Source organism: Lactobacillus sp. OTU4228 (assembly GCF_001006945.1).
Taxonomy (GTDB): Bacteria; Bacillota; Bacilli; order Lactobacillales; family Lactobacillaceae; genus Lactobacillus; species Lactobacillus amylovorus.
In genome coordinates this window covers 1-43,758 of record NZ_CDLD01000036.1, presented here as the reverse complement: position 1 = coordinate 43,758, position 43,758 = coordinate 1, and the positions used below count along the sequence as shown (strand labels likewise).

Here is a 43,758-nt window from a genome sequence, read left to right as displayed (position 1 = left end):
GTTGGTGGGCAACTGCCTGCGAGGAAAGGAAGCTGCCGTGCTCTTTTTTAATATTCCGGCTTAGCTCAGTTGGTAGAGCGCTTGACTGTTAATCAAGATGTCGTCAGTTCGAGTCTGACAGCCGGAGTACTTTTTATGGAGTGTTGTCCGAGTGGCTTAAGGAGCATGATTGGAAATCATGTATACGGGCTTATACCTGTATCGAGGGTTCAAATCCCTCACACTCCGTAATGGGTTAAAAGAACCGTCTTGGAAGAATTCTAAGGCGGTTTTTGTTTTACCTTCATATAATATGAACAATCCTTTATAATAGTTCTAAAAGGAGCGAAGATAACATGAAGTTAAAGAAAGTATTTTTATTAATCACGACTTTATTAGGGATAGTTTTAACTCTAACTGCATGTTCTACAAAAAGAGAAGCAAATACTAAAAATCATAAAGTAGATATTGTAACTTCAACTAATATCTATGCAAATATTGCCAGAAATATCGTAGGTAAACACGGAGAAGTTCAAGCTATTATTACTAATGGCGACACTGATCCTCATGATTTTGAACCTACTACCAATTCTGCTAAAGAAGTAGCTAACGCGAATATCGTAATTGCTAATGGCTTGGGTTACGATGATTGGATGACTAAATTAGCTGATTCGAATGATATTCATGTGACCAAAGTTGGTGAACAACTTATGGGCTTAAAGCAGGGCGATAATCCGCATATTTGGTATAACTTGGATATGCCTAAACGATATGTAAATTACATTGTGAAACGGGCAAGCCAGATTGATCCAAAGAATGCGGCATATTTTAGAAAAAATGGCCGAAACTATTTAAAGAAAATTCAGAATATCAAGGAGCTTGCTGCTAAAATTGATGGAAAGCACTCTAAGCCCGTATTTGTCAGTGAGCCGGTATTTGACTATGCTCTTGAACGTTGCCGCTTTAAGATCGGAAATACTGCCTTTGAAGAGGCCGTAGAGAATGAGACGGACCCTAGTGCACAGGTAGTTCATAATATGCAGCAATCCATTAAGCATAAGAAGATTTCTTTCTTCGTTAATAATGTTCAAGCTTCAAGCAGCACTGTCAATGGAATGGTTAAATTAGCTAACCAAAATCAGATCCCTGTCTTGAAGGTGAGAGAGACCATGCCTAATGGCACAAGCTATTACGAATGGATGCGTGGCAATTATCAAAAATTATTTGATATTTTTTCAAAATAACCCTTGCATATTACTACGTTATCTAGTAATATAATAAACGTTGTGATTGAGATGTCACTCAGATAACTAAGATTTAGAAAAGTTCTTGACTTTTGAAACTCAATTAGTTATTATAATAGAGTACTCTTGATTAAGAGATATGACCCGTTGGTCAAGTGGTTAAGACACGGCCCTTTCACGGCCGTAACATGGGTTCAAATCCCGTACGGGTCACTTATGGAGGATTAGCTCAGCTGGGAGAGCATCTGCCTTACAAGCAGGAGGTCACAGGTTCGAGCCCTGTATCCTCCATCGTTCGGGACTACCGCAGAGGCGGTAGTCTTTTTTTATGCAAAAGAGCGAACGAAAGTAATAATTTTATCGGTTCAAGTCCTGAGAGGATTCACTAGTTGTTAGCTAATGAAGATGCCTTGTAACCGAATAGCCAATGTCTATATAGGGGGACTAATATGGAAAGACGTTTGTTTACTTCAGAATCAGTTTCTGAAGGACATCCAGACAAGGTTGCTGACCAAATTTCAGATGCAATTTTGGATGCGATGCTTAAGAAGGATCCTAACTCACACGTAGCTTGTGAGACGATCGTAACTACAGGTATGGTTTTCGTATTTGGTGAAATTTCTACCAATGCATATGTCGACATTCAAGATGTCGTACGCAAGACCGTCTTGAAGATTGGATATGATCGTCCTGAATTAGGTTTCGATGGTAACAACTGTGCCGTAATGGTTGATATCGATGAACAATCACCAGATATCGCCGGTGGTGTTGATCACTCACTTGAAACTAGAGAAAACAAGTCTGATAAGGATGAGTTGGACCAAATCGGTGCTGGTGACCAAGGCTTAATGTTTGGTTTCGCTATTAAGGAAACACCTGAACTTATGCCATTGCCAATCTCACTTGCTCACCGCTTGATGAGACGAGTAGCTGCACTTAGAAAAGATCATACTTTAGATTGGCTTCGTCCAGATGCTAAGGCTCAAGTTACTGTAGAATATGATGAAAATAATAAACCACTCCGTGTGGACACAGTAGTTATTTCTACTCAAACCGATGCAGAAGTTTCAAATGAAGAAATTCGCCGTGCAATGATCGACTTAGTAATTAAGGAAGTTATTCCAGCTGAATACTTGGATGAAAAGACTAAGTTTTTGATTAACCCATCTGGTCGTTTCGTTATCGGTGGTCCTAAAGGTGACTCTGGTTTAACTGGTCGTAAGATTATCGTTGATACTTACGGTGGTTACGCTCGTCACGGTGGTGGTGCCTTCTCAGGTAAGGATCCAACAAAGGTTGACCGTAGTGCTAGTTACGCTGCCCGTTACGTTGCCAAAAACATCGTAGCAGCAGGTCTTGCATATCGTTGTGAAGTACAACTTGCATATGCCATCGGTGTAGCTCACCCAGTATCAATCATGATCGATACTGCTGGCACAGGTAAAGTTGACGATGAACTTTTAACCGAAGCAGTTCGCAACGTATTTGATCTTCGTCCAGCCGGCATTATCAAGATGCTTAACTTGCGTCGTCCTATTTACGAACAAACTGCTGCATATGGTCACTTTGGCAGAACAGATGTCGATTTACCATGGGAAAAGACCGATAAGACTCAAGATTTGCTTGATTATATTAAAGATCATCAATAAAAATATTCGAGGAGTAAATTAAATGAAAAAAACAAACGTGCCTATAGTCACGCTTGCGATTTTTATGACAACATTTATGACCGCTATTGAAGGAACGATCGTTTCTACTGCAATGCCTACAATAGTTTCAGACCTTGATGGGCTAGAAATTATGAACTGGGTTGTATCGATCTTTCTGCTGATGACGGCTGTTTCGACTCCTTTATACGGAAAACTGGCGGATAGCATTGGGCGAAAGCCAGTTTTTTTGTTTGGAATTGCATTGTTTGTCATTGGATCGTCATTGTGTGGCCTAGCACAAAACATGATTGAACTGATATTGTTTAGAGTAATTCAGGGATTAGGTTCAGGGGCGGTTCAGCCAGTTGCGATCACCATTATCGCTGACCTTTATACTTTGCAAAAACGCGCTAAAATGTTGGGTCTTAACTCTGGTTTCTGGGGAGTGGCCTCAGTTATTGCTCCGCTTTTAGGTGGTTTTATTGTGCAACACCTGTCTTGGCACTGGGTCTTTTATATCAATGTACCAATAGGAATCATTGCGTTTTTATTAGTACTAGTGTATTTGAGAGAGCCTAAGCATAAATCTAGTTCAAAATTGGATTTGCAGGGAACCATTTGGTTAGTATTATTGCTTTTGGCCTTAATGTTCTTCTTGCAGGATCTTGGCAGTAACATGAATTTGCTAGTTATGGCCGCTCTAGCCGTTTTGATTGTAATCTCTGTAATTCTATTCTTTAGAGCAGAAAAACGCGCAGCGGATCCAATAATGCCACTCTCGATGCTGATAGACAAGGAGTTCTTTGCATTAAACAATATTACGCTACTTATTTCTGGTGTAGTTATTGGATTTGAATTTTATATTCCAACTTGGATGCAAGGAATTAATGGTACTAATGCCTCACTTGCAGGATTTGCTGTAACGCCTAGTTCATTAATGTGGATTGTAGGTTCGTTCTTGATTGGCGGGATGCTAGGTCGCTGGGGTATCAAGAAAACGTATGATTATATGCTGGCAATTTTGGTTGCGGCAGATCTGGTTTTAATCTTGGTGCCAATATATACTCCATTTTGGGTATTTTGCATAGTGGCCGCCTTCAACGGAACTGCCTTTGGTGCAATTACAACAGCATCGCAGGTACGCTCACAAGTATTGGTTCCTAAGGATGATATTGGAGTAGCCACATCATTTAATACCCTAATGAAATATCTAGGTCAAACAATGATGGTCTCCGTTTACGGTATTGCATTTAATACTATGGTAGCTAAAGGCCTGGCTAAACATCCAGGCTTGACCCAAGCAATGATGAACAAAATTGTTTCTGCAGAAAACGCTAAGACATTGGCAAGCAGTGTTGTACCACAATTGCGTCAAGTGCTTTTAGGTGGTTTGAAAGCAGTCTATATTGTTTCCATGATAGTTATCCTAATTTCAATTTTGCTAAACCAAACGTATAAAGACCGTAAAATTAAACATGAGTAACAAAAAAACAAGCATCAATTTGATGCTTGTTTTTTTAATGCATTATTTTCGTTTTCGATCCATCATTTTTGGCTCAATGTAGAAATGGTATAAGAATGAATAACCGAGTAATACAAAGGTAATTCCTTCGATCCAACCACCGAATACATCTGATGGGTAGTGAACGTGAACGAAAATTCTAGTGTAGCCAATCATGAGTGGGAATAATGCCCAAATGATAATCAACAAAGTTTTCCAAAATTTACTTTTCACTAGCAAAATAGTCAAAATAATCAAAACGCCGAACAGAGCCGCACTACCAACTGAGTGACCAGATGGAAAACTGTAGCCATCCGCATAAACCAGGTGGTGGACAAGTGGACGATGTCGTTGAACGGCATGTTTGATAATCCAATTGTAACCGTTAGCGCAGATCATTACTCCCGCGGTGAAAAACGCGTAGGCATATTGTTTAAAGACGATTAAAATGATGAATAAAATAATCGTTTCAATCGTGATTACGTTGGTATTACCTAAATTAGTAAAAGTTTTGGCAAAAGCTACGTTAGCGGGATTTGTGTTGCAAACCACGTTAATTACTGCGTTGTCGAAACTATGAATAAACTGTGAGCTCGATGAAACTAAAATTGCCCACGCAGCATAGATGACCACAAAGATGGCACCAGGTATTAAGGTGTCCTTTGGTGGATTTTCTGTATTAATCAAAAAAATACTCTCCTCTTGTAATTTTTAGCATTTGTGGTAAATTATAATCATTATCTATAAGAAAATAAAGGTCAGGAAGCAGTAACAAGGATGTTTTTTCAGAGAGAGGCTGGTAGCTGCGAAGTCTCAAAACGGAATTGTGAACTTAGCCTGGTATAAGAGCCTATCGTTGCCATCCGCGTTAAGGAGCATAATTAAGTGTCACATTTTTTGTGGAACTTAGGTGGTACCGCGATTGTTTCGTCCTATGATTTAGTTCATAGGGCGTTTTATTTTGCAAAGGAGAATAAATTTGTATAACCACAAAGTTGTTGAAAAGAAATGGCAAGACTATTGGGCAAAGCATGATACCTTCAAGACAGGTACTGATCCCAATAAAAAGAATTATTACGCATTGGACATGTTTCCATTCCCATCTGGTAAGGGACTTCACGTAGGTCACCCAGAAGGTTACACTGCAACTGATATTGTTGCTAGAATGAAGCGTGCACAAGGCTACAATGTACTTCACCCAATGGGTTGGGATGCATTTGGTTTACCAACTGAACAATACGCTTTGAAGACTGGGGAAGACCCAGAAGTTGTTACTAAGAACAACATTGCTAACTTCAAGCGTCAATTGAACAAGTTAGGTTTCTCATATGACTGGGACCGTGAAGTTACCACTTCAGACCCTAACTACTACAAGTGGACTCAATGGGTCTTTGAACAAATGTACAAGAATGGCTTAGCATATGAAGCCGAAGTTCCAGTTAACTGGTCACCAGATTTAGGTACTGTTGTTGCTAACGAAGAAGTTATCGATGGTAAGACTGAACGTGGTGGTTACCCAGTTTACCGTAAGAACATGCGTCAATGGATGCTTAAGATGACTGCATATGCAGACCGTCTTTTGGAAGACCTTGATGGCTTGGACTGGCCAGAACCAGTTAAGGAAATGCAAAGAAACTGGATCGGCCGTTCAGTTGGTGCTCAAGTAACCTTCAAGATTAAGGGCAGCGACAAGACCTTCGATATCTTTACTACTCGTCCTGATACTTTATTCGGTTGTTCATACACTGTTCTTGCTCCAGAAAACAAGTTGGTACAAGAAATTACTACTGATGCACACAGAGACGAAGTTAATGCCTACATCAAGAAGATTGAATCAAAATCAGACCTTGAAAGAACTGACTTGAACAAGAACAAGACTGGTGTCTTTACTGGTGCTTACGCAATTAACCCAGTAAACGGCAAGGAAGTTCCAATTTGGATTTCAGATTACGTATTGGCAAGTTACGGTACTGGTGCGGTTATGGCTGTTCCAGCTCATGATGATCGTGACTACGCTTTTGCTACTAAGTTTGGTTTACCAATTAATCCAGTACTTGAAGGCGGCGACATTACTAAGGAAGCCTTTACTGAAGATGGTCCACACATTAATTCAGAATTCTTAAACGGCTTAAACATTGAAGACGCTAAGAAGAAGATGGTTGACTGGCTTGAAGACCACAACTGTGGTGAAAAGAAGGTTAACTACAAGCTTCGTGACTGGGACTTCTCTCGTCAACGTTACTGGGGTGAACCAATTCCAGTTATTCACTGGGAAGATGGGGAAACTACTCTTGTTCCTGAAGACCAATTGCCACTTCGTTTGCCACATGCAACTGACATTAAGCCATCAGGTACTCCAGAAAGTCCATTAGCTAACTTGACTGACTGGGTTAACGTTGTTGATAAGAACGGTAGAAAAGGTAAGCGTGAAACCAACACTATGCCTAACTGGGCTGGTTCAAGTTGGTACTACCTTCGTTATGTTGATCCACACAATGATAAAGAATTAGCTGACTACGACTTGCTTAAGCAATGGCTTCCAGTTGACCTTTACATCGGTGGTGCAGAACATGCCGTTCGTCACCTTCTTTATGCAAGATTCTGGCACAAGGTTCTTTACGACTTGGGTGTTGTTCCAACCAAGGAACCATTCCAACGTTTGTACAACCAAGGTTTGATCTTGAAGAATCACGAAAAGATGTCTAAGTCTAAGGGTAACGTCGTTAACCCAGATGACGTGATCGATGAATACGGTGCAGACTCACTTAGAATGTACGAAATGTTCATGGGACCACTTGATGCATCAATCGACTGGGACGACAATGGTCCAGCTTCAACTAAGAAGTTCTTAGACCGTGTATGGCGTCTATTCGTTAACGACCTTGACCTTAAGGCAATTCCTCAAGAACGCATTGTTGATAAGAACGATGGCGAACTTGATAAGGTTTACGCTGAAACTGTTAAGAAGGTAACTGAAGACTTTGATGCACTTCACTTCAACACTGCTATTTCTCAAATGATGGTCTTCATCAATGCTGCACAAAAGGCTAAGACTATTCCACGGGAATACGCAGAAGGCTTCGTTAAGCTTTTGGCGCCAGTTGCTCCACACATGATGGAAGAAATTTGGCAAATATTTGGTCATGATGAATCAATTACTTACGCTAAGTGGCCAACTTACGATCCAGCTAAGTTAGTTGAATCAACTGTTGAAATCATGGTTCAAGTCAACGGTAAGCTTCGTGGCAAGTTCCAAGCAGCTAAGGATGCTGACAGAGACGACGTTCAAAAACAAGCTATGGCACTTCCACACGTTCAAAAATTCTTAGAAGGCAAGGACGTTAAGAAAGTTATCGTCGTACCAAACAAGATCGTTAACATCGTAGCTAAATAAGTTAAGTTTTTCCTAAAAGAACAATAAGTTTTATACTTATCGCTTAAATTGCGTGATAATTAATTAGTTAATACTTCTTATTAGGGAAAATTCATGGAAGAAGAAAATAACTTAAATAGCAAAGATACACAAAATACGTTTCTAAAAGGCTCTGCATGGATGACCTTTGGTTCGATTGCTTCAAGAATTCTAGGTGCGCTATATATCATTCCATGGTATGCATGGATGGGTGCATATGGGAATATTGCTAATGCGTTGACGGCTCGAAGTTATAATATCTATACCATTTTTATTCTGATTTCGACTGCTGGAATTCCCGGTGCAATTGCCAAGCAGGTAGCCAAGTACAATGCGCTAAACGAATATGGTATTGGACGTAAGCTATTTCATAGAGGATTAGTCCTAATGGCAATCCTAGGTGTCGTATCGGCTGCGATTATGTATTCTGTCTCGCCGCTTTTGGCGTCAAATGGGAGTCAAAGCGATCCGAGACAGGTTGCGGTTATGCGTAGCTTGTCTTATGCCATTTTGATTATTCCGATTTTGAGTATCATGCGTGGATATTTCCAGGGTTACGCGGATATGATGCCGAGTGCCATGTCGCAATTTGTGGAGCAGTTTGCGCGTGTGGTATGGATGCTGTTAACTGCCTTTGTAATTATGCAAGTGCAGCATGGTTCATATGTCCACGCAGTTATTCAATCTAATTTAGCTGCCGCAATTGGTGCCGCATTTGGTATCGGCTTGCTTGTCTGGTTCTTATTTTCAAGAAAAAAGCAGCTAGATAGCTTAGTTGCTCATTCCAATAATCGTCTGCGAGTTTCAACCACACAATTATTTGTGGAAATTATTGAACAGGCTATTCCATTTATCATTATTGATTCAGGAATTACCTTGTTCTCATTGGTTGACCAATATACTTTCCACCCAATGATTGCTGGTTTGGTTCACGCTAGCTCAGATACAATTGAAGACTGGTACGCATTGTTTGGTTTGAATGCTAACAAGTTAATTATGATTATCGTTTCTTTGGCTAGTGCGATGGCGGTAACTGCAATTCCGCTTTTATCAGCAGCGCATACAAGGGGCGACTTCAGAAGCATTTCTAGACAGATTGCGAACACGATGGACTTGTTCTTATTCGTAATGATTCCAGCCGCATTTGGGATGGCAGCTATTAGTAGACCAATTTATACCGTCTTTTATGGTCCAGATCCACTTGGTAGTAAAGTGCTTTACTTATCTGCATTTACTGCAATTAGCTTGGGTTTGTTCACGGTGTTAATGGCAATTTTGCAAGGTTTATCAGAAAATGGCCTGGCTATTAAATATTTAGTCTTAGGTTTAATTCTAAAAGGGATCTTGCAGTTCCCAATGATCTTTTTATTCAAGATCTACGGACCACTAGTTGCTACTAATCTTGGTTTATTAGTAATTGTGCTTTTATCACTTAAACACTTGGAAGTACAATATGATTTCAATTTGAATAGAACCAGCCGCAGATTAATCGGAATCACTGCATTTTCAATCGGGATGTTCTTGATTGTTAAATTGGTAGAAATGGGTTTAGGCAAGTTCTTGAATCCAGATCATAGAATTACGGCTCTGATTTTAGTAATTTTATCTGTTAGTGTCGGTATTGCCTTTTATGGCTTTGCTGCATTGAAGACGGATTTAGCCCAAAAGATTATGGGTAGTCGAATCGAAAATATTTTGGTTAAGTTTCACATCCATGGTTAAAATTGAATAAGACAAAAACAACCAATGTCGTCATTCAGACATTGGTTGTTTTTTGTTACATTTAAGGGTTTTAAACAATGTGCAAAAATTATTCTAGGAGTGTTGCATTTGTAATGATAGCTAATCTGGAGTAATTGCAGTTAAAACAAAGACCCCAATTAGTTCAAGTGCTAAAAAAGTAATTCCAATAGTGGCTGTCATAATAAGCCATCTCCTTATCTGGAGAATAAACATCATAATGTTTATTCCAATTCATATTATCCTTTACACCATTTACTTTAACATAGAATTCATTATAATAAAAGCGCTTTCATAAAAAGAGTGAGAAAAAAGCCGATTTAATTTAAATCGACTTTAGTGCCCCTGCCAAGGATCTTTATTATAACATTTACTATAAGCAAAAGTTATAACTAACTAGTAATTATAAATATTTCTCAAATCCTTCTTTTGGAGACTGTCAAGAAGTTTGTGTAAATAATCTCTCTCGTTGATTGACTTTTTTATTTATCTTTTAATCAAAATAGGATTCTAGGGTGTCTCGAACTTGCCCAAATTCTTTATGAATCCTGTTAAAGTAACGGTCATTGTAATCCATTGCCTGAACTCCAATAAAGGTGTCAAGCGACTGCTCAGTTGGAAATTCTGTTTTAGGCTTGGTTTTCCGCTTAAGCCTGTTGTTAAAGGATTCAATCATGTTAGTTGAGTAAATTGAAGCTCTAATAGCTGACGGATAGTTGTAAAAGGTTAACAGATCAGGCTCAACCGGCACTGATATTACGCATGACGTGTACCAAGCAGCGTTGAAAATGCGCTTTAGGATAGGACTGGCAGATAGCCTCTTTCATGCCAACTACTCCGTCAGACAAGAAGAGCTCTACCTGTTCAAGGCCGCGACTCTTGAAGCCTTTGAGCATTTCGCTCCAAATCTCAATATTTTCAGTAGGCGCAATACAGCAGCTGCCTCAGAGCTTAAGCCTAAAAAAGATCAAAACGATCAAGTTGCAATTATTAACTTTATCGATTTGGACAACAATGGTAAGCAATTAACCTCATCTGGTCCACTTACTGGTAAACCAGGTGAAAGCATTAATGATTTGTACAGTACTGAAATTCCATTGAAGGCAATTGCTCAAACTGGTTATCACGTTGTCTTCAACGGTTTTGATGGTGATGGTCAAATTCAAAAATTTAACAACAATGATTTAATGACACAAGTCTTCACCGTTGGTTTGAGTAAATCAGCTAAGAGTGAAACCAAGGCTAAGGCACCTGAAAAGCAATCTGATGTGGATCTTGATGCAGTCAGAGAAGCAACTATTAATAATAAAGATACTGCTGCTATGGCATTGGGTATCGCTGCAACGATTATTAGCTTGATCGGTTTAATCGGTAAAGAGAATAAGTAAAGATTTAGTTAAAAGGGGACAGGAAAAGTCTCCTTTTTTAGTGATAATTAGTGTAAGCGAATACAATTAAAGGGTATAATGTATTTAGAAAGAGGGTCATGATTATGGCTGAAAATGAAGAAAGAATTATTAGAAATAAAATTGAAGAGATTGTTAATCACGATCAAGAAGTTAAGAATAATCCTGAGTTGATGGATATTTTTAGAGTTGCCTATGGCAGGAGGGATGCAGGCAAGCCAATGCAAGTAGTAGCTTTAGCACTTGATAAATCATTGGCTGGCTACATTACTAGTCATGGTCCAGGCGAGACCCCAGACAGCGTCCTAGACTTGCATAAAGAAATGCAGAAGTTGTCGGGAATTTAGATAAATATTAATTACGTGGATTACTTGTTTATAAAGATTCGCGTGAATGCGGATCTTTTTTGTATAAAATTGGCTAATGAAACAAAAATGCAAGTATAAATTTACACTGCTATGCGCTTACATAATTGAAAAATCAATACCAAACAAAACCTCACTTGTGAAACATAGCTATAAAGCCCGTCATATTGAGCTTTTTGACAAAATAAAACAAAAATCCACACATAGTGTGGATTTTTCGGGTTAGTTATTCACAATTTAGACCAACTTAGCACCTAATGAATTCTTGAAATGATCCAGTGCCCATTGTTGCCCATATTTAGTGAAGGTAGCAACTGCATCGGTTGGAATCGTAATATGATAATTTAGATTATAAGCTGCAATGGCGGTGTGCAAGACACAAATATCGGTGCAATCACCCGTTAGCCAAAGATCGTCAATTTTTCTTTCTCTTAAGTAATTATCTAGATTGGTGTTTTGGAAAGAAGAATAACGATTCTTGTTGAACTTGTAAACTTTGTCGCTATCTTTGTGGACATCATACCAAGTTTTGATTTTGCCATACAATTCTTGTCCAGAAGTGCCAATAATATTGTGTGGTGGGAAAAGTTTGTATTCGGGACTAAATTTATCGTGAGTGTGACCATCTGTAGGGAAGATCACATAATCACCATTTTGATAAAACTCATCAGCTAATTCTAGAATGTGACCCTCAATTGCTTGCCCAGGTTTACCACAAGTTAGTGCACCGTCATCAGCGATGAAATCATTAGTGTAGTCGATAATCAGTAGTGCTTTAGTCATAATTTGCCTCTATATGTTTCTGTATTCTGAAATCAGTTTTTGTTGTAAGTCGGCTAAATTCTTTGTCAAAAAGACAGGATAACGATCAGGGTTAACTAGACGCTTAGTAGCTGTTGGTAATTCTGCGATTTTTTGATGAGCGAATTTTTGAATGGCAAAAGTGTCAGTTTCAATATCTTTTTCATGATCAGGAGTTAAAATTTCACTCAAAAGTGGTTTAGCTACAAAGTCTTTTAATTCAACTTTGTCGCAAGTGGCATATACATCCGCATTGACTGCAGAAATAGTGTCACCGATTTGTTCATCATTTAATGCAATGACATCAGCAAAAGCCTTATTAGGTTCATTTTTCTTATAGAGACGGTAAACTTGCTTATTGCCTGGCAAAGTAATCTTTTCACGACTGTTACTAATCTTGATCTTAGGTTTCCATTTACCGTTGTTCTCAAGTTCAGACATTTTGTAGACACCGCTTAAAACTGGGCTAGATGAACTCGTAATCAAACGTTCACCGATACCAAAGTTATCAAGTGGTGCGCCATCTTCAAGTAAAGCTTTAACGATGTGAGCGTCTAAAGCATTGGATGCAGTGATCTTAGCGTTAGGGAAGCCTGCATCGTCTAACATCTTTCTAGCCTTTTTGGCTAATTGAGTAATATCACCAGAGTCAATTCTGATGCCAACTGGTTCATGACCAGCAGCACGTAATTCTTTGAATACTTTGATAGCGTTTGGAACACCAGAATTTACCACATCGTAGGTATCAACTAATAATGCGGCTGTGTCAGGATAAATTTTGGCCCAAGCTCTAAATGCAGTTAATTCATCCGGAAAACTTTCAATCCAAGCATGAGCCATTGTGCCAGCTGCTGGTACATGGAAAAGTTTAGCGGCTAAAACGTTAGAGGTGCTGCTGCAACCACCAATGATTGCGGCACGGGCACCGTAGGTTGCAGCGTCAGGACCTTGAGCACGGCGAGCACCAAATTCCATGACTGCACGACCATCAGCTGCATTTGTAATTTGCCACGCTTTAGTAGCAATTAGTGATTGATGGTTAATAATGTTTAATACTAATGTTTCCAGTAATTGAACTTCCATTAATGGACCAGAAATAGAAAGAATTGGTTCTTGTGGCATAACTGGTGTACCTTCAGGGATAGCTTTAACGGTACATTGATTTTTAGCATGTTCAAGATAATCGAGAAAGTCAGCGGAGAAGTGTTTCAATGAGCGTAAGTAGGCGATGTCATCGGCAGTAAAGTGCCAGTGCTTGATTTCATCTAGTGCTTGCATTAAACCAGCACTAACTACGAAACTACCATGGTCAGGAACGTTACGGTAGAAGACATCAAACCGTGCTTGCTTATTATGTGGCAGAGTTTGAAAATAGCCGTTGGCCATTGAAAATTCGTACATATCTGTTAAAAGTTCATGATACATTTTTCTTATTTGCTCCCTATTCTTTTAAGTATAATTTACTTTAATTACTTCAAAAATAAAAGTATAATCAACTTTTATTAGTGTCGATTGTAGCACGTTATTTAGCGAGTGCAAGTTTTAACGCAATTTAAAGATCTTAGGTGGTCGGCCAGAACGCTTAGTAGAAGCTGTTCCTACTTCTTCAAAAATGTTTTTATGGGTTTTCTTAAAGTTAGAATTATCAATTTTGTCGACTGTAGTTTTTAAGAAAATAGCGTAAACTTCGCGTGCTTGTCGCAGAGTAAATGTTGGTCCTAAGATTTGAAGTACTGTTGGTTGGTAATCTAGCTTGTTCTTAATTCGCTTGATAGCTGCAATTACGATTAGATGGTGATCAAAGGCAAGTTTAGATTGTTCGGTTAAGGTTAGATCAATATCATTGTTTTTTAAATAAAAATGTTGGTCCTTAAAATTAAATGTGAACCATCTTGCTTCTGTTGCACCATAGCCAGGCTTAAGTTGTGGCATAGCGGGCAAAAAAGTCATATAAGCTAAAGCTAGTGCACGTTCACCACTAACTCGATTAGGGTCAGTAAAAGTAGCCAACTGTTCAGTGGCACCATGAGGGATGGACATGCCAATTTTATCTTTAATCAGTCGGATACAAGCAGCATCTGCACTTTCATTTCTACGTAACAGAGTTTCAGGCAATGCCCATTTATTCTTAAAAGGTTCATTAGCTCGTTTAATTAACAAAATTTGAGGCAAATGAGTGTTAGGATTGAAACTCCAAATGATATTCGTAATCGTAATTAAAGGACGAGCAACAATTTCTTCATCCAAATAAATCACCTCGAAAAAAGATCATTCAAATACGTAACTACGTAAATTGAATGATCAAATTTTTATTAAAAATTAGTTTTTATTATCTTGATTATCGTTTGAATCTTCATCATGATTATCTGACTTAGTAAAGTCACCGTTCATTGTGTTAGGCCGACCTGTTTGATAATCAGTTTCATGCTTTTCGACTCTAGGTGAAACTTCATTGGCTTCAGGCATTACCATTGCTGCAATAATATAAAGTGCAGTGCCCGGGAAGAAACCAGTGAAGATAATTAAAGCAGCACCAATGATTCTTACCCAAGTCGGATCTACATTGAAGTAGTTAGCAATTCCACCAAAAACACCAGCTAAAATTTTGTCTTGTGATTTAGTTAATCTTTTTTGCATAATAATAGCCTCATTTCTAATCTCGCTATTGGTTACTTGTAATTATACAGCATAAGGGATGCGAAAGGCATTTGGAGGATTAAAATATAAAGCTTTGTGTAAGAAATATTATTTATCTTTTTGTAAAATAAAAGGTCTAGCATTTACTAGACCTACCTTTATGCCCGCTAAAGGATTCGAACCTTCACTCAGTCACCTGAACAGCGACCTGAACGCTGCGCGTCTGCCAATTCCGCCAAGCGGGCATTTTTCTCATGTACATGAATAATCATACCAAATATTTGGTAAAATGTAAGCATAAATATACTTTATTATGCAAAAGGATGGAATTTCATGTTTTTTAGTAAAAAGATAAAACGAACTTTTATTAGTTTTGTTGCTGCGATTTCGTTGATTTCATGTGGGGCGGTTTTCACAACGCCAGTACATGCCGACGCTACTAGCAGCTACCAAGCTGATCAACTTAATTTGAACGTTAAGTCTGCTATTGCTATCGATAGCGATTCCGGTCAAATTTTATACGCCAAAAATGCAGATAAAACCTTACCAATTGCTTCAATGACCAAATTGGTCACTGTTTATTTAACTTTACAAGCAATTAAGAATAAGAAGTTATCATGGGACCAAAAAGTAAAGCCAACCGCTCCAATCGTGAAGGTGGCTAACAACACTGAATATTCAAATGTACCACTTAAAATGGGACATTCTTACACTATCAGACAACTTTACCAGGCAACGTTAATTGAATCAGCTAACGGTGCCGCAATGCTTTTGGGTCAAACCATTGCCGGCTCACAAAAAGCTTTCATTAATCAAATGCGTGCGCAAGTTAAAAAGTGGGGCATTGAAGATGCCAAAATCTACACCGCTTGTGGTTTACCTAATGGTAATTTAGGCAAGGATGCTTACCCTGGCGTTAACAAGAACGATGAAAACACTATGTCAGCCAAAGACATGGCAATTATCGGACAAAACTTGATCAAGGATTTCCCAGAAGTTTTGGACACAACTAAGATTGCCCGCTTAAACTTTAAGGATGGCAATAAAGTTACTAAGATGGCTAACTTCAACTGGATGCTTAAGGGTCTTTCTCAATATGACGAAGCATACCCAGTTGATGGTTTAAAGACTGGTACCACTGATGCTGCAGGTGCTTGCTTTATCGGTACAGTTGAACACAGTGGTGCGCGTTTGATCACTGTAGTTATGGGTGCACGTCACCAAGACGGTACCGATCCATCACGTTTTATCCAAACTAAGAAGTTGATGAACTTTATTTTCAACAAGTATCGTCCAATTACGATGACTGCTGGCAGTCAAATGAATGGTGCTAAGTCAATTAAGGTTACTGACGGTGACAACGCAACTACTAACTTGGGCTTGAAGAACAGAATTACTATTTGGGATCCAGCAGATGACAAGACTTTAGTAGCTAGCTTAGATAAAAAGACTGTTGAAGCACCAATTACCAAAGATCAAACAATCGGCAATTACCAATTCAAGTCTGGCAATGAAAAGATTGTTTCTTTGTCAAACCCTAACGGCATGAATGTTAAAGCAAAAGCCTTATCAGCTAATGGTAAAGTCAACTTCTTTGTAAGAATTTGGCGCTGGCTTTTCGGAGGCAGATAAAATGACAGAAATTACTGAAGCGATATTAAAAAAGGTTATTACGAAGAGATCAAGTGATACACATAAGGGCGATTATGGTCGAATCCTTTTAATTGGCGGTGGCGAAAACTATGGTGGCGCCATTATTATGTCGACTTCAGGAGCGGTCAATAGTGGTGCAGGACTTACCGCTGTCGCAACCCATCCGGTCAATTTAACTGCGCTTCATGCACGTTTGCCTGAAGCAATGTTTATCGATTGGCGGGATGCCAAGCTGGCTAATTTGATTAAAAATATGGACGTCGTGGTTTGTGGACCTGGACTTGGCATGTCCGATTTAGCCAAGCAAATTATGGTTATTCTGAGAAGATGTACTTCAGAAAAACAAACGGTAGTCCTAGATGCCAGTGCGCTTGACTTGATTAGTCAAGATAAATCGCTTTTACCAACGAATGCAGGTCATTTAATTCTTACGCCCCACCAAATGGAATGGCAGAGACTGAGTCAAATTAGAATTCCATTTCAAACAGATAGTGCCAATATTGATGCTTTGAACCAACTAATTCCAGATAGTAATGCGATGTTGGTTTTAAAATCAAATCATACCCATATCTATGATGGCAAAGGTCAAGTTTTCGTTAATCCTTTGGGCAATCCAGGTATGGCAACTGGCGGCATGGGTGATACGCTTGCCGGTATTATCGGCGGCTTTGTAGCTCAATTTGGTCCAAGCGTCGACACTGTTTTGGCAGCTGTTTACATTCATTCTTTAGCTGGCGATTTAATTAATAAGGATAACTACGTTGTTAAACCAACTGAGGTTTCTAAAGTATTGCCTAAATTAATGAAAAAGTATTCAGAATTATCGTAAACATGTTAAAATTTTAAGTATAGTAAAATAGCATCCCGATTCAGGGATGTTTTTTAGCGTAACGCTTTAATATGCGCGAAGCATTAATTATAATAGTTAAGATTATTTTTAAAAAAGAAGATTAACACGTTTATGAAGAAAAACATTATTATTGGAGTGGCCAGTATCGTATTGGCTTTTGGAGCAATTATTGGTTTAGCTAACGGTTGCGCACCAAAGTCTGATATCTCTCAAGAAGTAGCTACCACTCAAAGTAAGACGACTAAACCAAAGAAAAAAGCTAAGAAAAAGGCTAAACAAAATACAGAAATTTTTCGTCCATATAAAGATCCTAAGGATTTAAGAAAAGAAGGCACTTGGCGTCAAAAGAGTGAGACTAAGAAACATCCTAAGATTAGTCCAACAGAAAAAGATTTAACTTTACGTGTCTCACTTGAAGGCAATCGTACTTACTTGTTAAGAAAAGGCAAGGTAATTTACACCATGCTTTCTACTGGCGGTATTTTCAAGAAGGGTAAATCTCTTACGCCAACGGGTACTTACAGTATTCAAGGCGGACGCGGCGATAGTTTCTTCAATTATAATTTAGGAGAGGGGGCTAACAACTGGACAAGCTGGAGTCCTGATAATGTTTACTTATTCCACTCTGTACCTACTAAAGGTGATGGCAGCTACAATTTAAAGGAAACTGCTAAATTAGGTAGAACGCAAGGCTCTCACGGCTGTATTCGTTTAAGTGTTCCTGACTCTAAGTGGATTATGGATAATATTCCTAATGGTACTAAAGTAGTCATCAAGAATCATTAAAAAATTAGACAGATATGCAAATGGTCATATCTGCTTTTTTCGTTAAAATTTGTGGCACGCCTTTATCATTCCTGTTATAATCATCTTTGCTAGTAGGTTAAAAGTAGTAGTTATTTTTCTGTTTTAGCGAGTCCAAGTTGGTGGAAGTTGGATATCAGAGAATAATGAAGGCGTGTTTAACTGATTAAAATAATGATTTAAATAAGCGGATACTTTGTATCAATTTGAGTGGTACCGCGGGTTAGTAACTCGTCTCTTTCTAGATAATAGAAAGAGGCTTTTTTATTTGAAAAGAGGAAGAAAATGGACTTTAAAAACGAAGTAGTTGATTTAGTTTCAAGCCAAGTTGATTTGCCTAAAGAAAAAATTGCTGCATTAATTGAACGTCCAAAGAATGCTAAGATGGGTGACTATGCTTTTCCAGCATTTATTTTGGCTAAGACTATGCACAAGAATCCTGCAATTATTGCCAAGGATATTGCTGAAAACTTAAGCAGTGATGACTTTGCCAGCATCCAAGCTGTTGGTCCTTACGTTAACTTTGCCATTGACCATGAAAAGCTTGTTTCATCAACTTTGAAGGATGTTTTAGCTGAAAAGGAACACTACGGTGATCAAAAGTTAGGTGAAGGCAACGTTCCAATTGATATGTCATCTCCTAACATTGCTAAGCCAATGTCAATGGGGCACCTTCGTTCTACTGTAATTGGTAACTCAATTGCCAAGACGATGGAAAAAGTAGGTTATACTCCAATCAAGATTAACTACCTTGGTGACTACGGTACTCAATTTGGTAAGTTAATTGCTGCTTACAAGCACTGGGGTAACGAAGAAGACGTTAAGAAAGACCCAATTATGAGTCTTTTCCACTACTACGTAAGATTCCACAAAGAAGCAGAAGATAATCCAGAACTTGACGATGAAGGTCGTGAATGGTTCAAGAAGCTTGAAGATGGCGATCCAGAAGCCGTTAGATTATGGAAATGGTTCCGTGAAGTTTCACTTAAGGACTTCAAGCGCATTTACAACGAATTGGGCGTAACTTTTGATTCATACAATGGTGAAGCATTCTTTAACGACAAGATGCAACCAGTTATTGATGAATTGAAGGAAAAAGGTCTTTTACACGAATCTCAAGGTGCACAAGTTGTTGACATGGGACCTGACGAAAACCCAGCAATTATCGTTAAGTCAGATGGTACTTCAATTTACTTAACTCGTGATTTAGCTGCTGCTGAATGGAGAATGAAGGAATACAACTTCGTTAAGATGCTTTACGTTGTTGGTAACGAACAAGCGCAACACTTTGTTGAACTTAAGACTGTGCTTAAGAAGATGGGTTACGACTGGGCAGACGAAATCCACCACGTTCCATTTGGTTTGATTACTCAAGGCGGTAAGAAATTATCAACCAGAAAGGGTAACGTTGTCTTCCTTGATCAAGTATTGAAGGATGCAGTTTCTCTTGCTAAGAAGCAAATTCAAGAAAAAAACCCAGATTTGGCTAACCAAGACCAAGTAGCTCATGATGTTGGTGTAGGTGCCGTTGTTTTCCACGACTTGAAGAATGATCGTCTTGATAACTTCGACTTTAACTTGGAAGAAGTCGTTCGTTTCGAAGGCGATACTGGTCCTTACGTTCAATACACCAATGCTCGTGCTCAAAGTGTATTGCGTAAAGCTGCCGCGATGGGCGAAAAGCCAAGTGACACTGATTTAGCTCTTGATGATGATTGGGCATTTGCCGTAGCTAAGGATTTAGCAGACTTCCCAAGAATTGTGGCTAGAGCTAGTGAAAAGTTTGAACCATCAGTAATTGCTAAATATTCTCTTGATTTAGCTAAGAAATTTAACAAGTACTACGCAAACGTGAAGATTTTAAATAAGGACGATAAAATTGGTGCTCGTCTTGCCTTAGTTCAAGCTACATCAATCGTCTTGACTGAATCACTCAGACTTTTAGGCGTAAATGCTCCTAAGGAAATGTAAGCAAAATCGTGAAAATTTAAAAAATAGCGCTTACATTTTGTGAAAAATTGTTCATAATAGAATTATTAAGGTACAATATGCTTGTAAGATATTTAGGAGGTATTTTTTTATGGCTTATTTTGACAACGGTAATCAAATCTTTAAGGATGCTCGTAGAAACCACTATGCTGTAGGTGCTTACAACACTAACAACTTGGAATGGACTCGTGCAGAATTGCGTGCTGCAGAAGAAACTAGAACTCCATTGTTGATCCAAGTATCAACTGGTGCTGCTAAGTACATGGGTGGTTACAAGTTCGTTAAGGACATGGTAGCTGACCAAATGGATTCAATGAACATCTCAGTTCCAGTTATTTTGAACTTGGACCACGGTGACTTTGAATCAGCTAAGGAATGTATCGCACTTGGTTACTCATCAGTTATGTTTGATGGTCACAAGCTTGATACTGAAGAAAACTTGGCTAAGACTAAGGAAATCATCAAGTTAGCTCACGAACGTGGTATTTCAGTTGAAGCTGAAATTGGTAAGATTGGTGAAAACCAAGGTGCTGACGGCGGTGAATTAGCATCAGTTGAAGACGCTAAGACTTTCGTTGCTGCTGGTGTTGACAAGCTTGCTTGTGGTATTGGTAACATCCACGGTGTATACCCAGAAGGCTGGAAGGGCTTGAACTTCGACCGTCTTAAGGAAATTGCTGAAGCAGTTCCAGAAGAACCACTTGTATTGCACGGTGGTTCAGGTATTCCTGAAGACCAAGTTAAGAAGGCTATTTCACTTGGTATCGCTAAGGTTAACATCAACACTGAATTCCAATTAGCATTCCAAAAGGCTACTCGTGAATACATCGAAGCTGGCAAGGACTTAGACAAGGGCAACAAGGGTTATGACCCACGTAAGTTGTTATTGCCAGGTACTGAAGCTATTACCGACGCTATGAAGGAAATGATTGGCTGGTTAGGTACCAAGACTATTGATGACGAACTTAAGGATGCATCATTCGACCGTTCATCATTAAACGAAGAATAATCATTTGATTATTAATTAAAATAAAGCTCAGCTTTTGCTGGGCTTTATTTTTTGCATAATTTATCTTTTCACATTAATCCAGCGACCATGAACTTCAATTTTGCCATCTTTTTCTAGTTCTTTTAACTTACGACTGAATGTCTTCGGCGTAATTCCTAAATAACTGGCTAAGTCCTTTTTCTTTAGTTCTAATTTTACTTCATTTTTGCCTTGCTCATTGGCAAGGTCATTCAAGTAAGCTAATATCCGTTCTTTGGCATCCAAGGTGTTTCTAAGCACCGAATTATGTTCAATTGCGACTAACTTTTTACCGAAATTATTTAAAAGCTTCAATGACAAATCTGGTGTTTTCTGCAAAAGTTTTTGAAAATCTGCGCGGTTAATTGAGCAAACCCAGGTGTCCTCCACAGCTTCAACAAAGTTTTCATTTTCGCTTTGTTTGAATAAATGTTGTTGTCCTTCAATGTCACCTTTTTGAAGTATACCTAGCACGACTTCCTTGCCATCTTTTGATAGGTTGTAGACTTTTGCCTTTCCCTGATCGATGACAATCATGCCATCTTTACTATCATCAGGTTATCTAATAATACTTCCTTTAGGAAATTTCTGTTGGTGTTCAGAGACGGCTACTAATTTTTTCTTTAAATCTACGGGTAAATCTGTAAAAAGGGTTGCTTTGCTTAAACAAGCGACAGGGGAATGCTTTGTCATAAAAATCATCTTTTCTAATTTTCTTGATTTAAATCAATTTTATCATAATAACTTCTTATATAATTAATTGCGACAAGCCTTAAGACAACGAATTGTAACTCAAAGGTTGTATGATGATTTTGAAAACATCAGAGTATAGAAAGGATTCATCAAGATGAAAAAATATATTGCACACATTACCCCATTAAATGCAGATAAGATTGGCTGCGAAGCTCACGGCACAGCTGAATTTACTGAAGATGGCGATAAGCTTCATGTTGAAGTAGAAATGTTTGATACTCCTAAGAATATTGAACACTGGGAACACTTCCATGGCTTTCCTGATGGTAAGGAAGCCAATGTTCCAACCATGGCTCAAGACAAGAATCATGATGGCTTTATTGATTTGCCAGAAACTGAAGAAGTATCAGGTACAACTATGGTGCCATTAGACGATGCACCACAAGATATGAACATCCCTCACGATGGTTATCCTGTTGCAGACGAAAACGGTCATTACGAATACGAAATCGATATTCCATTGGAAAAATTACAAGCTAAGTTCAAGGATGCCTTTGGTACTGAAGATCTTCAATTAGATAAACGTGTAGTTTATGTACATGGTGTACCAAAAGACCTTGAATTACCTGACACCGTTGGTGGTTGTGTAATGAGCTACGATGCTCATACAACTTTGCCAATTGCTGCAGGTAAGATTGAAGAAGCTTAATAAATATAATCCTATTCACAAGTTACTGTAATTTCTGAATAGGATTTTTTCATGCATAAATTTGTATAAATTGAGCCGACCATCAAAGAAGTATAGAATTAGATGTATCTTAATGAAAGTATTAGAAAGTGTAGCAACATAGATATGAGTAAATACGATCAATTGTGGCAATATATTAAAGACAACAAAACTGGCGACTTTGAGCTTTCATTTGATGAAATCGAAAAAGCAGCAGGACTGCCAATCGACCATTCATTTTTGCATTATAAGAAAGAACTGCCTGACTATGGTTTTGAGGTAAAAAAGATCTCACTCAAGAACAAGACAGTTAAGTTTCATCAATTATAGAGGCAGGACATGGCATACGATTTTAAAAAGAAGAAAAGCAGTTTTATCGTCCAGGCAAAAAGCCTGAATTAATTGATGTTCCACAGATGCAATATATTGCTGTTCAAGGTCAAGGCGATCCAAATCAAGAGGGCGGAGAATACAAGCATGATCTTGTATAGTTTAGCCTATACAATTAAAATGAGTAAAAAGGGCTCACATCAGATTAAAGATTATTTTGACTTCGTGGTTCCACCGCTTGAAGGATTTTGGTGGCAAGATGGCGTTAAAGGCATTGATTATGCTCATAAAGAAAGATTCAATTTTATTTCCTGCGTTCGGATGCCTAAGTTTGTGACAGATGAAGTTTTGGCTTGGGCTAAAAAAGAAGCTGCAATTAAAAAAGGCTTGGATTTCTCACCAGTAAAATTACTTGTTTTGACAGAAGGAAAATGCGTACAAATTATGCATCATGGTAGTTATGATGATGAGCCTGCTACTATCGCTAAGATGCATCAATTCATTGCTAAAAATGATTTGGGATTAGACTTTTCAGATCAGCGTCGTCATCATGAAATCTATTTATCAAATCCTCAACGTACAAAGTTAGAAAATTTAAAAACGATTATTCGCTTGCCAGTTAAAGAAAAGAAGATGAAAAATGACTAAAAAAGTTACGCCACGTTTGGTGATGGCGATTTTATCGGCAGGGATGCTCTCATTTTTGGGAATCCTTGATGAAACGGCAACGACAGTTACTTTTCCAATCTTGACTAGAGACTTTGCGATTACTACCGATCAAGTTCAATGGGTTAATACCCTGGTGTTGCTAGTAATTGCAACGATTGTGCCAATTAGTTCACAGATCAGGTTGAGAATTCCTACCCAAAAAATATTTATTCTAGGAGTTTCATTATTTATATTGGGCTTACTGATTGATATCGTTACTCCATGGTTTGATCTTTTGTTAGTAGGTCGAGCCTTGCAAGGAATTGGTACCGGTATAGGCTTGCCGCTGATGTATAACATTATCTTGGCTGAGGTGCCAAAAGAAAAGCTAGGCTTCATGATGGGGATTGGAACGATGATTACCGCTTGTGCCGTAGCCTTTGGTCCGGTGTTTGGTGGTATCGTGACTGATGCGCTTAATTGGCGCTGGATTTTTATCATTTCACTGTTTCTGATAGTAATTAGTTTACTAACAGGAATCTATTCAATTCGCCAGATCAATCCTTTGCAGAAGGTGAAGATCAAGTACGGTCAGTGGCTGTCTCTTGCTGTTGCTTTAGTTTGCTTAATGCTAGGCTTTACTCGAATTGCCAAATATTCATTCCTGTCAGTTCCAGTTTTAGGCTTTTTAGTTTTAGGAATCATCAGCTTATTAATTTGGCTAAAAATATCTTGGTCCGATAAGGAAGCCTTGATTAGTCCTCAATTATTTAAAAATTTGCGTTTTAGCATGCAACTAATTGCCTATTGTTTTGCTAAAATTGCGACTTTGGCCTTAGGTTTCATCTTTCCAATCTATGTGCAAGCCGTTAATCATGGATCCGTTTCTCTGGCTGGTTGGATTACATTTCCAGGTGCGGTGATAAATGCCTTGATGGCAGCCTTAGCAGGAAAGCTGCTCGATAAAAAAGGTGCGCGTTTGCCGATCATTATTGGCGTAATTGCCAGTCTAACTAGTTTGATTTTGATGAATATATTAGCACCACTCAGCAGTATTGCCATTGTATTATTGTATGTTCTTTATTATGGCGGTTATGGGATGTGTTTTGGCAGTCTGATGACCAGTGGATTGATTACTTTGAGCAAAGCCAACCATGCCCAAGGCAATGCGATCTTCAATACTTTGCAGCAATTTTCTGGAGCACTCGGAACTGCATTAGCTGGGACTTTGATTGCGATTGCACAAAATAATCATGTAGGTAATGGCACGGCAATAGGTTCTAAGTGGACGTTTATGGTGCTGCTTGTGCTGATAATTGTTAATTTAGTCCTTGCACTAGTATTTGTACCGAAGAAGAAAAGTAAATAGTAAAAGGTTAAAATTATGACTTTTAAAAAATGATAAAAGTTTAAAATTTTTAGATACTGTGGAAGCATTACAAGGCAAAAAAGAGGTAGAAAATCATACCATTACTAAAATTGGTAGTTTAAAAGATTTAGATCAATGGATGGATAGTTTATGATTTGTAAGTTCAGTGAAAGCTGAACTTTTTTATTTTGCTTTGTTTAATAATTAAAATCTTCGAAAAATTGATCAATACATTAAGCTAAATCATGGTAATTTTGATTAATATAGAAAGCATAAAGTAAAAGGCCCAGCATAAGCTGAGTCTTTTAAATTTCTCTGAAAAATTGGTACAAATATTCTCGATAAGCAAAGGCCATGATGACGTTGCGCAGCATTTGCTTTTGACTGGTGTTATCATGACCGATCTTTTGCAGTTCTTTCTTTTTGTTGAAAACATATAATAAGACATTCTGCAATTCAGCGGCAAAGTAATTATAAGCGACTTCGGTTGAATAGGTCTTTTGCTGGATGGCAATCGCTTTGCGCAGTTCTTCTTGATCCATCACGTTTTTGGCAATGGTGATAAAAAGTAGGGTGGCGATTTGCTCACGGCTGTATAGCCGGCCTTCAGGGGATGCAATTAGATCATGTTTAACATAATTGCTGACCATTGAACTCGTAATCTTGATATTTCCTAAGGGCGCTAAACATTGATTTATATAGTTCGCTACTTGCTTTAAATATAATCTCATTGCGGGAATTTCTTGGTATGAAGGAAATTTTAATTGTTCTACTGCTACTTTCTTTTTCATATTTTTTCTCCTCACTTTGGTTAAATTAATTATTTTCTATTTTGAAGGTTCTGTCGATTAATATCTTGCTATAAGTTTTTTAAAAACTGCTGATCAGATTTCAGACTGGACTAAGGTTACTGCAGTTTTAACAAATATTGATAAAGTTAATGGCAACAGTGCTTATTGCGTTAACTTAAATGGGTATGATCCAACTTTTGCCAAGGAAGTTAACAAGACAGCATATGCTTCAAACGTTGCTTGGGCAGATTTATTAAGAAGACAAGAAATTAGGGCAGGAGAAGTAAATCATGAAGATGGTGATATTGAAAAGACGGTAACTTACAGTAAAGTGATAATTCCGCCAACGGATGAACATCATGACTCAAAGGAAAAGAAGCCGGAAGTTTCTGAAAAGCCAAAGAAACCAACTGTTTCAGACAAGCATTCAACTCCAAAGAAGGAGCATAAAGTAAAGAAAACTAAGAAGGCAAAGAAGAATAAGAAAGTTAAGGTGGCAAAGAAACATACAACTAGTTCAAGTAGATTAGCCAAGGCAGAATCTAAGAAATCTGCTAAGTCATCGACATGGTCGAATAACCGTGGACCTAAGAGTGAATGGACAAGTAATCACGGACCTCAGGTGAATGGAATAATAATTATGGCCCTAAAGGTGAATGGATGAGTAATAATGGTCCTAAGTCCGAATTTAACGGTGCTGATGAGACAGCTAATAATAAGCCAAAGGCAAGTGATGAAGAATTGCCACAAACTGGTGAAAAGGATAATAAGCTTGGAATTTTAGGTTTATTGTCAGTATCATTAGCAAGTCTATTTGGATTAGGCGAGAAGAAAAAGAAGGAAGATTAGAAGTTTTAAGTATCGTAACTAATAAAAGGCTCAGCTTTCGCTGAGCCTTTTATTCATGTTCTTTTTCCTGATCTTGTTTTTGCTTAATTAGATTTTGATTCTTTCCAATTAATATTTCAACTAAGCCTTCAACAATGTACATTGCAGGAATCTGTGAAGAAAGATCACAATATTTAAATAAACGCTGTTTATGTTCTTGATAATTAAGTACATATTTACTGATGTTGGCAATAGTACTAGTTGGATTGCTGGTAATCGCAACTACTTGATTATCAGAGCGCTTGGTACAGTAATTTAGTTGCTCAATTAACTCCGTAGTTTCGCCTGAAACTGAAAAACAGATAATGGTGTTGTTGCTAGTATTTTCTAATTGTCTATTCAGTGGATAAAAGGGATCGGTAATAGAAAATGCATTGAATCCTAATAATGCTAACATTCTTGCAGCGTATACGGCGGTAGAAGTAGAATTGCCTGTTCCTATGATAGGGATGTTGTCAGATAGATAAAGCTGATCAGCGACTACTCGTAATTTGTTTTCAATATCATTAGGAAAATTCTGTTGATTAATAAAGGTCAATGCTTTTTGAGGTGCGACAGTTTGATTGATATTTTTTAAATAGGCTTTGAATTCAGGAAAGCTTGCAAAGCCTATTTTATGAACAAAACGCATTACTGAGGAATTAGCCACATGCGTCTTTTGGGCAATATCACGTACACGCATATACGCTACTTTTTCGGGATTATTAACAACAAAACGGTAAATGGAGAGTTCTACATCTGATAAGGATGAAAGATTATTAAAATCAAAAATAGCCATTCTTTTTCTCCCAACGAATAAATTTATAACTCAATTATAAAGAACACAGCGTTCGAATAAAAGAACAAAGACCTAAAAGTATAGCTTTTTACCAGATAAGGCTAAAACTATTGCACTATTACAAGCGCTTACATAGAATAGAAGGCGAGATGTGATGAAAAAGGGGGAAAGATTGTGAATAATCTACAGAAGTTTCTAGATAAGTTTTTAGCACCAATAGCTAAATGGATGGGGAACAATCTATTTTTCTCATCATTAGCTGATGCCTTTATGAAAGTAACTCCAATTACTTTAGGTGGTGCCTTCGTTCTTTTAATTGGTAATTTTCCAATTCCAGCTTGGACTAACTTTTTACAAAAGATAGGTTGGGCAACTCAATTTAACGCTGCACAAAATGCAACTATGAATGTATTGTCACTCTTTGTTGTATTTAACTTTGCTTATGTTTATGCAGAAAAGTGTAAATATAATCCATTGCCAGCAGGATTACTTGCTGCATCAAGTTTTATGATTTTAGCTCCACAAGATTATATGGCTAGAGCATTTGGTACACATGCTAAGTTGACTCAGGTAACAGCCTTTGGTACTAATTACCTTGGTTCATCTGGTATGGTTGTTGCTATCCTTGTTGGCTGGGTTGTTGGGATGCTCTACGTATTCCTTAACAAAAAGAATATTGTAATTAAATTACCTGACAGTGTTCCACCTAATGTTGCAGCTTCACTTCAGCCATCATTAATTGCCGGAATTATTTTGGTATTAATGACTTTAATTAGAGGAGCATTTAGTTATACTGCATTTGGTAACATCTTTGATTGTATTACTAAATTGGTTCAAGCACCACTGCAAACATTTACTGCTTCTCCAATTAGCATTATTGCTATTTACACCTTAGCTAATGTTTTATGGTTCTTTGGTATTCACCCAAATATGGTTTATGGTATTGTAATGCCAATTATCATTGCTAACGGTATTGTTAATCAGAATGCCTTTAAGGCAGGACAGCCAATGCCATACGTCACGATGTCAATGCTTTCTGTGATTTTAAACAGTGCTTTCGGTGGTCAAGGTGCCACAATAGGTTTAATTATTTCTATGTTTAGAGCAAAATCTGATCGATATAAACAAATGTTAAAATTGGCTGGGGTACCAGCATTGTTCAATATTAATGAACCATTGGTATTCGGAATGCCAATTATGTTGAACCCTGTTTTCTTCTTGCCAATGCTATTTGAACCTATCATTAATGGTCTGGTAAGTTGGGGATTAATTGATTTATTCCATGCTACAGTAAATCCATTTATTCAATTGCCATGGACTATGCCTGGTGTTGTTCAAGCATTCTTCTCAGGTGGTATTCCATTCTTTATCATCGCTATGGTAGTAGTAGTCTTAAGTACTTTGATTTGGTTCCCATTCTTCAAAATTGCTGATAATAAGGCTGTTGCTGAAGAGCAAAAGAGTGCTAAAAAAGCTTAATTATCGTAAACTTCAAATAAAATCATACAAAATCCAAGATTAAAATAAAGAAAGTTACTCGGTGTGAGTAACTTCTTTTTTATCTTAAAATTAAACTTTTAGCTTTCATCCACCAAACATGCAAGCAATATGCGGAAGTGAAAGATAAGATCCACGTTAAAATCCATGTATCAAACAAAGTCAAGACTGGATGATAGATTGCGTGATATTGCATGTTGAGGCCGCGCCAAACTAGTTGATTCCAAAAGACATTGGATAAATATGCTCGATAAGCATAGGTAGCTAAAAAGTGAAAGACATTTAAGCTAGTCTGTGAATTTTTTCTAACTTGGTGCAAGCAAAATGCGGAGATTAGTGCAATAACTGTCAAACAGTACAAGGTCATTGATGGCTTGTAATATGGAGCATTGTTAAAGTTAATAGGATGACCAAATTTTTGTAATTCAATATTAGTCCAAATGAAGCATCCAATGAATAAAATTGAAATCAGCCACCATAACTTAGTAACTAATTGATTATAATAACTTCGCAGTTGCCAAGCTAGTACACCATAAACACCGTAGATAAAGAATGAAATGAACACGCGATCAAGCAGATACCAATCATGTTCATGCACGCCGTGGAAAATGTAGTAGTCGTAGAACCATAGCCAGCCGAAGTAGAGGAAAAAAGTAATGATTGCAATCCAGATTCCGCGCGTCAAGTTATGGCCGACGAAGCGGCTTAGCACCCAAAATAGTGGCATTAGGATAATGAATTGCAGCATCATCGTGTTGTACCAAAGGTGCGGTGCCGCATTACCGTTAATAAATTGCCAGCAAAATGAACCGATGCTATTAAAATGATTAACTTGTTGCACCCATGGCATCCCAAAAAGGTAAATCAATGTCCACCAAATAGTCGGCAAAAAAAGGTTAGACCAATTAGCCCGCATATGCTTGGCATATGAGAAGCTGCCTTTTTCATCATTAGTCCGAATGGTAGTGTACAAAATACCAAAGATAAAGGCTGGTGCCGTATATTTAACTAAATTATAGAAAACGCCAAAAATGTCTTGCACATGCATGGACTGGCCTGCTCCCATGATCATCGACATAATTGGCTGCGATATTACAGCCGTACAAGCGAAAACTTTCAAATAATCGCCAATATCAGCCGTGTTAACGCTGTTAAACTGATATTTTTTCATGAAAATCTCTCTTTTCTTTTGAATTGTGAGATCCAAAAGAAGTTCAAGTTTAATTTAAAGGTATTTTTTTAAAAAAGCAATGGCTTAAATTAAAAATTATCTTGTTGCGGCATTCCGTTCTTGTAAGGAGACGTTGGCAATTTCGTTGCTAAAAAGACGCTGTGTATCGGTCAAATTATGGTGGGGTGAGTTTAAATAAATTGTGCGCTGGGGTGCTTCCGGACAAATATGAGCCTTGGTAATATTTTGAGTTTCAAAATCCCGCCAACTAATAGCAGGGATAAAACCGATCCAAATGCCGTTAGCAATCAATTGTCGCACCGTTGCCGGTTCATCGGATTGATATTGATAATTGAGTTTGATTTTGTGAGCATTTAAAAATTGATCGATAGTTTGTTGCAGCTCTTTTTTTATCAAGACCAACGAAGATATATTTTTCTAATTCTTTAAGTTCAATGAAATCCTTGTTAGGAAGAATACCTTTTTTTGCACCAATCAGCAATTTCTCAGTAGTGATGGGGATGCTGTTAAAGTTAGGAATCTTGGCAGTAGAAATAATAAAATCGAATTGTTCTAAATCCTTGGCAAAACTATTTTTCTGGTGAATGTTTAAGCTGATATTTGGCAGAACTTCTTGCATGCGCAAGATTATTTTAGAAATGAGGGGTGAAGCAACGGTAAATAAAACGTTCAAGGGACTCTGATCAATGTTTTTTTGAGCCTTGTACCGCCTTAATACCACGATCAAGCAAATTCAAACTATCAGAAACATAAGAATTTACCTTGTTGGTTTAGTTTGATGGTTCTGCCTTCACGGTCGAATAATTCTACCCCGATTTCTTCTTCCAATTGTTTAATAGTTTTGCTAACGGCAGATTGACTGACATAGGCTTCTTTAGCTACTTCGGTGATTGACCCCCCCAGAGAAGCCACCGAAATAAAGTATTTTAATGTAGTTAAATTCATTTTGCTTACTCGATTCATAACTATTTGGTTAAGCATTATTCTATTTATATATTATAAATTGTCATCCAAACGTTTTAAACTAAAAAATGTGAGATCCCAAGAGGTGATTATTTTGCGAAACTTGTGGTTATTTCCAGGTCAAGGTGGTCAAAATCCGGGCATGCTTGACCAAGCCAATCCTCAATTAAAAGAGCAAGTAGAAAAATGGACCAAAGTTAAGCTGCTGGATACTGCTGAAGGCTATCAAGATTCAGTTCAAATTCAGCTGATCATTTTGCTTTTACAGATTGATCAAGTAGATCAATTAAAAAAGTTAGGCTGGCAGCCGAATTTAGTTGCAGGACATTCTTTAGGCATATTTGCAGCAGCTTATGCAGCTGGTGTCATTAATAAAGAAGATGTTTTTAAACTAGTTGCTCTTAGAACTAAGCAGATGCAGGAATGTTATCCAGAAGACTATGGCATGGGTGTTGTAGTTGGCTTAAGCAGGCCAGAAGTGAAAAAGCTGGTGGCACAGGTTCATTCAGAGAATGATTCGGTTTTTATATTTCTAATCAAAATTCGGAAACGCAGAACACGCTTTCTGGAACAATGAGTGCGATCAAGCAAGTCTTAGAAGCACTCAAGCTGGCAAGCAATTCATGTTAGAGTTAAATCGTATTTTTAAAGAAAAGAATTATAGCCTTGGCGGTAGTGCTGATTTGCTGATTATTACTATCTTTATGGGGTTGCAGCGTGGAATGATATAAAAATCTTAAGTCATATTGTTTGGGTATTTTCAAAAAGGACATCATACTGAAAGTGAGAAAAATGATTTTTCACGAAAGGATGGGAAATGCAATGGACGATTATGTAATTGATTTTGATTCCTTGAATTACTTAAGACCAGAAACTTTGGCCATCATGAAGCTCTTGGTAAAGAAATACAATGAAAGCAAAGATGATGATGTTTTACAAGATGGAGTAGTAGTTAGCTTTGATGAATTAGCAAAAGCAGCCAAAATTCCAGTTGATAAGTTACCCGATGAAGTTTTTAAAGATCTAGATGCCGAAAGAAATCAGTTTGATGAGGAAAAGAGAGGCTATGAACCATTAGTCGCTAGTTGTTTAGCTGATGAAGAAGATCGTGAATTTAGAATTATCATTAACCACCGCTTGTTTGAATTTTAAAATAATATCAAAAAAGATCGATGATCAACGTTTTTTAACGAAGATCATCGATCTTTTATTTTTCATTAATCTAAATCCGCACCATTTGAGGCAATTACTTTTTTATACCAGTAAAAAGAATCCTTAGGGTAGCGCTTGAAGCTGCCTTTACCATAATCATCTTCATCAACGTAGATAAAGCCATAGCGTTTCTTCATTTCACCGGTACTTGCACTAACCAAATCAATGCATCCCCATGGCAAATAGCCGATTAAGTCAACACCATCATCAATGACTGCTTTTTCCATCTGCTTAATATGGTCACGGAAGTACTGCACACGGTAATCATCGTGAATTTGATGATCAGCGGTCATTTTATCGTAAGCACCAAGTCCGTTTTCTACGATAAACAATGGTTTATGCCAGCGGGTAGTCATCCAGTTCATTGCATAGCGCAAACCAACTGGATCAATTGCCCAACCCCAATCGTTGGTCTTGATATATGGATTAGAAACTAAATCCTGGTATTCACGATAGTCCATATGATCAGTGTATTTGGCAGTGAAAGACATGTAATAGGAGAATGCAATATAATCAACCGTACCATTCTTTAGTATTTGCAAATCTTTTTTAGTAATATCCAAGTGATACTCTTTTCGATCAAAGTAAACTTTTAACCAATTTGGATATTCACCATTAACGTGGACATCGCCAAAGTAGAGACGCGTGTCCATTGCACGTTGGGCAAAAAGAATATCTTCAGGTTTAGATGATGCAGGATAGATAGGGCAGAAGGCCAGCATACAGCCAATTTGTAATGATGGATCAATAGCGTGTCCGATTTGAACGGCTTCGGCACTAGCAACTAATTCATAGTGGGCTGCCTGATACATCATCTTTTCTTTGTCGTCACCTTTTTTGAAAAGCAGACCAGAATTTTTTAACACATTGCTGATATCTTCGTAATTAGCTTGGTTGTTAATTTCGTTAAAGGTCATCCAGTACTTAACTTTGTTGTGATATCTTTCAAAACACACATGAGCAAAGCGAGTGAAGAAATCAATTAAGTTGCGGTTAGACCAGCCACCGTATTCAGTTACCAAGTGATATGGCATCTCGAAGTGAGAAAGAGTGACGACGGGTTGGATACCATATTTTAACAATTCATCAAAAAGATTATCGTAGAATTTAAGTCCTGCTTCGTTAGGTGCATCTTCATCGCCATTTGGAAAAATTCGCGTCCATGCAATTGAAGTACGAAAGGCTTTAAAACCCATCTCTGCCATCAGTTTAATATCTTCCTTGTAGTGGTGATAAAAATCGATTCCGACATGGTTAGGATAGTATTTGTCCTTTTCGATAGTCTTTGTAATTTCACGGGGATGCTCACGATCTCCTAAGGTCATAATATCGGCGATAGAGATTCCTTTTCCGCCTTCTTGATATGCGCCTTCAAGTTGATGGGCAGCAACGGCGCCACCCCATAAAAAATTCTTATCTAAAGTTCTAGTCATAAAAAAACTCCTTTGATTCATTGCTTACTTGCATTATATGAAATCATTTGCAAGTAAGTAAGAGAAGATGGGAGTTTTGGTATGGTTCGAAGATTTTGGAATAATAATTTATTTTTGAAACAAGGTGTTCCAGATATAAAATGCATGTCAATACCGTGATAACTATTGAGTTGAAGAAAACGATTGCATACAATACAGAAGTGTAAGGAATAAGAAGAGAGAGGAGTTATCATGGGGAAATTCTTCAATAAATATATATTGCCCCCAGTAATGAAGTTTGTTAATACTAAACCAATGCTCTCATTAAGAGATGGGATGGTATTATCATTGCCATTCATTATGATTGGGTCAGTATTCTTGTTATTAGCTTCATTTCCATTACCAGCTGTTGCCAACTGAATGAATGAAAATGGCTTAACTCAGTTTTGGAGTCAAGCATACAACTGTACTTTTGATATCGGTTTTGTTTTTAGTGTTATCGGTATTGCCTACACTTGGGTAAAGAAAGCTGGGATAGATCCAATTCCAGCTGGTATTACTTCATTTGTTGGTTTTTGATTATTATGAGTCCAACCACGGCAGTTATGCAGGGAACAAAGACTGTTATTTCTGCTAAGCAAGCTCCAGTTTTATTGTCAGCTAATTATATTGACCGTACTTGGTTAGGTGGTCAAGGAACGATTGCAGCAATTATTGGTGGTTGGAAAGTTGCCATTTGGCAAGCAATAGTATTGGTAATTAGTTTCTTTGTATATTTACCATTTATTAAAACTAATGATCATTTAACTCTTAAAGAAAAAAACGAAGCAATTGATCGATATTTTGGTCAAAAAATTGGGACTTCGCATTTAGAGAAGCAGGAAGGAAATAAGAAGTATCTCAAGTCATTTTTCGAAGATACTCCATTTAATCAAAGTGGTCTAGATATTGAGCAGAAGAAACTAACAGACGTAGAGCTAAAAAATATGATCAGTACTTACAGATATCTAGAAAGATTAAATTTGCTCAAGGATCGTGATAAGACTTTTTTAAAACTTTTGAATACTGAGCAGCGTAGGCGAGAGGGAAAATTAGAGGAAGAAAATGTAGACAAAGGCACATTTCTACAAAGCTTTTTAAATGAACCTAAACCACTCGAATCAATGACAGATGTAGAATTAAATCATTATCAAGATATGTTGTTGGCTAAAATCGCAGATCCAGAACATAATATTACTAACTCTGAAAGAACAGATTTAAGTAATATTAGAAAGATATTATTAGGATTGAATGATCTCAAGAAGAATATGCCTAGTTCTGATAAGTAGCGCTATGTATTGAATTGTATAAGCTGGTGTCAGTAGCTTAAGTGCACGTGTATCTGCATGTGCAAGTCTAAATACCCATGCCTGCTGATAAAACCAAGATTAAATCTCTGAAATGGTGCAGGTAAAAAGAAAAATTTTTATATATTGCAAATGGAATGCACAAAAACGTTACTCTAGACTTGAAAATGAGTAACGTTTTTGTATGCTTAAAAATAAGAGTAAGTATATTTGTATGCTGTTAATTTTAGAATATAGGTCTAAAAATATATATGTGTGTAAAGAATTGTCGTATGCTTTTAAGGGTGTTAGTATAAGGGAAAATAAGTTTAAGGCTGTTTATGGAGGCTGTTATGTTATCTAGAAATAATATACATGAAAAATTACGTAAGATGCAACCACAAAAGCAGCGCTTTTCTATTCGTAAGTTTACGGTAGGCGTTGCTTCTGTATTGATTGGTTTGACTTTTATGGGAATTAATAGTCAAACTGTTAATGCGGAAACTACTGATTCGGAAGAAGTAGATGCTACAGAGAAGAACTCTGAGCAAGTAGAGAAGAGTAATGACCAAACTCTTTCTGATGTTAAAGTTCAAAATGAAGCAAATGCTTCAGATTCAAAAACCGTAGAACCTAAGAATACGGATTCATCAACTGAAACCGTTAGTGCTGATAACAATAAATCACTGAAGAATGATCAGGATAATCAAAAATTAACGGGAAAGTCAGATTCACAAGAAACAAAGAATAGTTCAGAAAGAAATGAATCTGAGCAACAGAATACTTCAGCTAAAAATGTAAGAGAGAATGATTCTACACCTGCTGCTGAGGTAAATAAAGATGATTCCTCTCAAAGAAAAGAAGAACAATCACCCGTTAATTCTTCAGTTAAAGAACAACAAAACAAAGACAACAATTCCGACGTTGCTGGTAAAAATGCAACTAACATTGCCACACCAAAAGATTCAAATAAGAATATAAAAACAGATTCAAAGAAATTAACGCCTGGGCAAGTCGAAAAATCATGGAGAGTAGAGCTATTTGCTAAGGACAAGAATCTAAATAATAAGGCAACAACGCTTCCTGTAGAAAATCCTAAAGAGTATCCTACAAAATACGCTAACGATAATAATTTAAATAATCTTACCTTGTATGACACAAATAACTCCTCAACCGGAGAAACTGTTAACTTGAAAGACATGTATATTTATCAAGTTGCCCGGTTAAGTGGTATTGGTACAAACCAAACTGTTATCTTAGCTAGAAAATCCGCAGATGATGATAACATTTATGCTTTTATTATTACGTCCGAGTACAACTTCTGGGGGTCAAACTACACATATAAAGCTTATCGAATTGAGTCTAATAAGTCTAATAATACTCTGAAACTCTCCAATGGATATAAAATATATTATACTGCACCTGGAACACAGGAGTTTAATGGCAAGACCATTCACTGTAGTGGTTCTACTGTAATTACCGGTGGTCTCATGCAAAATGAATATTGTATAAGCAATGTAGGAATAGGGTCATATTCTACTTCAATAGGTTCAATTCTTCCTACTTATCAGGGAAACAAGGATACTTATTCTTTAGTAAAGTTTTACGATAAAAATGGCAATTTAGTAAAGAATGATCAGGATGCCATCTATGTTAAGGGTTGGCCTGGTCAGACTTTTACACTAGAAAATGTATCCCAGTATCTCAAAGTTCATAAAGGATATTATTTATCTAATCAAAAGGAAATTCATGATCATACCGATGAGGATGGAAATCTGACAGGAAGCATATCTGGTTTCGAAGTCGGCGACTATTATAGAAAAGTTTATTACGATAATAATGGCCAAATTAGTTTTATTGGCCTTTATCATCAAATTTCTCCCGATGGCACGATGGCAGTTTCTTTATTGAACGCAAACGGCAAACAAATTGGAAGTACTCAAGATGTAGGGGCTGGTAAATCAGTTAAGTTTGATAGTGATCATGGTTATGCTGGTTATAACTGGACTGCAAGAAATCCATATGTTACTGGTTCAGTACATGCCATTAAGTATGTTCAATTAGGTTCTGTAGTTTTATATGATAAAACCACCGGCGATACTCTTAAGGAAGTACAATACAAGAATGATGACTCTGATCCAGCAAGTGCCCAACTTCCTTATAGTTACGGTCAGCTTAACGATCTCCTTTCTCACGAAGGGTATGTGCTTGACCCTGAGTTTAAAGAATCTGATTATGAGTTAGCTAATGGACAATATTCTCAAGATCTTAGAATTCCTTATGTTAAGCAGATAAAAGTAAAGTATTCAGGTAGCGACAGTAAGACTTATAACGGTAAGCCCGCTGCATTTAACGTCCAAGATGTAGAGTGGACGGGCTTGCCGGGCTTGAATACCAGTACTTTGACCGCTGATGACTTTACCTGGAGCACGGCAGATCAGCAAGCCCCAATTGATGCTGGTACTTATACTTTGAGCCTGAATGCAAAAGGCGAAGCTGCTTTGCGCGCAGCCAACAAGAACTACAATATCCAGGAGATCAGTGGCTCGTACAGTTACACGATCAAGCCTGCGGAAGTAGAAGCTGTAAAGTATTCAGGTAGCGACAGTAAGACTTATAACGGTAAGCCCGCTGCATTTAACGTCCAAGATGTAGAGTGGACGGGCTTGCCGGGCTTGAATACCAGTACTTTGACCGCTGATGACTTTACCTGGAGCACGGCAGATCAGCAAGCCCCAATTGATGCTGGTACTTATACTTTGAGCCTGAATGCAAAAGGCGAAGCTGCTTTGCGCGCAGCCAACAAGAACTACAATATCCAGGAGATCAGTGGCTCGTACAGTTACACGATCAAGCCTGCGGAAGTAGATAAAGATGATCATAAGATTCCAAATGCACCAACTCCACAATACAAGAATGATCCAACTCAAGATACTCCTGTAACTTACCATCCAGTAAAGAAGCCTGGAAACAAGTCACACAACCATTCTGGCAATAAAGGAAAGATTTCTTCTAAGACAGTTGCACACAAGACTCAAACCTTAACATCTGGCAATAAAGGAAAGATTTCTTCTAAGACAGTTGCACACAAGACTCAAACCTTAACAATTGTAGCTACTGCTAATAAGTCTGAAAAGGCTCAAAGCAATAGTACTGCTAAGGTTGAAAAGAGTACTTCAACCAATGATAAAGAAACCCTTCCACAGACTGGCGAAAAGAACGAAAATGAAGCAGGTATCTTTGGTCTAGCCATTGCTGCTATTGGTTCATTGTTCGGCTTAGCTGCTGGAAAGAAGAGAAGGAAAAAAGAAAATTAGTTTAAATATTAAATAACAGAAACAATAAAACAACAGATATGTGAAATGGCTCATATATCTGTTGTTTTTTGTTTTGAATTGTGGCTCTGGTATAGTTATTTAATTATTAGTACAGTAACTATATGTTTCTTTTGTGATTTACATATGAAAGCGGATTAATTACATAATTTTCTTAATCATAGTAGAGTGAATAAGGTAAAAAAACATAAGTTGAGTATGAGATTTATTTAGGGAGGCTGTTATGTTATCTTCAAATAACATGCATGAAAAATTACGTAAGATGGAACCCAAAACGCAGCGTTTTTCTATCCGTAAGTTTACGGTAGGCGCTGCTTCTGTATTGATTGGTTTGACCTTTATAGGAATGAGTAGTCAAACTGTTAATGCTAGTGCTAATAGTACTGCTACCACTGATTCTCAAACTAGTGGTTCAACTGGTGGCACGACTGATATTACAGAAAACAAGGCTAAAGATGACATTGCTCTTTCTGATTCAGATAAGTCAAAGTGGAAGAATGAAACAAATTCTACAAGTATAGATTATAAAGCTTTAAAGGATAAAGTTAATGAGCTTAAGCCTAAAGTAGATGGAACAAGTAATGCTAAATCTACTGCACAAGTAGAAAAGGGTAAGAAGACCGAAACAACTAAGTCAACTTCTTCACAGACCTCAACCACTAATCCAGCTCAGAAACCGGAGCCGGAATCCGCTGAAAAGAATTCTTCAGAAAAATATACAGATGATCAATTAGCTTCTCTTTCTCCTGCAGCCATTCAAGAATGGAAGGATATTATAGATGAATATCAACCCACTAAGGAGAGTAAAACCAAGTGGGATAAAGCACATAAGGATTTTAATGATGCATAGCAAACGTGGAAAGACTCTAAAGCCGACCAGACAACTTGGAATAAGTAACATAGTGAGCCGTTAAAAGATTCCATGGATGCATTATTTAAGGCAATGGATCAGAGACTAAAACCCAACTTCAAACTAAATGGAGTGATATAACAACCCTCGATTCTGATACGAAAGGCACTTTATTTCCAACTGACTTACAAGAATGGAAAGATGTGGTAGATACTTATAATAAATCACTCAATTCTGACCAGAATAGTGAATGGAATCAAGAATATGGTGATTTTAATGACGCCTGGCAAAAATGGGTAGATGATACTTCCAGCAGGGCTAAAAATGAAAAGCAGAGTTTTAGTAATTTACAAACTGCCCTTGATAAATTGACGCCACTAATGTCTAAAAATAAAGGCATCTCCCAAGATTTTGTGAAGAATTCGCAGGATTCTTGGCAAAAAGATAAGAAAAAGTTAGGTGACACTTCTAATCCTGACCATGATGATTATTTAGCAGCATTATCTCCAGAGGATTTTGCTGATTATAAGGCAGTCTTAGATTATTATGACCAATACTTAAATAAGGATTCTCAATGGCACAATAATTATAAAAAGTTTAGTTGGGATAATTGGGAAACTTCGATCCAAGCTTGGAAGAAGTCTCGTGAAAAGGATAGAGCTTATTTCCATCAAAATGTTGAACCACAATTAGATAATTTGATTAACTTGATGGATCAAAAAGATGATTTTAACGATGAGTATGAACAAAAATATCAGACTAAATGGAATGAGCTGAAAACAACTTTATTTAATTTGGATACCGATCACGTCACTGTCTCATTACTTAATAAAATTGATGCTTGGAAAGACTCAATTGATACTTATAACAATTATTTAATGGATCAGAGCAAAAATAATACTGCTTGGTATAACCAATACCAGAATTTCGAGAACGCTTGGAACAATTGGTCAAAAGAAGTTAAAGCGTGGAAAGAAAAACGTGAGATCCAGAAGGAAAACTTTAGTGTTATTGAGACCTGTTAGATAATTTAATTACACATATGCAATCGTCAGAGCGATTTGATGCTGCATGGCAAAACTTAAGTCACAAATTAAATCAGGCTAAGGATGATCAGATCGCAAATCTTAATCTTAAAAGCATGCAAGAATGGAAGGATCAATTAGATAAATATAATCAATAGGTTGACTCTACTAATACTGATTGGTCACACGCTTATTCTAAGTTTATTGAAGCGTGGAAAGATTGGACCAAACAAAAAGCAGAAACAAAAAAGGTTGATTCTGCAAGTGATACTCAATTGTTGGCTTTAACTCCAGCGCAATTGCAATCGTGGAAAAATACGATTGAAGCTCAGAATAAGTTAATAAGCAAGACAAACGAGTATACTGCCTTTGAAAAGGCTTAGACTGATTGGTCAACAGCTGAGAAACCAACTAAGAAAGTTGCTGCTGCCTTTAGAACAATGTTTGATAAGTACGCCACTCTTGTTAACTTGTTACCTGATTCAGTAAGCACCAAGGAAGTATCGTCGATAACAAGCGTAGCTGACTTACGTGATTATTTTGATAATAATGCGTTATTGCGTGCAGCTAATTTGTTCCATATATTTGGTAGACATGTAATTTTAGATGTCGATACTAATGGTAACATGGTCGCTCATTTTTTAAGTGATAAGGTGGATTTTGGTACTAGAGGTGATTCTTTTAATCATACGGCTGGTGATATTTATTACATTGAAGATGTAGATCAATTAAATGAAAACGGCTTTCGTAACGCAAAAGGCAACTATATTATTTTTGGCAGCAAGGTAAAAGTTGAGATTAAAAATAATGTAGTTTATGCAAATGGGACAAAATTAGATAAAATAACTCCTAGTCAAGTAATTACCCATGATGATTTTATTGATATTTCTGCTGAATTTAAGAAATTAAGCCAGAAATCAAAAGATTTAATGAGTGAGAAGACCAGCGCTAACGTAACGGTTGATTTTAAGGATAATAACAATGAAATTATTGATGTCTCTAATGCGTCTAGTCACACGGGCTTCGTATATGCAACCTTAGATGGAAAAAAGCTTGACAGATCTGGCACTTTTGAGATTAAAGGATTAAATCGAACGAATGCCCCCGTTTTGATCATTAATATTACAGGAAGCGATATTCACTTCCAACCAAACATGAAAATTGATGGTCAAGGCAGTGGAGAATCACACTCTTATCCTAATAAAGTGCTTTGGAATTTTGGAGATGCTAAAACCGTCTCTATTAATTCTGGTAATTTAATGGGTAGTGTTTTAGCACCGAACGCGACCTTCACAACGAATGTTAACGTGGATGGCAATATTATTGCCGATACAATCAAGGGCGCAGGTGGGGAAACTCACCGGTGGGATTTACATGCATTCGATCAACATGGCAAAAACTCAACTAATCCTACTAAGAAGTCTCCAGTACCTAATCTTCCTGAATTTCCTAATTGGCTTGAGATAGCATCAGCCCCAAAGGGGAAAGCATTACCGACCAAAGTAACATCGTTAGATGCTAGGGCACCATGGTGTTTCTTCGGCAAGTCGAAGCTTCCTGATTTTTGGCCATTTACTTTGGATGCACTTGCTCCTCAACCGAAAAAAACACCAGGTTTTAAGAAACCTACACCAGGTCCTAAAGATAAGACGCCTCAACCACCAACTTCACCTGTAAAACCAAAATTACCTCCGGCTTCACCAACAACTCCTTCTCAACCCCAAACCCCAACTCCAGATGTAGTTCAGGGCTTTGTAAAGCCGAAATCTGAAAAAATAAGTGGGATTAAATATGTGGCTCATCAAACCAAAATGCCCCTGTTTTATCCCAAAAGATAAGCAAAGGGCGGAACGTGGAGCAGGTAAAAACTACAAAACAGGTAGTTGCTATGCCTGAGGATAAGAAAATGTTTGTCCGTTCTGAAAGCAATGCATTACCACAAACCGGTGAAAAAACTGAAAATAAAACTGGAATTGTTGGCCTAGCTATAGCATTTGCAGGCTTAATGTTTGGATTATGCTTCGACAAGAAGCGGAGAAAAGATTAAAAGAATAATACAGTCAGAAAAGTAATGAGTATTGTCATACCATTGCTTTTTTTCTACGTAAGTGTCTGGGAAAAAAGTCCATTTTTAGCTAATTTTAGACTTTTACTCAAAAGAAAAATCCTATTAAATCAAGGTTTATTAATACCAAGATTTAGTAGGATTTCTTAATTTCTGAGTTTTTCCCAGACACTAGAAGAGTATAATGAACTTGATCAATTATTTATACGATAAAAGTCTTTTTTGATTATGTTTGGCTACGTCGTAATCATATAGTTGGTCATTACTGATCAGGGCATACATAGTTCTGATCAGTTTGTGTATAGAAGCAATAGCTATCTTTTTGAACCCTTTGGTTTGAGAAGATAGCTTTTTGTTTTCATAGTAATCAGCTATATGACAGTGCTGAGTTTTAGCTGCCTGGTCGATTTGACCGATAGCCCGATACAGAATCTTACGTGCTACAGCATTACCATGTTTAGTAATGCTTAAACTGGCGTCAATTTCACCAGATTGATAACGTCCTTGATCAATTCCAATAAAAGCATTGATTTTGTTAGGATTACTAAATCTGCGTAAATCGCCTAATTCCCCTAGTATTCTTACCGCAGTAGTTTGAGCAATACCAGGAATGCTCTCTAAGATTTCTAAGTCACGATTGGGTAAGCTTTTAGCTATCTTTACCATTTGATCTATCAAGTCTTTTCTTTTCTTATTTAGGTCGATTAGACGTTGAGCATAGTATTTTGCCTCATTAGCTTCAACACTATTGCATATAGCTACTGGATATGCCTTCTTAGCTAAATTGATTAAATTTGAGGTGAATTTCTTAGCCCTTTTATCTTGAAACCCTGGTAGCCTAATCAATTTATTATAGATTTCAAGTTCGGTAGAGCCATTTACCAGTTCACAGTGCGGATACATCTTGACAATTGACCAATAATTGAATCCTTTCGCCGTGCTAAATAAACTTTCAAGTTCTGGAAAAGTAAATTGTAAAACCTTATGGAGTCGATTCTTTGCCATCACAATATCGCCAGTCAATTGATCATAAAAACGACTTAGAGCATTTAATTGATGGTATTGCTCAGCTTGCAATTGACTGACTGGATGGTGATAAAGTTTCTGAATTAGCGCTAGGTGATAAGCATCTGTCTTATCTGTTTTATTATGTCTAAGCCCTAAATCCATCTCTTTCTTAGCTTTTAATGGATTGAGGACTACATATTCATAGCCATAATCATCTAAGAAAGTCTGCAGTCTTCTTGAATATACACCGGTAGCTTCAAAAATAATTTGAGGATGTTGTGCGAAAGCTTTTAGATCATTAAGTAGCTCTAGAAAACCATGGCGATCATTAGTAATTGTAGTAATAGTCTTACTATCATTAATTAATTCACAGACAGTTGAAGTGTTCTTGCTTACATCAATACCAAAAATAATTTTCATTTTTAAAAGCCTCCTCAAAATATAGCAGTAAAGCCATTTTACTTAGGAAATCAGATCTAATTTTTCTACTTTAATTCAAGTATTATCAACGTTTAATTTAGATATTTTCTTAAAAATAATGGTGCGAATAAAGCTGAAAAGATTAAATAAAAGTTTTGTGCATATTTATTAGG

Annotated in this window: 41 protein-coding genes, 5 tRNA genes, 4 pseudogenes and 1 riboswitch; of the genes and pseudogenes, 34 read left to right on the top strand and 16 right to left on the bottom strand. The window is 37.3% G+C overall.

Annotation, left to right across the window (positions count from 1 at the left end; all coding sequences use genetic code 11):
* The first annotated feature begins 54 nt into the window (after positions 1-54).
* The 7 genes from BN1206_RS07595 (at position 55) to BN1206_RS07565 (ending at position 4,355) form a co-directional block, all read left to right on the top strand.
* A tRNA-Asn gene (locus tag BN1206_RS07595) sits at positions 55-127 on the top strand.
* A 10-nt stretch (positions 128-137) separates the two neighbouring features.
* Positions 138-228: transfer RNA gene (locus BN1206_RS07590), tRNA-Ser, on the top strand.
* 107 nt (positions 229-335) lie between these two features.
* A complete protein-coding gene (locus tag BN1206_RS07585) occupies positions 336-1,223 on the top strand; it encodes a metal ABC transporter solute-binding protein, Zn/Mn family (protein ID WP_013438509.1) in 888 nt (295 codons plus the stop codon).
* 141 nt (positions 1,224-1,364) lie between these two features.
* A tRNA-Glu gene (locus BN1206_RS07580) sits at positions 1,365-1,436 on the top strand.
* 5 nt (positions 1,437-1,441) lie between these two features.
* Positions 1,442-1,514 (top strand) — tRNA-Val (locus BN1206_RS07575).
* A 67-nt stretch (positions 1,515-1,581) separates the two neighbouring features.
* Positions 1,582-1,675: riboswitch (SMK box riboswitch) on the top strand.
* Positions 1,673-2,872, top strand: a complete 1,200-nt coding sequence (gene metK, locus BN1206_RS07570; RefSeq protein ID WP_013438508.1) for a methionine adenosyltransferase — start codon at positions 1,673-1,675, stop codon at positions 2,870-2,872. Its footprint overlaps the riboswitch before it by 3 nt.
* Before the next feature lie 22 nt (positions 2,873-2,894).
* A complete protein-coding gene (locus BN1206_RS07565) occupies positions 2,895-4,355 on the top strand; it encodes an MDR family MFS transporter (RefSeq protein ID WP_013438507.1) in 1,461 nt (486 codons plus the stop codon).
* Between the two features lie 42 nt (positions 4,356-4,397).
* On the opposite strand, the gene BN1206_RS07560 is transcribed toward BN1206_RS07565, so the two are convergent.
* Positions 4,398-5,060 (bottom strand): phosphatase PAP2 family protein, encoded by a 663-nt coding sequence (locus BN1206_RS07560; protein ID WP_013438506.1) that lies wholly within the window; start codon positions 5,058-5,060, stop codon positions 4,398-4,400.
* Between the two features lie 292 nt (positions 5,061-5,352).
* Between BN1206_RS07560 and leuS the strand changes: the two genes are divergently transcribed.
* On the top strand, positions 5,353-7,767 hold the full coding sequence (leuS, locus tag BN1206_RS07555) for a leucine--tRNA ligase (RefSeq protein WP_014566108.1): 2,415 nt from the start codon (positions 5,353-5,355) through the stop codon (positions 7,765-7,767).
* A gap of 93 nt (positions 7,768-7,860) precedes the next feature.
* The gene (locus BN1206_RS07550; protein WP_041808236.1) at positions 7,861-9,507 is read left to right on the top strand and encodes a putative polysaccharide biosynthesis protein; all 1,647 of its coding nucleotides are present in this window, start codon (positions 7,861-7,863) and stop codon (positions 9,505-9,507) included.
* Positions 9,508-10,018: 511 nt separating this feature from the next.
* Here the strand turns inward: BN1206_RS07550 and BN1206_RS09800 are convergent.
* Positions 10,019-10,457 (bottom strand): annotated as a pseudogene (locus BN1206_RS09800) (transposase); the annotation flags it as partial.
* Positions 10,458-10,529: 72 nt separating this feature from the next.
* Here BN1206_RS09800 and BN1206_RS09600 point away from each other — a divergent pair.
* The gene (locus BN1206_RS09600; RefSeq protein WP_049780112.1) at positions 10,530-10,913 is read left to right on the top strand and encodes a mucin-binding protein; all 384 of its coding nucleotides are present in this window, start codon (positions 10,530-10,532) and stop codon (positions 10,911-10,913) included.
* Between the two features lie 104 nt (positions 10,914-11,017).
* Complete coding sequence (locus BN1206_RS07540; RefSeq protein WP_013438500.1) at positions 11,018-11,278, top strand: bacteriocin immunity family protein; 261 nt, start codon at positions 11,018-11,020, stop codon at positions 11,276-11,278.
* A 255-nt stretch (positions 11,279-11,533) separates the two neighbouring features.
* Here the strand turns inward: BN1206_RS07540 and BN1206_RS07535 are convergent, their stop codons facing one another.
* The 5 genes from BN1206_RS07535 to BN1206_RS07515 form a co-directional block, all read right to left on the bottom strand.
* Positions 11,534-12,079, bottom strand: a complete 546-nt coding sequence (locus tag BN1206_RS07535; RefSeq protein WP_013438499.1) for a cysteine hydrolase family protein — start codon at positions 12,077-12,079, stop codon at positions 11,534-11,536.
* Positions 12,080-12,088: 9 nt separating this feature from the next.
* The gene (locus tag BN1206_RS07530; protein WP_014566105.1) at positions 12,089-13,522 is read right to left on the bottom strand and encodes a nicotinate phosphoribosyltransferase; all 1,434 of its coding nucleotides are present in this window, start codon (positions 13,520-13,522) and stop codon (positions 12,089-12,091) included.
* 117 nt (positions 13,523-13,639) lie between these two features.
* Complete coding sequence (locus BN1206_RS07525; protein WP_013438497.1) at positions 13,640-14,344, bottom strand: NUDIX hydrolase; 705 nt, start codon at positions 14,342-14,344, stop codon at positions 13,640-13,642.
* Positions 14,345-14,416: 72 nt separating this feature from the next.
* The gene (locus BN1206_RS07520) at positions 14,417-14,734 is read right to left on the bottom strand and encodes a PspC domain-containing protein (RefSeq protein WP_052543170.1); all 318 of its coding nucleotides are present in this window, start codon (positions 14,732-14,734) and stop codon (positions 14,417-14,419) included.
* A 161-nt stretch (positions 14,735-14,895) separates the two neighbouring features.
* Positions 14,896-14,979, bottom strand: a tRNA-Leu gene (locus tag BN1206_RS07515).
* 88 nt (positions 14,980-15,067) lie between these two features.
* Between BN1206_RS07515 and BN1206_RS07510 the strand changes: the two genes are divergently transcribed.
* From BN1206_RS07510 to BN1206_RS07490, 5 genes are all read left to right on the top strand, one after another.
* The gene (locus tag BN1206_RS07510; RefSeq protein WP_022087578.1) at positions 15,068-16,366 is read left to right on the top strand and encodes a serine hydrolase; all 1,299 of its coding nucleotides are present in this window, start codon (positions 15,068-15,070) and stop codon (positions 16,364-16,366) included.
* A 1-nt stretch (position 16,367) separates the two neighbouring features.
* On the top strand, positions 16,368-17,216 hold the full coding sequence (locus tag BN1206_RS07505) for an NAD(P)H-hydrate dehydratase (RefSeq protein ID WP_013438494.1): 849 nt from the start codon (positions 16,368-16,370) through the stop codon (positions 17,214-17,216).
* 132 nt (positions 17,217-17,348) lie between these two features.
* On the top strand, positions 17,349-18,023 hold the full coding sequence (locus tag BN1206_RS07500; RefSeq protein ID WP_052543169.1) for a L,D-transpeptidase: 675 nt from the start codon (positions 17,349-17,351) through the stop codon (positions 18,021-18,023).
* 303 nt (positions 18,024-18,326) lie between these two features.
* Positions 18,327-20,012 (top strand): arginine--tRNA ligase, encoded by a 1,686-nt coding sequence (gene argS / locus BN1206_RS07495; RefSeq protein WP_052543168.1) that lies wholly within the window; start codon positions 18,327-18,329, stop codon positions 20,010-20,012.
* A gap of 109 nt (positions 20,013-20,121) precedes the next feature.
* On the top strand, positions 20,122-21,039 hold the full coding sequence (locus BN1206_RS07490) for a class II fructose-bisphosphate aldolase (RefSeq protein ID WP_013438491.1): 918 nt from the start codon (positions 20,122-20,124) through the stop codon (positions 21,037-21,039).
* Positions 21,040-21,099: 60 nt separating this feature from the next.
* Here the strand turns inward: BN1206_RS07490 and BN1206_RS07485 are convergent.
* Positions 21,100-21,750, bottom strand: a pseudogene (locus BN1206_RS07485) (Crp/Fnr family transcriptional regulator).
* Between the two features lie 154 nt (positions 21,751-21,904).
* On the opposite strand from BN1206_RS07485, the gene BN1206_RS07480 reads away from it, so the two are divergent.
* The 4 genes and pseudogenes from BN1206_RS07480 to BN1206_RS07465 all read left to right on the top strand — a co-directional run bounded on the left by BN1206_RS07480 (position 21,905) and on the right by BN1206_RS07465 (position 24,824).
* Positions 21,905-22,459, top strand: coding sequence for a hypothetical protein (locus tag BN1206_RS07480; protein WP_052543167.1), 555 nt, complete (start codon positions 21,905-21,907; stop codon positions 22,457-22,459).
* Positions 22,460-22,603: 144 nt separating this feature from the next.
* The gene (locus tag BN1206_RS07475) at positions 22,604-22,807 is read left to right on the top strand and encodes a hypothetical protein (protein WP_052543166.1); all 204 of its coding nucleotides are present in this window, start codon (positions 22,604-22,606) and stop codon (positions 22,805-22,807) included.
* A gap of 9 nt (positions 22,808-22,816) precedes the next feature.
* Positions 22,817-23,455 (top strand): annotated as a pseudogene (locus BN1206_RS07470) (GyrI-like domain-containing protein).
* Entirely contained in the window at positions 23,448-24,824 is a 1,377-nt protein-coding gene (locus tag BN1206_RS07465; protein ID WP_052543164.1) for an MFS transporter, read from the top strand. The pseudogene BN1206_RS07470 and the gene BN1206_RS07465 overlap by 8 nt, the downstream one beginning before the upstream one ends.
* A 305-nt stretch (positions 24,825-25,129) precedes the next feature.
* Here BN1206_RS07465 and BN1206_RS07460 read toward each other — a convergent pair whose 3' ends face one another.
* Positions 25,130-25,615, bottom strand: coding sequence for a DUF1836 domain-containing protein (locus tag BN1206_RS07460; RefSeq protein ID WP_052543163.1), 486 nt, complete (start codon positions 25,613-25,615; stop codon positions 25,130-25,132).
* A 331-nt stretch (positions 25,616-25,946) separates the two neighbouring features.
* Here BN1206_RS07460 and BN1206_RS07455 point away from each other — a divergent pair, with 331 nt between their 5' ends.
* The gene (locus BN1206_RS07455; RefSeq protein ID WP_013438485.1) at positions 25,947-26,279 is read left to right on the top strand and encodes a hypothetical protein; all 333 of its coding nucleotides are present in this window, start codon (positions 25,947-25,949) and stop codon (positions 26,277-26,279) included.
* Entirely contained in the window at positions 26,276-26,464 is a 189-nt protein-coding gene (locus tag BN1206_RS07450; protein ID WP_052543162.1) for an LPXTG cell wall anchor domain-containing protein, read from the top strand. Before BN1206_RS07455 ends, BN1206_RS07450 begins: the two co-directional genes overlap by 4 nt.
* A 49-nt stretch (positions 26,465-26,513) precedes the next feature.
* Here BN1206_RS07450 and BN1206_RS07445 read toward each other — a convergent pair whose 3' ends face one another.
* Complete coding sequence (locus BN1206_RS07445) at positions 26,514-27,281, bottom strand: MurR/RpiR family transcriptional regulator (protein ID WP_052543161.1); 768 nt, start codon at positions 27,279-27,281, stop codon at positions 26,514-26,516.
* A 174-nt stretch (positions 27,282-27,455) separates the two neighbouring features.
* On the opposite strand from BN1206_RS07445, the gene BN1206_RS07440 reads away from it, so the two are divergent.
* Entirely contained in the window at positions 27,456-28,760 is a 1,305-nt protein-coding gene (locus tag BN1206_RS07440; protein WP_052543160.1) for a PTS sugar transporter subunit IIC, read from the top strand.
* Positions 28,761-28,839: 79 nt separating this feature from the next.
* Here the strand turns inward: BN1206_RS07440 and BN1206_RS07435 are convergent, their stop codons facing one another.
* From BN1206_RS07435 to BN1206_RS10165, 4 genes are all read right to left on the bottom strand, one after another.
* Positions 28,840-29,949, bottom strand: a complete 1,110-nt coding sequence (locus tag BN1206_RS07435; protein ID WP_013438481.1) for an acyltransferase family protein — start codon at positions 29,947-29,949, stop codon at positions 28,840-28,842.
* Positions 29,950-30,045: 96 nt separating this feature from the next.
* Positions 30,046-30,366 (bottom strand): LysR family transcriptional regulator substrate-binding protein, encoded by a 321-nt coding sequence (locus BN1206_RS10175; protein ID WP_231575997.1) that lies wholly within the window; start codon positions 30,364-30,366, stop codon positions 30,046-30,048.
* Positions 30,281-30,643 carry a type 2 periplasmic-binding domain-containing protein gene (locus BN1206_RS10170; protein ID WP_013438480.1) on the bottom strand — a complete coding sequence of 121 codons (363 nt, stop codon included), beginning with the start codon at positions 30,641-30,643 and terminating at the stop codon, positions 30,281-30,283. The genes BN1206_RS10175 and BN1206_RS10170 overlap by 86 nt, the downstream gene beginning before the upstream one ends.
* A 68-nt stretch (positions 30,644-30,711) precedes the next feature.
* The gene (locus tag BN1206_RS10165; RefSeq protein ID WP_231575996.1) at positions 30,712-30,915 is read right to left on the bottom strand and encodes a LysR family transcriptional regulator; all 204 of its coding nucleotides are present in this window, start codon (positions 30,913-30,915) and stop codon (positions 30,712-30,714) included.
* 112 nt (positions 30,916-31,027) lie between these two features.
* Between BN1206_RS10165 and BN1206_RS07425 the strand changes: the two genes are divergently transcribed.
* The 3 genes and pseudogenes from BN1206_RS07425 to BN1206_RS07420 all read left to right on the top strand — a co-directional run bounded on the left by BN1206_RS07425 (position 31,028) and on the right by BN1206_RS07420 (position 32,085).
* Entirely contained in the window at positions 31,028-31,510 is a 483-nt protein-coding gene (locus BN1206_RS07425) for an acyltransferase domain-containing protein (protein WP_013438479.1), read from the top strand.
* Positions 31,511-31,532: 22 nt separating this feature from the next.
* Positions 31,533-31,664 (top strand): annotated as a pseudogene (locus BN1206_RS09795) (triphosphoribosyl-dephospho-CoA synthase); the annotation flags it as partial.
* A gap of 91 nt (positions 31,665-31,755) precedes the next feature.
* Complete coding sequence (locus BN1206_RS07420) at positions 31,756-32,085, top strand: hypothetical protein (protein ID WP_013086716.1); 330 nt, start codon at positions 31,756-31,758, stop codon at positions 32,083-32,085.
* A 65-nt stretch (positions 32,086-32,150) separates the two neighbouring features.
* Here the strand turns inward: BN1206_RS07420 and BN1206_RS07415 are convergent, their stop codons facing one another.
* Positions 32,151-33,578, bottom strand: a complete 1,428-nt coding sequence (locus BN1206_RS07415; RefSeq protein ID WP_013438478.1) for a 6-phospho-beta-glucosidase — start codon at positions 33,576-33,578, stop codon at positions 32,151-32,153.
* Between the two features lie 231 nt (positions 33,579-33,809).
* On the opposite strand from BN1206_RS07415, the gene BN1206_RS10375 reads away from it, so the two are divergent.
* The 8 genes from BN1206_RS10375 (at position 33,810) to BN1206_RS07380 (ending at position 42,139) form a co-directional block, all read left to right on the top strand.
* A complete protein-coding gene (locus BN1206_RS10375) occupies positions 33,810-33,977 on the top strand; it encodes a hypothetical protein (protein ID WP_369792937.1) in 168 nt (55 codons plus the stop codon).
* Positions 33,978-34,136 (top strand): hypothetical protein, encoded by a 159-nt coding sequence (locus BN1206_RS10370; RefSeq protein WP_369792936.1) that lies wholly within the window; start codon positions 33,978-33,980, stop codon positions 34,134-34,136.
* Positions 34,137-34,162: 26 nt separating this feature from the next.
* Positions 34,163-34,885, top strand: a complete 723-nt coding sequence (locus BN1206_RS10365) for a hypothetical protein (protein WP_369792935.1) — start codon at positions 34,163-34,165, stop codon at positions 34,883-34,885.
* A gap of 350 nt (positions 34,886-35,235) precedes the next feature.
* A complete protein-coding gene (locus BN1206_RS07400) occupies positions 35,236-38,199 on the top strand; it encodes an MBG domain-containing protein (protein ID WP_052543159.1) in 2,964 nt (987 codons plus the stop codon).
* A gap of 241 nt (positions 38,200-38,440) precedes the next feature.
* The gene (locus BN1206_RS07395) at positions 38,441-39,067 is read left to right on the top strand and encodes a YSIRK-type signal peptide-containing protein (RefSeq protein WP_052543158.1); all 627 of its coding nucleotides are present in this window, start codon (positions 38,441-38,443) and stop codon (positions 39,065-39,067) included.
* A gap of 203 nt (positions 39,068-39,270) precedes the next feature.
* A complete protein-coding gene (locus BN1206_RS07390) occupies positions 39,271-40,092 on the top strand; it encodes a hypothetical protein (RefSeq protein ID WP_052543157.1) in 822 nt (273 codons plus the stop codon).
* Positions 40,093-40,532: 440 nt separating this feature from the next.
* Positions 40,533-41,930: a choice-of-anchor A family protein gene (locus tag BN1206_RS07385; protein ID WP_052543156.1), complete on the top strand. Its 1,398-nt coding sequence runs from the start codon at positions 40,533-40,535 to the stop codon at positions 41,928-41,930.
* Between the two features lie 14 nt (positions 41,931-41,944).
* Positions 41,945-42,139, top strand: coding sequence for an LPXTG cell wall anchor domain-containing protein (locus BN1206_RS07380; RefSeq protein ID WP_052543155.1), 195 nt, complete (start codon positions 41,945-41,947; stop codon positions 42,137-42,139).
* 216 nt (positions 42,140-42,355) lie between these two features.
* Here BN1206_RS07380 and BN1206_RS07375 read toward each other — a convergent pair whose 3' ends face one another.
* A complete protein-coding gene (locus BN1206_RS07375) occupies positions 42,356-43,585 on the bottom strand; it encodes an IS110 family RNA-guided transposase (RefSeq protein WP_052543154.1) in 1,230 nt (409 codons plus the stop codon).
* Positions 43,586-43,758: the final 173 nt, after the last annotated feature.

Coding starts and splice junctions, on each gene's coding strand:
- BN1206_RS07565 (WP_013438507.1), top strand. CDS start 2,895: ATGAAAAAAACAAACGTGCCTATAGTCACGCTTGCGATTTTTATGACA.
- BN1206_RS07435 (WP_013438481.1), bottom strand. CDS start 29,949: ATGAAAAAATATCAGTTTAACAGCGTTAACACGGCTGATATTGGCGAT.
- BN1206_RS07450 (WP_052543162.1), top strand. CDS start 26,276: ATGAGTAATAATGGTCCTAAGTCCGAATTTAACGGTGCTGATGAGACA.
- BN1206_RS07550 (WP_041808236.1), top strand. CDS start 7,861: ATGGAAGAAGAAAATAACTTAAATAGCAAAGATACACAAAATACGTTT.
- BN1206_RS07475 (WP_052543166.1), top strand. CDS start 22,604: ATGAGTAAATACGATCAATTGTGGCAATATATTAAAGACAACAAAACT.
- BN1206_RS10370 (WP_369792936.1), top strand. CDS start 33,978: ATGAATGAAAATGGCTTAACTCAGTTTTGGAGTCAAGCATACAACTGT.
- BN1206_RS10165 (WP_231575996.1), bottom strand. CDS start 30,915: ATGAATTTAACTACATTAAAATACTTTATTTCGGTGGCTTCTCTGGGG.
- BN1206_RS07480 (WP_052543167.1), top strand. CDS start 21,905: ATGAAAAAATATATTGCACACATTACCCCATTAAATGCAGATAAGATT.
- BN1206_RS07585 (WP_013438509.1), top strand. CDS start 336: ATGAAGTTAAAGAAAGTATTTTTATTAATCACGACTTTATTAGGGATA.
- BN1206_RS10375 (WP_369792937.1), top strand. CDS start 33,810: ATGGGGAAATTCTTCAATAAATATATATTGCCCCCAGTAATGAAGTTT.
- BN1206_RS07510 (WP_022087578.1), top strand. CDS start 15,068: ATGTTTTTTAGTAAAAAGATAAAACGAACTTTTATTAGTTTTGTTGCT.
- BN1206_RS07535 (WP_013438499.1), bottom strand. CDS start 12,079: ATGACTAAAGCACTACTGATTATCGACTACACTAATGATTTCATCGCT.
- BN1206_RS07420 (WP_013086716.1), top strand. CDS start 31,756: ATGGACGATTATGTAATTGATTTTGATTCCTTGAATTACTTAAGACCA.
- BN1206_RS07460 (WP_052543163.1), bottom strand. CDS start 25,615: ATGAAAAAGAAAGTAGCAGTAGAACAATTAAAATTTCCTTCATACCAA.
- BN1206_RS07385 (WP_052543156.1), top strand. CDS start 40,533: ATGTTTGATAAGTACGCCACTCTTGTTAACTTGTTACCTGATTCAGTA.
- BN1206_RS07395 (WP_052543158.1), top strand. CDS start 38,441: ATGTTATCTTCAAATAACATGCATGAAAAATTACGTAAGATGGAACCC.
- BN1206_RS07540 (WP_013438500.1), top strand. CDS start 11,018: ATGGCTGAAAATGAAGAAAGAATTATTAGAAATAAAATTGAAGAGATT.
- metK (WP_013438508.1), top strand. CDS start 1,673: ATGGAAAGACGTTTGTTTACTTCAGAATCAGTTTCTGAAGGACATCCA.
- BN1206_RS07500 (WP_052543169.1), top strand. CDS start 17,349: ATGAAGAAAAACATTATTATTGGAGTGGCCAGTATCGTATTGGCTTTT.
- BN1206_RS07530 (WP_014566105.1), bottom strand. CDS start 13,522: ATGTATCATGAACTTTTAACAGATATGTACGAATTTTCAATGGCCAAC.
- BN1206_RS07465 (WP_052543164.1), top strand. CDS start 23,448: ATGACTAAAAAAGTTACGCCACGTTTGGTGATGGCGATTTTATCGGCA.
- BN1206_RS07490 (WP_013438491.1), top strand. CDS start 20,122: ATGGCTTATTTTGACAACGGTAATCAAATCTTTAAGGATGCTCGTAGA.
- BN1206_RS07505 (WP_013438494.1), top strand. CDS start 16,368: ATGACAGAAATTACTGAAGCGATATTAAAAAAGGTTATTACGAAGAGA.
- BN1206_RS07375 (WP_052543154.1), bottom strand. CDS start 43,585: ATGAAAATTATTTTTGGTATTGATGTAAGCAAGAACACTTCAACTGTC.
- argS (WP_052543168.1), top strand. CDS start 18,327: ATGGACTTTAAAAACGAAGTAGTTGATTTAGTTTCAAGCCAAGTTGAT.
- BN1206_RS10365 (WP_369792935.1), top strand. CDS start 34,163: ATGCAGGGAACAAAGACTGTTATTTCTGCTAAGCAAGCTCCAGTTTTA.
- BN1206_RS07415 (WP_013438478.1), bottom strand. CDS start 33,578: ATGACTAGAACTTTAGATAAGAATTTTTTATGGGGTGGCGCCGTTGCT.
- BN1206_RS07400 (WP_052543159.1), top strand. CDS start 35,236: ATGTTATCTAGAAATAATATACATGAAAAATTACGTAAGATGCAACCA.
- BN1206_RS07445 (WP_052543161.1), bottom strand. CDS start 27,281: ATGGCTATTTTTGATTTTAATAATCTTTCATCCTTATCAGATGTAGAA.
- BN1206_RS07520 (WP_052543170.1), bottom strand. CDS start 14,734: ATGCAAAAAAGATTAACTAAATCACAAGACAAAATTTTAGCTGGTGTT.